This is a genomic window from Thioalbus denitrificans, assembly GCF_003337735.1.
Classification (GTDB): Bacteria; Pseudomonadota; Gammaproteobacteria; order DSM-26407; family DSM-26407; genus Thioalbus; species Thioalbus denitrificans.
On the sequence record NZ_QPJY01000009.1, the window covers coordinates 1 to 56,538 of the forward strand.

The 56,538-nt window shown below is 68.7% G+C and carries 52 protein-coding genes (1 of these 52 only partly in view); 33 read left to right on the forward strand and 19 right to left on the reverse strand.

The features are described 5' to 3' along the window. Positions 1–102: 102 nt before the first annotated feature. Positions 103–1,617 (reverse strand): CYTH and CHAD domain-containing protein, encoded by a 1,515-nt coding sequence (locus DFQ59_RS15095; protein ID WP_114280557.1) that lies wholly within the window; start codon positions 1,615–1,617, stop codon positions 103–105. 508 nt (positions 1,618–2,125) lie between these two features. Here DFQ59_RS15095 and DFQ59_RS15100 point away from each other — a divergent pair. The 4 genes from DFQ59_RS15100 to DFQ59_RS15115 are packed head-to-tail and all read left to right on the forward strand — an operon-like array spanning position 2,126 to position 5,596. Beyond that, complete coding sequence (locus tag DFQ59_RS15100) at positions 2,126–2,791, forward strand: TIGR04211 family SH3 domain-containing protein (RefSeq protein WP_170142184.1); 666 nt, start codon at positions 2,126–2,128, stop codon at positions 2,789–2,791. A 15-nt stretch (positions 2,792–2,806) separates the two neighbouring features. After that, positions 2,807–3,193, forward strand: a complete 387-nt coding sequence (locus DFQ59_RS15105; RefSeq protein ID WP_114280559.1) for a CBS domain-containing protein — start codon at positions 2,807–2,809, stop codon at positions 3,191–3,193. Between the two features lie 7 nt (positions 3,194–3,200). Next, positions 3,201–3,749: a LemA family protein gene (locus DFQ59_RS15110; protein ID WP_114280560.1), complete on the forward strand. Its 549-nt coding sequence runs from the start codon at positions 3,201–3,203 to the stop codon at positions 3,747–3,749. Further along, a complete protein-coding gene (locus DFQ59_RS15115) occupies positions 3,746–5,596 on the forward strand; it encodes a DUF2207 domain-containing protein (RefSeq protein ID WP_114280561.1) in 1,851 nt (616 codons plus the stop codon). The genes DFQ59_RS15110 and DFQ59_RS15115 overlap by 4 nt, the downstream gene beginning before the upstream one ends. A gap of 150 nt (positions 5,597–5,746) precedes the next feature. Here the strand turns inward: DFQ59_RS15115 and DFQ59_RS15120 are convergent, their stop codons facing one another. Continuing rightward, entirely contained in the window at positions 5,747–6,118 is a 372-nt protein-coding gene (locus DFQ59_RS15120) for a hypothetical protein (RefSeq protein ID WP_114280562.1), read from the reverse strand. 119 nt (positions 6,119–6,237) lie between these two features. On the opposite strand from DFQ59_RS15120, the gene DFQ59_RS15125 reads away from it, so the two are divergent. After that, complete coding sequence (locus DFQ59_RS15125; RefSeq protein ID WP_114280563.1) at positions 6,238–7,707, forward strand: YdgA family protein; 1,470 nt, start codon at positions 6,238–6,240, stop codon at positions 7,705–7,707. A 43-nt stretch (positions 7,708–7,750) separates the two neighbouring features. Here DFQ59_RS15125 and DFQ59_RS15130 read toward each other — a convergent pair whose 3' ends face one another. From DFQ59_RS15130 to acuI, 6 genes are all read right to left on the reverse strand, one after another. Further along, entirely contained in the window at positions 7,751–8,113 is a 363-nt protein-coding gene (locus DFQ59_RS15130; RefSeq protein WP_170142185.1) for a PilZ domain-containing protein, read from the reverse strand. A gap of 323 nt (positions 8,114–8,436) precedes the next feature. After that, entirely contained in the window at positions 8,437–9,120 is a 684-nt protein-coding gene (locus DFQ59_RS19925; protein ID WP_170142186.1) for a hypothetical protein, read from the reverse strand. Between the two features lie 259 nt (positions 9,121–9,379). Further along, complete coding sequence (locus DFQ59_RS15140) at positions 9,380–10,111, reverse strand: Crp/Fnr family transcriptional regulator (protein ID WP_114280565.1); 732 nt, start codon at positions 10,109–10,111, stop codon at positions 9,380–9,382. A gap of 173 nt (positions 10,112–10,284) precedes the next feature. Next, a complete protein-coding gene (locus DFQ59_RS15145; RefSeq protein ID WP_114280566.1) occupies positions 10,285–11,016 on the reverse strand; it encodes a Crp/Fnr family transcriptional regulator in 732 nt (243 codons plus the stop codon). Between the two features lie 60 nt (positions 11,017–11,076). Beyond that, positions 11,077–12,036 (reverse strand): ABC transporter substrate-binding protein, encoded by a 960-nt coding sequence (locus DFQ59_RS15150; protein WP_114280567.1) that lies wholly within the window; start codon positions 12,034–12,036, stop codon positions 11,077–11,079. A 393-nt stretch (positions 12,037–12,429) separates the two neighbouring features. Next, a complete protein-coding gene (acuI, locus tag DFQ59_RS15155; protein WP_114280568.1) occupies positions 12,430–13,425 on the reverse strand; it encodes an acrylyl-CoA reductase (NADPH) in 996 nt (331 codons plus the stop codon). 201 nt (positions 13,426–13,626) lie between these two features. Here acuI and DFQ59_RS15160 point away from each other — a divergent pair, with 201 nt between their 5' ends. Beyond that, on the forward strand, positions 13,627–14,385 hold the full coding sequence (locus DFQ59_RS15160; RefSeq protein WP_114280569.1) for a FadR/GntR family transcriptional regulator: 759 nt from the start codon (positions 13,627–13,629) through the stop codon (positions 14,383–14,385). Positions 14,386–14,632: 247 nt separating this feature from the next. Here DFQ59_RS15160 and DFQ59_RS15165 read toward each other — a convergent pair whose 3' ends face one another. Continuing rightward, positions 14,633–17,272 carry a glycosyltransferase gene (locus DFQ59_RS15165; RefSeq protein ID WP_211314963.1) on the reverse strand — a complete coding sequence of 880 codons (2,640 nt, stop codon included), beginning with the start codon at positions 17,270–17,272 and terminating at the stop codon, positions 14,633–14,635. A gap of 337 nt (positions 17,273–17,609) precedes the next feature. Here DFQ59_RS15165 and DFQ59_RS15170 point away from each other — a divergent pair, with 337 nt between their 5' ends. The 3 genes from DFQ59_RS15170 to DFQ59_RS15180 all read left to right on the forward strand — a co-directional run bounded on the left by DFQ59_RS15170 (position 17,610) and on the right by DFQ59_RS15180 (position 21,037). Continuing rightward, positions 17,610–19,097 carry a protein adenylyltransferase SelO gene (locus DFQ59_RS15170; RefSeq protein ID WP_114280571.1) on the forward strand — a complete coding sequence of 496 codons (1,488 nt, stop codon included), beginning with the start codon at positions 17,610–17,612 and terminating at the stop codon, positions 19,095–19,097. 246 nt (positions 19,098–19,343) lie between these two features. Then, on the forward strand, positions 19,344–20,246 hold the full coding sequence (locus tag DFQ59_RS15175) for an ABC transporter permease (RefSeq protein ID WP_114280572.1): 903 nt from the start codon (positions 19,344–19,346) through the stop codon (positions 20,244–20,246). Beyond that, positions 20,243–21,037, forward strand: a complete 795-nt coding sequence (locus tag DFQ59_RS15180; RefSeq protein ID WP_114280573.1) for an ABC transporter ATP-binding protein — start codon at positions 20,243–20,245, stop codon at positions 21,035–21,037. The genes DFQ59_RS15175 and DFQ59_RS15180 overlap by 4 nt, the downstream gene beginning before the upstream one ends. Before the next feature lie 252 nt (positions 21,038–21,289). Here the strand turns inward: DFQ59_RS15180 and DFQ59_RS15185 are convergent, their stop codons facing one another. Beyond that, positions 21,290–22,267 (reverse strand): quinone oxidoreductase family protein, encoded by a 978-nt coding sequence (locus DFQ59_RS15185; protein ID WP_114280574.1) that lies wholly within the window; start codon positions 22,265–22,267, stop codon positions 21,290–21,292. Positions 22,268–22,371: 104 nt separating this feature from the next. Here DFQ59_RS15185 and DFQ59_RS15190 point away from each other — a divergent pair, with 104 nt between their 5' ends. From DFQ59_RS15190 to DFQ59_RS15285, 20 genes are all read left to right on the forward strand, one after another. Then, positions 22,372–22,914 (forward strand): FKBP-type peptidyl-prolyl cis-trans isomerase, encoded by a 543-nt coding sequence (locus DFQ59_RS15190; RefSeq protein WP_114280575.1) that lies wholly within the window; start codon positions 22,372–22,374, stop codon positions 22,912–22,914. A 22-nt stretch (positions 22,915–22,936) separates the two neighbouring features. Further along, a complete protein-coding gene (locus DFQ59_RS15195) occupies positions 22,937–23,914 on the forward strand; it encodes a TIGR00341 family protein (protein WP_114280576.1) in 978 nt (325 codons plus the stop codon). Next, a complete protein-coding gene (locus tag DFQ59_RS15200) occupies positions 23,911–25,068 on the forward strand; it encodes a M48 family metallopeptidase (RefSeq protein ID WP_114280577.1) in 1,158 nt (385 codons plus the stop codon). The genes DFQ59_RS15195 and DFQ59_RS15200 overlap by 4 nt, the downstream gene beginning before the upstream one ends. Positions 25,069–25,072: 4 nt before the next feature. Next, entirely contained in the window at positions 25,073–26,467 is a 1,395-nt protein-coding gene (locus DFQ59_RS15205; RefSeq protein WP_114280578.1) for a glycoside hydrolase 100 family protein, read from the forward strand. A 99-nt stretch (positions 26,468–26,566) separates the two neighbouring features. Further along, positions 26,567–26,956, forward strand: coding sequence for a DUF4124 domain-containing protein (locus DFQ59_RS15210; RefSeq protein ID WP_114280579.1), 390 nt, complete (start codon positions 26,567–26,569; stop codon positions 26,954–26,956). Positions 26,957–27,315: 359 nt separating this feature from the next. After that, complete coding sequence (locus tag DFQ59_RS15215; RefSeq protein ID WP_114280580.1) at positions 27,316–28,227, forward strand: HamA C-terminal domain-containing protein; 912 nt, start codon at positions 27,316–27,318, stop codon at positions 28,225–28,227. A 14-nt stretch (positions 28,228–28,241) separates the two neighbouring features. Further along, on the forward strand, positions 28,242–30,758 hold the full coding sequence (locus DFQ59_RS15220; RefSeq protein ID WP_147275269.1) for a DEAD/DEAH box helicase: 2,517 nt from the start codon (positions 28,242–28,244) through the stop codon (positions 30,756–30,758). Positions 30,759–31,961: 1,203 nt separating this feature from the next. Beyond that, on the forward strand, positions 31,962–32,882 hold the full coding sequence (locus DFQ59_RS15225) for a hypothetical protein (protein WP_114280581.1): 921 nt from the start codon (positions 31,962–31,964) through the stop codon (positions 32,880–32,882). A 245-nt stretch (positions 32,883–33,127) separates the two neighbouring features. Next, on the forward strand, positions 33,128–33,679 hold the full coding sequence (locus DFQ59_RS15230; protein WP_114280582.1) for an NUDIX hydrolase: 552 nt from the start codon (positions 33,128–33,130) through the stop codon (positions 33,677–33,679). A 258-nt stretch (positions 33,680–33,937) separates the two neighbouring features. After that, positions 33,938–34,501 carry an ankyrin repeat domain-containing protein gene (locus tag DFQ59_RS15235; protein ID WP_114280583.1) on the forward strand — a complete coding sequence of 188 codons (564 nt, stop codon included), beginning with the start codon at positions 33,938–33,940 and terminating at the stop codon, positions 34,499–34,501. 197 nt (positions 34,502–34,698) lie between these two features. After that, complete coding sequence (locus DFQ59_RS15240) at positions 34,699–35,370, forward strand: transposase (protein WP_245937290.1); 672 nt, start codon at positions 34,699–34,701, stop codon at positions 35,368–35,370. A gap of 38 nt (positions 35,371–35,408) precedes the next feature. Continuing rightward, entirely contained in the window at positions 35,409–35,936 is a 528-nt protein-coding gene (locus tag DFQ59_RS20550; protein ID WP_114280585.1) for a GNAT family N-acetyltransferase, read from the forward strand. A gap of 243 nt (positions 35,937–36,179) precedes the next feature. After that, a complete protein-coding gene (locus tag DFQ59_RS15250) occupies positions 36,180–36,908 on the forward strand; it encodes a DUF4386 domain-containing protein (RefSeq protein ID WP_211314964.1) in 729 nt (242 codons plus the stop codon). 86 nt (positions 36,909–36,994) lie between these two features. Further along, entirely contained in the window at positions 36,995–37,360 is a 366-nt protein-coding gene (locus tag DFQ59_RS15255; RefSeq protein WP_114280586.1) for a cupin domain-containing protein, read from the forward strand. Continuing rightward, on the forward strand, positions 37,357–37,779 hold the full coding sequence (locus DFQ59_RS15260) for an ester cyclase (protein ID WP_211314965.1): 423 nt from the start codon (positions 37,357–37,359) through the stop codon (positions 37,777–37,779). Before DFQ59_RS15255 ends, DFQ59_RS15260 begins: the two co-directional genes overlap by 4 nt. 257 nt (positions 37,780–38,036) lie before the next feature. Next, positions 38,037–39,155: a PheS-related mystery ligase SrmL gene (gene srmL / locus DFQ59_RS15265; RefSeq protein ID WP_114280587.1), complete on the forward strand. Its 1,119-nt coding sequence runs from the start codon at positions 38,037–38,039 to the stop codon at positions 39,153–39,155. A 226-nt stretch (positions 39,156–39,381) separates the two neighbouring features. Further along, entirely contained in the window at positions 39,382–40,116 is a 735-nt protein-coding gene (locus DFQ59_RS15270; protein ID WP_114280588.1) for a carbonic anhydrase, read from the forward strand. A gap of 148 nt (positions 40,117–40,264) precedes the next feature. Beyond that, positions 40,265–41,011: an SDR family oxidoreductase gene (locus tag DFQ59_RS15275; RefSeq protein WP_114280589.1), complete on the forward strand. Its 747-nt coding sequence runs from the start codon at positions 40,265–40,267 to the stop codon at positions 41,009–41,011. Positions 41,012–41,404: 393 nt separating this feature from the next. Next, the gene (locus DFQ59_RS15280) at positions 41,405–41,920 is read left to right on the forward strand and encodes a hypothetical protein (protein ID WP_114280590.1); all 516 of its coding nucleotides are present in this window, start codon (positions 41,405–41,407) and stop codon (positions 41,918–41,920) included. A 141-nt stretch (positions 41,921–42,061) separates the two neighbouring features. Next, positions 42,062–43,390, forward strand: coding sequence for an acyltransferase family protein (locus DFQ59_RS15285; protein ID WP_114280591.1), 1,329 nt, complete (start codon positions 42,062–42,064; stop codon positions 43,388–43,390). A 24-nt stretch (positions 43,391–43,414) separates the two neighbouring features. Here the strand turns inward: DFQ59_RS15285 and DFQ59_RS15290 are convergent, their stop codons facing one another. Then, complete coding sequence (locus DFQ59_RS15290) at positions 43,415–45,223, reverse strand: AMP-dependent synthetase/ligase (RefSeq protein ID WP_114280592.1); 1,809 nt, start codon at positions 45,221–45,223, stop codon at positions 43,415–43,417. 123 nt (positions 45,224–45,346) lie between these two features. On the opposite strand from DFQ59_RS15290, the gene DFQ59_RS15295 reads away from it, so the two are divergent. Beyond that, positions 45,347–46,051, forward strand: coding sequence for a DUF2238 domain-containing protein (locus DFQ59_RS15295; RefSeq protein WP_211314966.1), 705 nt, complete (start codon positions 45,347–45,349; stop codon positions 46,049–46,051). A 12-nt stretch (positions 46,052–46,063) separates the two neighbouring features. Here the strand turns inward: DFQ59_RS15295 and DFQ59_RS15300 are convergent, their stop codons facing one another. From DFQ59_RS15300 to DFQ59_RS15310, 3 genes are all read right to left on the reverse strand, one after another. Beyond that, positions 46,064–47,149, reverse strand: a complete 1,086-nt coding sequence (locus tag DFQ59_RS15300) for a carbon-nitrogen hydrolase family protein (RefSeq protein WP_114280593.1) — start codon at positions 47,147–47,149, stop codon at positions 46,064–46,066. Between the two features lie 32 nt (positions 47,150–47,181). Beyond that, positions 47,182–48,126 (reverse strand): carbon-nitrogen hydrolase family protein, encoded by a 945-nt coding sequence (locus DFQ59_RS15305; RefSeq protein ID WP_114280594.1) that lies wholly within the window; start codon positions 48,124–48,126, stop codon positions 47,182–47,184. A gap of 75 nt (positions 48,127–48,201) precedes the next feature. Next, positions 48,202–49,068: a class I SAM-dependent methyltransferase gene (locus DFQ59_RS15310; RefSeq protein ID WP_114280595.1), complete on the reverse strand. Its 867-nt coding sequence runs from the start codon at positions 49,066–49,068 to the stop codon at positions 48,202–48,204. A gap of 178 nt (positions 49,069–49,246) precedes the next feature. Here DFQ59_RS15310 and DFQ59_RS15315 point away from each other — a divergent pair, with 178 nt between their 5' ends. Next, positions 49,247–50,950 (forward strand): winged helix-turn-helix domain-containing protein, encoded by a 1,704-nt coding sequence (locus DFQ59_RS15315; protein ID WP_114280596.1) that lies wholly within the window; start codon positions 49,247–49,249, stop codon positions 50,948–50,950. Between the two features lie 265 nt (positions 50,951–51,215). Next, positions 51,216–51,416, forward strand: a complete 201-nt coding sequence (locus tag DFQ59_RS15325; protein ID WP_147275270.1) for a hypothetical protein — start codon at positions 51,216–51,218, stop codon at positions 51,414–51,416. A 64-nt stretch (positions 51,417–51,480) separates the two neighbouring features. Here the strand turns inward: DFQ59_RS15325 and DFQ59_RS15330 are convergent, their stop codons facing one another. From DFQ59_RS15330 to DFQ59_RS15345, 4 genes are all read right to left on the reverse strand, one after another. Further along, the gene (locus DFQ59_RS15330; RefSeq protein ID WP_114280598.1) at positions 51,481–51,948 is read right to left on the reverse strand and encodes a cupredoxin domain-containing protein; all 468 of its coding nucleotides are present in this window, start codon (positions 51,946–51,948) and stop codon (positions 51,481–51,483) included. 19 nt (positions 51,949–51,967) lie between these two features. Beyond that, positions 51,968–53,278 (reverse strand): multicopper oxidase family protein, encoded by a 1,311-nt coding sequence (locus DFQ59_RS15335; protein ID WP_114280599.1) that lies wholly within the window; start codon positions 53,276–53,278, stop codon positions 51,968–51,970. Positions 53,279–53,298: 20 nt separating this feature from the next. After that, the gene (locus DFQ59_RS15340; RefSeq protein WP_114280600.1) at positions 53,299–54,576 is read right to left on the reverse strand and encodes a TolC family protein; all 1,278 of its coding nucleotides are present in this window, start codon (positions 54,574–54,576) and stop codon (positions 53,299–53,301) included. Positions 54,577–54,644: 68 nt separating this feature from the next. Then, the gene (locus DFQ59_RS15345) at positions 54,645–55,001 is read right to left on the reverse strand and encodes a hypothetical protein (RefSeq protein ID WP_114280601.1); all 357 of its coding nucleotides are present in this window, start codon (positions 54,999–55,001) and stop codon (positions 54,645–54,647) included. Positions 55,002–55,168: 167 nt separating this feature from the next. On the opposite strand from DFQ59_RS15345, the gene DFQ59_RS15350 reads away from it, so the two are divergent. Continuing rightward, entirely contained in the window at positions 55,169–56,179 is a 1,011-nt protein-coding gene (locus DFQ59_RS15350) for a prolipoprotein diacylglyceryl transferase (RefSeq protein ID WP_114280602.1), read from the forward strand. 21 nt (positions 56,180–56,200) lie between these two features. Here DFQ59_RS15350 and DFQ59_RS15355 read toward each other — a convergent pair whose 3' ends face one another. Next, positions 56,201–56,538 carry the final stretch of a sigma 54-interacting transcriptional regulator gene (locus DFQ59_RS15355; protein ID WP_114280603.1) on the reverse strand. Its footprint extends 1,270 nt past the window's final position, so 338 of the gene's 1,608 nt are visible here — the last part of the coding sequence; its start codon lies off the right edge, out of view — the gene reads right to left on this strand; it ends in the stop codon at positions 56,201–56,203.

Below are 56,538 nucleotides of genomic sequence, written 5' to 3' on the forward strand. Positions count from 1 at the left end.
ACGGAACACGGAACACGGAACACGGAACACGGAACACGGAACACGGAACACGGAACACGGAACACGGAACACGGAACACGGAACACGGAACACGGGAAACCGCTACCTCTGCCAGAACCGTTCCTGCCCGCGCTGGTCGCGCCAGGCGCGCTCGGCGGCGTCCAGCCAGGTGCGCCGGTGGAAGGCGAGGTTCTCCTCCAGCAGCGGGCGCAGGTCCTCTTCCAGGTAGGCGGGCAGCTCGTCCAGCAGCGCGGTGGCGCGGTCGGTGTCGCGCATCGCCTCCAGGGTCTCCTGCAGCCGTTCCAGCGCGGCCATGTGGTGCAGGCGGGCGGGCACCGGGTAGAGCCCCGCCAGGACGTGGCAGGCATGGCGCAGCCGCGCCGCGTCCAGCCGCAGCGTGCGTCGCTCCTGGGTCTTCAGGTCGCGGACCTGGCGACCGCGCCGGCGCAGCTGCCGGCTGAGCCGCTCCAGGGCCTCGTCCGCGCGCCGTCCGAGGGGCGCCTCCAGCGTCTCCGCGGCGGCCGCCTGCTCCCAACTCCGGGCCGCTATCCAGTGTCCGAGCGTCAGCACCAGCAGGGTCTGGCGCGGAGAGCGCAGCGCCTGGCGCAGCTCCTCCAGGCGCTGGTCGCGCTGCCCGGCGCAGTGGACCGCCAGCCGCTCCAGGCCGGCGCAGTCGGGGCAGGCCCGCACCAGCGGCGCGATGCCCGTTTCCGTCAGCGCGATCCAGTAATGCACCGGCGCCAGGCGCCGCTCCAGCCACTCGAGGTCCTCCAGCAGGCCGGCGTGCTCCGGGATGAGGGGCTCGAACAGGCCCAGGACCGAGACCAGTCCCTCCATCGCCGCGCGCAGCTGGAGCACCGCGTCCAGGCCGTTGCCGGCCAGGATGGCCGCTTCGTTGGCCTGCAGGTGGGCGAGTCCCGCCTCGAGGGTCGCGGCATGGGCCTCGCCGAGGGGCGTCCCGCGGCCCAGGGCGAGGTTGGGGGCGGACCGGGACGGCTGCGGCTGGGGGCGGTGGAAGGCGTAGCCGCGCTGGGCCTTGCTGCGGTTCTCGATGGTGAGGGGCAGGTCGCGGACCAGCGCGATGCCGATCTCGTAGAGGCTGGGCACGGCGCCGGACTTCAGCTCCAGCTCCAGTTCACTGATGGGTGCGCTGCCGTGGCTGGAGCGGACCTCGCCCAGATCCAGCGCCAGCTCCACCCGGCCCCCGCCCGGCGGCGCCAGGTCCCAGCGCGTGCGCCGGAACTCGGTGACGAACAGCGGCGCGATCCGCCCGCGCAGGTCGGGGTCGGCGAGAAACCCGGCGGCCTCGGGATCGTCGATGACCGAGTAGTCCGGCTCGGCGCCGGGGATGGGCCACTCCCACTCGCTGCGCCGGTGCAGTCCGCCGCTGACTCCGCCGCCGCCCTTGAGGGTCTGGATCCAGCGCTCCCCGTCGCGGCGCACCCGCAGGGCCACGCCCTGGCGGAGCAGATCGAGCTCGGGGGTGTCGTAGTAGGTGCTGTGGAGCACCTGTTCCCGGGGCGCTCCCGAGGCCAGCCGCCGCAGCAGGGGATGATGAACCACCCGGTCGTGCTCACCGGGGGGGAGGGCCAGCTTCAGCTCCGCTTCCACAGCCATGGGCGTTCCCGCTCCTCAGGATCCTGGCCGGATGATTCCACCCTTGACCGCCCGGATCAATCGGGATCGGGGGAGCGTCGGGTCGGAGGGTGTCCTGCGCAGCGCCGGGTGAGGCTTTGCCGGGGTTTGGGTTATATTAATGCGGCGAAGAGTGTGCCGCACGTTGGCAATCCGGCCCCGGCATCCGGTGGATCCGTGACTGAGGGTACGGGCCGGTGCCCGTGACGCGGTACACTGGCATGCGTGCCCGAATCCCAGGGAGGGGAGTCCTGCAGTGACCCGCCTCCCCGGCTTTGGCAGCCTGTCGGACTTGAGCGATCGTAGCGAGCCGAGTGGGAGAGCGAGAACAGATGGGGCCGATTTTGAGGCGCATAGTGGTTCTATGTAACGAAAAATCGGGTTCATATGGACCGCTCTCCCGCCGGCGCAGTAGATCAGCCTCGAGTCCGACAGGCTGCTGGACCGCACACCCACTCATTGCAAACAAACAAGACGACAGGTGCCGATGTTGAAAAGACTGTTGATCATCGCCTGCCTGCTGCTGCCCGCCCTGGCCGGAGCACAGCAGGTCCGCTATATCACCGATGAGCTGTCGGTGACCATGCGCACGGGTCAGAGCACCCAGCACTCCATCAAACGCATGCTGCAGAGCGGCACGGCGGTGGACGTGATGGAGAACGACCGCGACACCGGCTACTCGCACGTACGCACCCGCGACGGTACCGAGGGCTGGGTGCTGACCCGCTACCTGATGAGCGAGCCGGCCGCCCGCGAGCGCATCGCCGCCCAGGCCGATCGCCTGGCCGCCCTGGACGAGGAGAACCGCCAGCTCAAGCAGGAGCTGGCCGCCCTCACCCAGGAGCGCGACACCGTCACCGGCGCCCGCGGCCAGCTGGAGGACGAGAACGCCCGCCTGTCCCAGGAGCTGGCCAGCATCAAGCGCGCGGCCGCCGACGTGCTCTCCATCGATGCCGAGAACCAGCAGCTCAAGGGCCGCGTGGCCTCGCTGGAGCGTGAGCTGCTGACCCTGCAGGAGCAGAACACCGCGCTGTCCGATCGCACCGCCCGCGACTGGTTCATGGTGGGGGCCGGCGTGGTCTTGCTCGGCATCCTCATCGGACTCATCATTCCCAAGATCCGCTGGCGCCGGAAACAGCGCTGGGATGTCCTCTGAGCCGGGGAGACGGTCATGGCGACAGTGCGGGAGATCATGAGCACCCATCTCATCACCATCGGGGTCGGCGACAGCCTCGCCGATGCCCGTGCCCTGATGGACAAGTTCCAGGTCCGGCACCTGCCGGTGCTGGACGCCGGCAACGCCTTCGCGGGCCTGCTCACCGAGCGTGACCTGCTGGCCGCCACGGGATCGTCCGCCGATGGGGCCGGCATCCCCGTGGAGACGGCCATGAACCGGGCGGTGACCGGGGTCGATCCGGACGTGGACCTGGCGGAGGCCGGGCGCCACCTGCTGGAGCACAAGCACGGCTGCCTGCCGGTGGTGGAGGCCGGCAACCTGGTGGGCCTGGTGACCGAGGCCGATTTCGTGGCGCTGGCCCTGCGGCAGCTGGAAGGGTGAGACGCCCGTGAGCGAATTCCTCCTCACCGCGGCGCTCCTGGCCCTGGCGGTGTGGGGGATCGTCCTCTTCAACCGCCTGGTGCGCTGGCGCAACCAGGTGCGGGAGGCCTGGAGCGGCATCGAGGTGCAGCTCAAGCGCCGCCACAGCCTGATCCCGAACCTGGTGGAGGCGGCGAAGGCCTACGGCGGCTACGAGAGCGGCGTGCTGGAACGGCTCACCGCCCTGCGCTCCGGCGAGGCGGAGCTGACTCCCGGCGCGGTGGGGGAGGCCGAGAGCCGCCTCACCCGCGATATCCGCCGCCTGGTGGCCGTGGCCGAGGCCTACCCCGAGCTGAAGGCGAGCGACACCTACCTGCAGCTCATGCAGGGGCTCACCGAGGCGGAGAACCAGATCCAGTACGCCCGCCGCTACTACAACGGCGCCGTGCGCGAGCTCAACGTGCTGGTGCAGTCCTTCCCCAGCAACCTGGTGGCGGGGCTGTTCCGCTTCCGCCCGGCGGAGTACTTCGAGGTGGAGCTGGCCGCCGAGCGCCAACCCCCGGAGGTGCGCCTGTGAGGTTCCGTCCGCTCCTGTTCGTCGCGCTCCTGCTCGTCCTCTCCCCCGCCCTCGCGGCCGAGCGCATTCTCGATTTCCACAGCGACATCACCATCGACCCCGACGGGAGCATGGTGGTGCGCGAGACCATCGCCGTGCGCGCCGAGGGGGACAATATCCGCCGCGGCATCTACCGCGACTTTCCCACCCGCTACCGCGACCGCTTCGGCCGCGAGACCGTGGTGGACTTCCAGGTGCTCGCCGCCGCCCGCGACGGGGCCCAGGAGAACTGGCGCACCGAGGCGCTCTCCAACGGCGTGCGCGTCTACCTGGGGCGCAGCGACGTATTCCTGTCCACCGGCGAGTACACCTACACCCTGAGCTACCGCACCGATCGGCAGCTGGGGTTCTTCGACGACCATGACGAGCTCTACTGGAACGTCACCGGCAACGGCTGGGACTTCCCCATCGATCACGCCAGCGCGCGGGTGACGCTGCCGGGGGGCGCCCCGGCCGGCGAGCTCATCGCCTACACCGGCCCGCAGGGGGCGCAGGGAAGCGACTGGAGCGCCCGCGCGGACGGCGCGGGGCGGGCGGTGTTCGAGACCACCAGGAGCCTCCGCCCCCGGGAAGGCCTCACCATCGTGGTGACCTGGCCCAAGGGCTACGTGCGCGAGCCCACCGGCATGGAGCGGGCGGGCTGGTTCCTGCGCGACAACCGCGGCGCCCTGCTGGGGGCGCTGGGGCTGGCGGTCGTGGCGGGCTTCTACCTCGTCACCTGGTCGCGGGTGGGGCGCGATCCCCTCGGCGGGCCGGTGATCCCGCTCTACGAGCCGCCGGCGGGGGTCTCCGCCGCGGGCGCCCGCTATCTCGACCGCATGGGCTTCGACAACCGCGCCTTCGCCGCCGCGCTCATCAGCCTGGCGGTGAAGGGCTATCTCTCCATCTCCGAGCCGTCCCGGCACAGCTACGTGCTGGAGCGCAAGCCCGGCGCCGGCGAGGCGGGACTCTCCCGCGGCGAGCGGGCCCTGGCGAAGAAGCTCTTCGACAAGGGCGAGCGCGTGGCGCTGAAGAAATCCAACCACCAGATCGTCTCCTCCGCCATCAAGGCCCTGAAGACGGCCCTGGAGGGCGAGCACCAGAAAACCCACTTCAGCAACAACCGCGGCTACCTGGTGCCCGGGCTGGCGCTCTCCGCCGCCGCGCTGCTCGGCGCGGGCCTGCCGGTGGCCCAGGACCCCGCCGCGTTCCTCTTCCTCACCGTCTGGCTCACCGGCTGGAGCTTCGGGGTCTTCATGCTGGTGGCGCAGCGGATCTGGATCATGGTCGTCGCCTTCGGCTTTTTCGAGGTGATGGCGCTGGGCATGTACGTGCTGACCACCTCCTGGGCGGTGGCGGTCCTGCTGCTGGGGCTGGTGGGGCTCAATATCCTGTTCCACCACCTGCTCAAGGCGCCGACCCGGGCGGGACGGCGGCTGATGGACCAGATCGCGGGCTTCCGCATGTACCTGAGCGTGGCGGAGGGTGACCGTCTGCGGACGCTCGAGGGTCCGGAGCGCACGCCCGAGCTCTACGAGCGCTACCTGCCCTACGCCATGGCGCTGGGGGTGGAGCAGGCCTGGTCGGAGCGGTTCGCCGATGTCCTGGCCGGCGCCGCCGCGGCGGAACATCCCTACCGGCCGGGCTGGTACCGGGGCACCGGCTGGGACGGCCTGCATGCCGGCAGCTTCGCCGCCGGCCTGGGCGCCGGCGTGGCTTCAGCCGCGGCCTCCGCCTCCACCGCCCCGGGCTCCTCGTCGGGTTCCAGCGGCGGCGGTGGCGGCAGCTCCGGCGGCGGCGGCGGTGGCGGCGGCGGCGGCGGGTGGTGAGGGTTCAGTTACCGGTTGCCGGTAGGTGCAGATTCATCTGCACAACAGGGGCCGTGCCCGGCCGGATGAATCCGGCCCTACTAGTGTGCTGCGCCACTCTTGGAGGTACTTTCAGAGCCCCCCGAAAGTGCCAGGACAAGGCACAGTACACTAACCCCCCAGCCCGGCCAGCGCCGCGCGCGGCAGGACGTGGAGGTGGATGCGGTCGTCGGGCAGGGGGATGACTTCGAGCCCCGGCGCGGCGGGGTCGTCGCTGGCGATCACCAGCCGGGCGCGGTTGAGGCCGCGGCGGTCGCGCTCGCGGCGCGCCGCGGTGAGCAGTTCCGGCAGCCGGGTCGCCAGGGCCCGCGCGTCGTCGGTGGGCAGGATCTGGATCATGAGTCGGTCGCCGATCACCCAGGACCGGGTCACGGGGCTGTCCGGGGCGGGCGGAAGTTCGTCGATGTCCCGGAACACCTCCTCGGGGCAGGTGCAGCCGAGGGTGTCGCGGACCAGTGATTCCAGGCGTGGGTTCCGGCTCATGGTCCGGATGGTAATACAGGCCCGGGAGCCGACAAAGCCCGGTTCGCGTGTCGAAGGCCGGGAGGCAGGAATGCCCGCGCCGCCCATCGGCGCTGGGCACACAGGGGGAGGAGCGGGGAATGGGCAGATGGAAGCTGGCGGCAATGGCCGTCTGGGTGCTGGTGGCGGCCGCCACGGCCCTGGTGCCGTACAACCTGGGGCTGGTGGCCGAGAGCCGCTTCGCGGCGCTGCTGGCGGCCGCCTCGGTGCCCGGCAGCTACCATCTGGAGCCGGAGAGCTACGCGCGCGGCTGGATCTGCTCCCGGGCCCGGACCCGGCTGGTCCTGGAGGGGGACCTGGCCCGGGCGGCCCGCCTCGCGGCCGATCTCCCGGAGGATGGCGCGCCGCCGACCCTGCTGCTGGACCAGCGCATCCGCCACGCCCTGCCCCTGCGCCCGGGGCACGGCTGGCAACCGATCCTGGCGCAGGTGGAAACCCGGCTGGAGCTGCAGCCGCCCTGGGACGAGGCGGCAAGGTTCTACTTCGGCACGGAGGCGCCCCTGCGGGCGGAGACCGTGCTGGCCCTCGACGGGACCTCGACCACCCGGCTCGGCTCTCCCGCCTACCAGGGCGGGGTCCGCGGACTGCCCGGCTCGAGCCTGCGCTGGGGGGGGCTGGACGGGACCATCGACCTGTCGGCGGACGGCCGCCGCGTGCGCAGCCGTCTGCAGCTGCCTGCCCTGGCACTGGCGGCGGGGGAGGTGGACCTGGCGCTCGAGGGGGTGATCGCCACGGGCGACTACCGGCGCGGAACGGGCGGCCTGTGGCTCGGTGAGGGGGAGCTGGGCCTGGAGCTGCTGCAACTGCGGGTGCCGGACGCGGAGTCCGCGCAGCCGGGGGAGGCGGCCCTGCTGGTGCGCGGCCTGCGGCAGCGGGCCGCCCTGCGCGAAGTGGACGGGCTGCTGACCCTGGGCGCGGACGCGGCGCTGGCGGAGGGGGTGTTCGGTCCGCTGCGCATGGCTTCCGGCCGCCTGGAACTGCAGCTGCGGCGCCTCGATGCGGCCGCCTATGCCCAGGTGGTGGAGGGAACCCGCCAGCTGCAGGCCCTGGCCCTCGACGAGGAGCAGCTCATGGCGATGATGAGCGCCATGATCGAGGACGCGCTGCCGCGGCTGCTGGCCCGCTCGCCGGAGATTGAGATTACCCGCCTGGAGTTCAGGACGCCCGGGGGCGCGGTCCGCCTGCAGGGCCGCCTGGCCTACACGGCCGCGCCGGGCGGGGCCGTGCCGGACAGCGTCGGGACGCTGATCCCCAGGCTGGCGGGAGAGGCGCGGGTCGAGGCGCCGGAGACGGCGCTGCGGGCGGTGCTCGCCGCCACCATCGAGCCGCAGCTGCGGGTCCTGGCGGAAGCCCAGGAGCCGCCGCCCTCGGCGGAGGAGATCACCCGGGCCGTGGCGCTGCTGGTGGATGAGCAGATCCAGGGGCTGGTGGACGAGGGGGTGGTGGAGTCGGCGGACGGCGCCTACCGGGCGCACCTGGAACTGGCGGACGGGCGGCTCAGCCTCAACGGCCGGGTGCGCCGCGAGTGGCTCCCGGGCCAGCCGCTGTAGCCCGGCGCCGGCCGGGATTCAGGCCGCTTCGGGGGCGGGCGGGTCAGGCGCGCAGGGGCTGGGGGTCGAGGCCCGGCTTTCCGTTCCAGTCGCCGGGCCACAGGGACTCGGCCTGGCGCAGGGCCTGCGGCTGGGGCTCGCGGAACACCACCGACAGGTTCCCGGGGGAGGTGTGCACCACCATCGCCTGAACCTGGTAGCGCGTCTCCCGCAGGTGGAACTGCAGCTCCACGATGGTGTAGGGGGGCAGGGTGACCGACTCCGCGGCCAGCCCCATGCCGCCCGCCGACAGCGCGCGGGCGCGGGCCGGGAAGGGGCGGGAGTTGCGGAAGCGGATGTAGACATCGAAATCCACCGGATGCCGGTGTTCGCCGCGGGTCCCCGCGTGGTGCGCGTCATGCTGCATGGTCGTCTCCTCCATGTCGTCGGGCCACCGGCTCCGCGGAGCCCGGCCCGGTAATCTCTGCTTCGTCTCTTTATTCACACGAACGAGCATAGACCGGTTGTGTGACCGGTGGGTGACAAAAGGGGACGGGGGACAGGGCGCGGGGGGGGGATGGTGCGCGCGGCGCACCCTACGGGAAAGGATAATCGCCTGAGCGTAATTCACATGGACAGGGTGCCCCGCGCGCACCGGGAGCGGGCCGCAGCCGGTAGGGTGCGTTGTGCGCACCGGGAGCCCGGCCGCAGCCGGTAGGGTGCGCCGCGCGCACCGGGAGCCCTTTGGTCTCAGTGGGTCGCGGCTGCGCCGCCGGCTGCTGCCGACTCCATCTGCCGCAGCCGCAGCCAGGCCTGATCGATGCGCGGGTCCCCGGCCGGCTGCTCCTGCAGCAGGAGGCGGGCCTGGCCGCACAGGGCCTCGATCTGGTCGGCGTCGAACAGGGTGAGGGCGGCGGCCAGGGCCTCGGCATCGGCGCTGAGCAGGGTGGGCGCCAGCTCCCCGGCGGTGATGGGGGAGTCGGGGCGCAGCAGGTCCGCCACCAGCGGCTGCTCCAGCAGGGCGTAGTGGGCGGCGCGGGCCTGCTCCTCCTCCTCCAGCTCGGCCTGGGCCCGGGCGTCGTCCCCGGCCCCCTTCCACACCGCCCGCATGACCACGGCCACCAGCTGGCGCAGGGCCTGCCTGGCCTGGGCCTGGTCCTCCCGCAGCCCGGCGGCCTGCTCGTAGAGCCGGTCGAGCCGCTCCTTGAGGCGGAGGATGACCTCGCTCTCCTCGGTGGGCCTGAGGTTCACCGCCTGTTCCACCGCCTCCCGCAGCTCCGCCTGGAACGCCTGCAGCTCGCCCACGTCCTCCTGGCGGGCCAGGGTGACCTGGTCCTGGCTGACGGCCCGGGCGGCGGGCGGGAAGAGCGGGTTGTCGCACTTGCGCTGGAGGTGGCGCTCGCGGGCGCCGGGTCGGTCGCTGAATCGGGGCATGGATTTTCCGTGTCTCGGGTCGCTGAAGGGTGTGGCGGAGGGGAGATTAAACGCAACCCCGGCGGCAACCGCAAGTCGCTTTGAATGGACAGGATCTACAGGATGGACCGGATTCCGGTCCGGGGGCTCCGGGCGGCGAGGCGGCGGGCCGCCCCCCGCCGGCACTGGCCCGGATCCCTATCGCCGCCGCCTCGATGGGCGTTGGCCAAAGGCGCAATCGCCGGGAGTACAGGCCGCCGGTGTGTAACGCCCCGGACTGTCAGCGGCTGGCTATCGCCGCCGCCGCCTCGATGTCGAGGAGTTCCACGGTTCGGCCATGATTGATGACAACCCCCTCGTTCTGGAGGCGCCGGAAGGTGCGGCTGAGGGACTCGGGTGCGAGGCCGAGATAGTTGGCGATGTCCTCCTTGTGCATGGGCAGCCGCATCCTGCCCGAGGACTCGCCGTGGCGCAGGTTCATGCGCTGGTAGAGGTCGTAGAGGAAGCTCACCAGCCGGACCTCGGCGCGCTCGTTGCGGTTGAGCATCCAGCCGTACTCGTCATCGCGGATGCGCTGTCCCAGGCGCAGCAGCAGCTCCTTCTGCAGCTCCCCACAGGCGTTGCACACCTTGAGGAATCGCTCCACGGGCACGGCGCAGCACCAGGTCCGCTCCAGCGCGACGGCGTCGCACGGATGGCGCCCGCCGCCGATGGTCTCCACGCCCAGCAGCTCGCCCTGGAGGTGGAATCCGCTCACCTGGGCCCGGCCGTCGCGGGTGTTGATCTCCGTCTTCACCGTGCCGGACTGGATCATGAAGATCACCCGGAAGGAATCGCCCTGGCGGTAGATGCGCTCGCCCTGTTGGTAGGGTCCGCGTGACTTGATCTCCGCTTCCAGCGCCTGCAGGGACGCCTTGTCGACGGAGCCGGCGAGGCAGAACCTGCGTGCCGCACAGTGTTCCGAGGACTGGCGCGACTGCACCAGCCTGAGTCCGTTGCGTTTCTTCTCCATGGCTCCCCCTGCAAATCATCTTCTTGTTTTTTTATGTGGCAGATTCAAGCCTAGCACCGGCCAGCCCCCAAGCCCGGCGGCGGGGGGCGAATGGGGCAAACAGGGCGGGAATTCAACGAAAGTTCACATTCCCGGCGGCCGGGCGCGGGGAATCGTTCCGGGGCCGGCGAAGCTCAGGTTTCGTCGGCGGCGCTCAGGGCGTCCAGGTCGAGCAGCTCGATCGCCCGCAGGCGCGAGTCGATGATCCCGGCCTCCTGCAGCTTGCGCAGGGTCCGGCTGAGGGACTCGGGCGTCAGCCCCAGGTAGTTGGCGATATCCTCCTTGCGCATGGTGAGCTCCACCACGGTGGTGCGCCTGCCGGTGCGCACCACGCGGCGCTGGTAGAGGTCGTGGAGGAAGATCATCAGCCGCTGCTCGGCGCGCTCGTTGCGGTTGAGCATCCAGCCGTACTCGTCGGCGCGGATGCGGTCGCCCATGCGCCCCAGGAGCTGCTCCTGCAGGGCCGGATTGCCCGCGCAGAGATCCAGGAACTGGCGCGCCGGGATGGCGCACAGCCAGGTCTGCTCCAGCACCACGGCGTCGGAGGGATAGGTGCGGGCGCCAATGGCGTCGGTGCCGAGCAACTCGCCGGCGAAGTAGAAGCCGCTCACCTGCGCCCGCCCCTCGCGGGTGGCCATTTCGGTCTTCAGCGAGCCGGTCTGCACCGAGTAGAGCGTGTCGAAGGGCTCGCCGTGACGGTAGATGCGATCGCCCGCGCGGAAGGGGCCGCGGGTGCGGATGATGGCGTTGAGGAGCTCCGCGTGCCCGGGGTCGAGGGCGGACAGCAGGCAATAGCCCCGTGAGGTGCAGTGCTCGGCGGTCTGGCGCTTCTTCACCAGCCGCAGCGGACGGCGCTTCTTGTCCATGGCGACTCTTCCGTCGGTTGTTATTGTTCGTTCTTGTCGCGGCTGCGGATTCGGCGGGGCTCAGCGGATGACGCGCGCCGCCTCCGCCACCACCGCCTCGGGCACGGTAACGCCCATGCGCTCCGCGGAGCGCAGGTTGAGGTGCAGCTCGGTCTTCTCCACCGCCGCCACGGGGATGTCGCCCGGCGCCTCGCCGGCGAGGATGCGCGCCACCATGGCCCCGGTCTGGCGGCCCACGTCGTAGTAGTTGAAGCCCACCGCCGCCAGCGCCCCGCGCTCCACCGAGTCGGTATCGGCGGTATAGACCGGGAGCCGGGCGTCGTAGCCGGTCTTCACCACCCCCTCCAGCGCCGCCACCACGGTGTTGTCGGTGGGCACGTAGAGGGCGTCCACCCGGCCCACCAGGGAACGGGCTGCGGCCAGCACGTCGGCGGTGCGCGGCGCGGCGCCCTCGACGATGGTCAGTCCGCGGTCCGGGGCCAGCGCCTTGAGCCGCTCCACCGTCGCCACCGAGTTGACCTCGCCGGGGTTGTAGAGCACGCCGATGCGCTTCGCCGCCGGGCTGATGCGGGCGATGAGGTCGAGGTGGCGCTCCAGGGGCAGGGCATCGGTGGTGCCGGTGATGTTGCCGCCCGGGTGCTCCAGGTTCGCCACCAGCTTCGCCTCCAGCGGATCGGTGACGGCGCTGAACACCAGGGGGATGTCATGGGTGGCGGCCGCCACCGCCTGGGCCGAGGGGGTGGAGATGGCCACGATCACGTCCGGCGCCTGGCCCACGAACTTGCGCGCCACCTGCACCGCCGTGACGGGATTGCTCTGGGCGCTCTCGTAGGACCAGTCCAGGTTCTCCCCAACCTTCCAGCCCGCCTCGGCCAGCCCGTCCTCCACCCCCTGGCGGCAGGCATCCAGCGAGGGATGCTCCACGATCTGGGTGATGGCCACCGACTTCGCCTCCTGGGCACCGGCGGCCAGGGGCAGGATCAGGCACAGCAGCGACAGCAGTGACATCGGGCGGGACATGGCGGCTCCTCGGCGCGGAAGGGATGCGCCGCCCATCATACCCGCGGCGGAGGCGGGGATTCATCCTTGCCGCGCGTGGGGTATGCGCCGGTTGCGGATGCCATCGCGCCGGAGACGTTTGATGACAACAGGTGGCATCCTGCCGGGGAATGTGGAATCACCGCGACCCTGCCAGTACCCGACTTCCATCGCGGCGAGGGCGCTCCTCCCACAAGGGTAGCCGCCCACCCGGGTCCGGCCGAAGCCTGTGGGAGGCCCGCCCCGGGGCGATGGGACCCGGCCCAATGCCGGTGCGGGCGGCCTGCCGCCTCGCCACCCGGAGCCACCCAATAAAATCCTGTCTATCCTGTGAATCCTGTCCATTCAAAACAGCCACGGTGTGGATCAGGGCGATCAGGCGTTGACGTCCACCACCACCCGGCCGCGCACCTGGCCGACCAGGATCTCGCGGGCGAGCTCGGGCACCTCGGCCAGGGGCACCACCCGGGAAACCTCCTCCAGCATCTCCATGGGCAGGTCGGTCAGCAGCCGCCGCCAGGCCGCCTCGCGGCGGGGACGGGGGCACATCACCGAGTCCACGCCCCGCAGGCTCACGCCGCGGAGGATGAAGGGCATCACGGTGGTGTTCAGCTTGGCCCCGCCGGCCAGGCCGCAGGCGGCCACCGCGCCGCCGTAGCTCACCTCGGTCAGGACCCGGGCCAGCATGTCGCCGCCCACCGTGTCCACCGCGCCGGCCCAGCGCTGGGCCTCCAGGGGGCGGCCCGGCTCGGAGAGCTCCTCGCGCGGCACCACCTCCTTCGCCCCGAGACCGTGCAGGTAGCCGTGGGCCGATTCGCGCCCGGTGACCGCGGCCACCCGGTAGCCGAGCTGCGCCAGGACGGCCACCGCCACGCTGCCCACGCCGCCGGCGGCGCCGGTGACCAGCACGGTGCCGCTCTCCGGCCGCACCCCGGCATCCTCCAGGCTCATGACGCAGAGCATGGCGGTGAACCCGGCGGTGCCGATGGCCATGGCCCGGCGGCTGTCCAGCCCCTCGGGCAGGGGCACCAGCCACTCGCCCTTCACCCGCGCCCGCTGGCTGTAGCCGCCCCAGTAGCGCTCGCCCACGCCCCAGCCGGTGAGAACCACGCGGTCGCCGGGCTTCCACTCGGCACTGGCCGACTCGAGCACCGTCCCGGCGAAGTCGATGCCCGGCACCATCGGGTAGCGGCGCACGATCTTGCCCTTGCCGCTGACGGCGAGGCCGTCCTTGTAGTTGAGGGAGGAGTAGTCCACGTCCACCAGCACCTCGCCCTCGGGCAGGTCGGCGTTGGTGAGTTCGCGGATGGCGTGCTTGACGACGCCCTCCTCCTCGGTGAGGACGAGGGCCCTGAAGGTTTCCTGGCTCATGGTAGTCAGTCCCGCTGCTGGGGGCGGTCTGCGCCGCCGCTGGTTCAATCCGGGTAATCCCCGCCTTTGTACCGCATACCGCGCGACATCCGCACGGGTTTCCCGGGGGAAATCTTGTGTGGACATCAGTCTGGAAGCGGGGCTTGTATTTGTCAAACAAATATTGTTTTATGTCTTTTTACAAATACAGGCTGCGGAACCATGTCCCTCGACTACCAACCGCTGGAATCCCAGAGCCTGGCCAAGCAGATCGCCGACAACATCCGCGACGCCATCCTGGAGGGCCGCCTGCGGGCGGACGACCGGCTGCCCACCGAGACGGAGCTGGCGGAGCGCTTCGGCGTCTCCCGTCCCACCATCCGCGAGGCGCTCAAGCGGCTGGCGGCGCAGAACCTGGTGCGTTCGCGCCGGGGGCCCGCGGGGGGCACCTTCGTCAACCGCCCGGGACGCGATGAGCTGAGCGGGGCGCTGGCCACCGCCGCCACCCTGATGGTGAGCCTGGGGGAGTTCGAGCTGCCCCAGATCGCCGAGGCGCGGGAGTCGCTGGAGCTGCTCTGCTGTCGCCTGGCGGCGGAGCGGCGCACCGCCGCGGAGCTGGAGGTCATGGCCGAGGAGCTGGAACGGCAGCGGGCCGGGGCGCTCACCGACGAGGAGTTCTGCGCCTCGGACGTGCGCTTCCACCGCGCCCTGGTGACCGCCGCCCGCAACCCGGTGCTGGAGTTCGTGATGTACGCCGTGATCGAGGCCCTGCAGCCGGTCATGAACCTGGTGGTCTACCGCTTCCGCGACCGCGCCGAGGTGCTGTCCCAGCACGGGCGCATCCTCTCCGCCCTGCGGGAGGGCAACGGCGAGGCGGCCTGCGCCGCCCTCTCGGCCCAGATGGCCTCCCTGCGCGAACAGTACGCCCGCGCCCAGGCCTGGCGCGAGGAGCGGGAGGCGGCGCGGTCGCGGGAGGGCTGAGCCCCGTCGCGGCGGGGCGCGCCTCCCGGTGGGTGCAGATTTATCTGCACACCCCGGCGGCCCGAGCGGAGCCTGTGGGAGGCCCGCCCCCGGGGCGATGGGGCCGTGGCCGGGGCCCATGGGCTCACCAACACCCGGCCCTGCCCAAAGCCCCCACACAGAATCCCGTCACTCCTGTAAATCCTGTCCATTCAAAAACCAAGCGCCGCGAGGGCGCGCCTCCCACAAGGGTTCCCGGGGCCGCCGGTCAGGCCGTGGTCCGGGTGATGGTGGCGGGCATCGGGGCGCGGGCCTTGCGCGCCTCCGGCGCCGGCAGGCCGATGGGCACCTGGGCCGGGAAGGCGTTGGCCATGGACAGCGCCAGGGCCGCCACGTAGGGCAGCGACTGCACCGCCAGCACCGTCGCCCACAGCAGCGCCTCGGGGTGGTTCGGGCCGTAGACGGCCAGCACCGCGATGCAGCCGCCCCAGAGCAGGCCGAGCATGGTCAGCTCCTCGGCGGCCATGGCCAGGCCGGCCATGAGCGCCGGCTTGTCCTCGGACTTGGGGGTGCGGAAGAAGGGGGCGTTGTTGGTGAGCAGCCCCTTGATGACGCCGCGGGCGATGGTGTGGGTCAGCGCCATGCCGGCCACCGCCGCGCCCAGGCGCTGGCGCCGGCTGCAGCGCACCCGGGCCGCGTAGAGCCACAGGGAGTGGAGCACCTTGAAGGCGAACATGCCCAGCGTCGGCACCAGGAACGCCGCCAGCGGGAAGTCGAAGTAGCGTGGCAGCAGCACCAGGCCCGCGGTCCAGGCGAGCGCCAGGGTGCTGAACACCAGGTGCAGGCCGTCGCCGAACCAGGGCAGCCAGCCGGCCGCGAAGTGGTAGCGCTGGGCCAGGGTCAGCCCCCCCTCGTGCCAGGGCAGCAGCTCGTGCCAGTGGGACTTGAGGATCTGCACCGCGCCGTAGACCCAGCGGAAACGCTGCTTCTTGTAGCCGGTGAAGGAGTCGGGGGTGAGGCCCTTGCCGAAGGGCTCGTTGACGTAGACCGACTCGTAGCCGTCCTGCATCAGCCGCAGGCCCAGCTCGGCGTCCTCGCAGATGCACCACTCCGACCAGCCCCCGACCCGCTCCAGGGCCCGGCGGCGGATGAGGGTCATGGTGCCGTGCTGGATGATGGCGTTGCGCTGGGCGCGGTGGACCATGCCGATGTGGAAGAAGCCGGCATACTCCCAGTTGATCATCTCCTTGAAGCGGTCCAGCTCCCAGGCGCGGTGATCCTGGGGCGCCTGCACGAAGCCCACCTGCGGGCGGCGGAAGTAGGGCGCCAGGCGCCGCAGCCAGTCGGAGCGCACCTCGTAGTCGCTGTCCACCACCCCGATGACCTCGGCCCGCGGGTCGGTCTGGCCGAGGGCGAAGTTGAGCGCGCCGGCCTTGAAGCCCTTCCACTGGCCCAGGGTGAAGAAGCGGAAGCGCGGCCCGAGCCGCTCGCAGTGGGCCTTCACCGGCAGCCACACCGCGGCGTCGCGGGTGTTGTTGTCGATGACCAGCACCTCGAAATCGGGGTAGTTGAGGGCGGCCAGGCTGTCGAGGGTCTGGATCACCAGCTCCGGCGGCTCGTTGTAGATGGCCAGGTGCAGCGACACCATGGGAAGCTTCTCGGTGCGCCGCAGCTCGCTGTCCGGGAAGCGCAGCTTGAGGCGCTTGCGCCACAGCAGCTCGGTGAGCTCGAAGCCGTTGATGAGCACCACCAGCATCAGCGCCAGCTGGGCCGGCAGCAGCACGCCCCAGATCAGCAGCCCCAGCTTGCCGATCTCGATGTTGGCGGGCATGAACAGGGTCCAGATGAGCAGCGAGACCGCCACCTGGATCAGGAGGGTGAAGACCAGCCGGCCGGCGTTGGCGATATTGTGCCAGCGCCACAGGAACCAGATCATGGGCAGCAGCGCCAGCAGGGTGGCGAGCAGCGCCTGGAACTGCCAGTGGGGGTACTCCGCCACCGGTCCGGTGAAGGGGAACTTCTGCTCCCGCTCCACATCGAGCAGCCCCCAGTGGGCGCCCACCTCGCCTTCCAGGCCCCGCTTCCAGCCCTGGTCGAAGACCTCCATGACGAAGTAGTCGAGGCGCTCCCGCGCGGCCAGGTTGAGGAAGCCGCGGACGAACTCCGCCTGGTCCACCCGGCTCGGCTCGGCGCCCCCGAAGCGGTGCCCGGCGCTGGGCCAGCCCACCTCGGCGATGAGGATGGGCTTGCCGGGGAAGGCCCGGCGCAGGTCGCGGTAGCGCATCATCACGTGGTCCAGGGCGTCGGCGCGGGGCACCCCTTCCCAGTAGGGCAGGATGTGCACGGCGATGTAGTCCACCTCGCGCGCCAGCTCGGGGTGATCGTGCCAGACGTGCCACGGCTCGGCGGTGCTCACGGGCACGTTCACGGCGCGCTTCACCTGCCGCAGGTAGCGGATCAGCTCCGGGACGGTGAGGTCGGCGCGCAGCACCGATTCGTTGCCCACGATGACCCGGTCGATGTTCCTGTAGGTGCGGGCGTTGCGGATCAGGTTGACGATCTCGCGCTCGTTGCGTTCGCCGCGCTTGTCCAGCCACGCGCCCGCGGTGACCGCCAGGTCGTACTTCTCCGCCAGCCGCGGAATGTTCTCGAACCCGTCGATGGAGGAGTAGGTGCGCACCTTGCGCACCATGCCGGCGACCCGGGCGAGATCCGCGTCCATCTCCTCGACGCCGGGATAGCGGCCGGCCTGGGGATCCTGCCCGGGGCGATAGGGGCTGAAGGAGACGCCCTTGATGGGTCCGCTCCAGGCCGGCGCCTGGGCGGGCCAGTTGATGGCGGCCCACAGCCCCAGGTTGGCGAACACCACCAGGAGCACCAGGAACAGAGTTGATTTGCGTTTAATCACGTTGCCCATACTCGCAAGTATAATGCCGCGGCCGGGAGGCGCCGGGCCGGCACGGGTCGTGCCGGGCGCCGGGACGCCGATGCTGCGGCGCATGATCCGGATGGAGGGTCTGGCTGGGCTGGAGGCCGCCTCGGCGGCGGCCTGACGGCCCCCGGGACAGGGACCTCGGACGGATGCTTCCCGCTCGATCGGGTGCCGGGCACACCACGATCACGGCGCGAAATATCAGGCCAATTCCCACCCCTGTCAAGGGGTCTTCACCATCTTTTGCGATCGACTTCAAACACCTGTTTTTCCACGGGTTGAACCGGTCATCGGCGGCGGGCACGATGGCCTCATGCAAACCCTCGAATCACTGCGCTTCCACAACACCTTCGCCCGCCTGCCGGAGGGCTTCCACCGCCCGGTGGACCCCGATCCGGTCGGGCGGCCGTACCTGGTCCATTTCAACCCGGCCGCCGCCGGGCTCATCGACCTGGACCCGCGCGAGGCGCGGCGCCCCGACTTCGCCGAGCACTTCGGCGGCGCGCGGCTGCCGGCGGGGGCCGAGCCGATCGCCGCCCTCTACGCCGGCCACCAGTTCGGCCACTACGTCCCCCAGCTCGGCGACGGCCGCGCCCTGCTGCTGGGCGAGGTGGTCAACGGCCGCGGCGAGCGCTGGGACGTGCAGCTCAAGGGCGGCGGACGCACTCCCTACTCCCGCGACGGCGACGGCCGCGCGGTGCTGCGCTCGTCCATCCGCGAGTACCTGGCCTCGGAGGCCCTGCACGGGCTCGGCATCCCCACCACCCGCGCGCTGTGCCTGGTGGGTACCGACGACGAGGTCTACCGCGAGCAGATCGAGACCGGCGCCACCCTGGTGCGCCTGGCCCCCAGCCACGTGCGCTTCGGATCCTTCGAGGTCCACTACCACCGCGGTCGCTTCGACGCCCTGCGGGTGCTGGCCGACCACGTCATCGGCCACCACTTCCCCGAACTGGAGGGCGAGCCGGACCGCTACCCCCGCCTGCTGGAGACGGTCATCGAGCGCACCGCCGCGCTCATCGCCCGCTGGCAGCTGGCGGGCTTCGCCCACGGGGTCATGAACACCGACAACATGTCCATCCTCGGCCTGACCCTCGACTACGGCCCCTACGGCTTCCTCGACGCCTACGCCCCGGGATTCATCTGCAACCACTCCGATCACTGGGGCCGCTACGCCTTCGACCGCCAGCCCGCCATCGGGCTGTGGAACCTGGGCTGCCTGGCCCAGGCCTTCCTGCCCCTCATCGACGCCGATGCGCCCGAGGCCGCCGCCGAACGCGCCAGGGCGCTGCTGGAGGCCTACCAGCCCGCCTTCTACCGCCACTACGGCAACGGCATGCAGGCCAAGCTCGGGCTGCGGGAGCTGCGCCGCGAGGACGCGGAGCTGAGCGCCGGGCTGCTGCGGCTGATGGCGGCCGCGGGGGCCGATTATACCCTTACTTTCCGTGAGCTTTCCGAGGTGCGCGGCAGCGACACCGACCGTCACCCGAAGGTGAGGGACCGCTTCGCCGACCGGGCCGCCTTCGACGCCTGGCTCGCCGGCTACCGGGCGCGGCTGCGCGCGGAGGCGGTCGGCGACAGCGCCCGCCGCGCGGCGATGGAGGCCGTCAACCCGCTCTACGTCCTGCGCAACCACCTGGCCCAGCACGCCATCGAGCGGGCCCGCACGGGGGATTTCGCGGAAATCGATCGCCTCATGGAGGTGCTCGCCGATCCCTGGACCGGGCGCCCGGGCCTGGAAGCCTATGCCGCCCCGCCCCCGGCGGGCGCGCCGCAGGTCGTCGTCAGCTGCTCCTCCTGAGAGAACGCCCCGCCCCGGCGATCCCATCCCGGCGGCCCGGCCGCGGCCGGTGGGAGGCCCGCCCCGGGGCGATGGGGCCCATGGGCTCACCAATACCTGACCCTGCCCAAAGCCCCCACACAGAATCCTGTCCATCCTGTAAATCCTGTCCATTCAAATCACTCCGCCCGCCCGGTTACACTGCCCGTGGCCGGCGCCGGCGGCACTCCGCGCCGTACGAGACACCACTCCCGGAGTCATCCGCACATGAGCCTCATCGCCCTGCTGGGCGCCGTCGAGACCGGGCTGCTGTTCGGCCTGGTGGCGCTGGGCATCTTCCTCTCCTTCCGGGTGCTGCAGTTCCCGGACCTGACCGTGGACGGCAGCTTTCCCCTGGGGGCGGCGGTGGCCGCCACCCTCATCGTCTCGGGCTGGAATCCCTGGCTCGCCACCCTGGCCGCGCTCCTGGCCGGGGCCGCCGCCGGGCTGGTTACCGCCTGGATGAACGTGCGCCTGGGCATCCTCCACCTGCTGGCCAGCATCCTCACCATGATCGCGCTGTACTCGGTGAACCTGCGCATCATGGGCCGGCCCAATATCTCCCTGCTGATGGAGCCCACCGTCTTCACCCCGCTGGAGGCGCTGCCCCTGCCCGGCTACGTGCGCCTGCCGCTGGTGCTGCTGGGGGGGGTGCTGCTGGTCAAGTGGCTGCTGGACCGCTTCCTCGCCTCGGAGCGGGGGCTGGCCATGCGCGCCACCGGCATGAACCCGCGCATGGCCCGCGCCCAGGGCATCGGGACCGGCGCGGCGGTGCTGGCGGGCATGGCCCTCAGCAACGCCCTGGTGGGGCTGTCCGGGGCGCTCTTTGCCCAGAGCCAGGGCAGCGCGGACGTGACCATGGGGGTGGGGGTGATCGTGGTGGGGCTGGCGGCGGTCATCGGCGGCGAGGCGCTGCTGCCGCCCCGCACCCTGTTCTGGGCCACCCTCGGCTGCCTGGCGGGCTCGGTGGTCTACCGGCTGGCGGTGGCCCTGGCGCTGAACGCCGACTTCATCGGCCTCAAGGCCCAGGACCTGAACCTCATCACCGCGGTGCTGGTGGTGGCGGCCCTGCTGCTGCCGGGCATGCGCCGCTCGACCAGGGCGCTGTTCAGCCGGGGAGGCGGGGAATGATCCGGCTCGAGGGGCTGCAGGTCACCTTCGCCCGCGGCACGCCGCTGGAGACCCCGGCGCTGCGGGGGCTGGACCTCACCATCGGCGCCGGGGAGTTCGTCACCGTCATCGGCTCCAACGGCGCGGGCAAGAGCACCCTGCTCAACGCCGTCTCCGGGGAGGTGATACCCGACGCCGGGCGGGTGCTGGTGGACGAGACCGACGTCACCCGCTGGCCCGCCGCCCGCCGCGCCGGGCGGGTGGCGCGGGTGTTCCAGGACCCGGTGGCGGGCAGCTGCGCCGAGCTGACCCTGGAGGAGAACCTGGCCCTGGCCCACGCCCGGGGTCGGCGTCGCGGCCTGCGCCGGGCGCTGGGCGGCGCCCGCCGGGACCTGTTCCGGGAGCGGCTGGCGGAGCTGGGGCTGGGGCTGGAGGCGCGCCTGTCCGAGCGCATGGACCGCCTCTCCGGCGGCCAGCGCCAGGCGGTGAGCCTGCTCATGGCCACCCTGCAGCCGAGCCGGGTGCTGCTGCTGGACGAGCACACCGCGGCGCTCGACCCGCGCACGGCGGAGATGGTGCTGGAGCTCACCCGGCGGGTGGTGGCGGAGCACCGCCTCACCACCCTGATGGTGACCCACTCCATGCGCCAGGCGCTGGCGGCGGGCAGCCGCACCCTGATGCTGCACGAGGGGCGCATCGCCCTGGACGTCAGCGGCGGGGAGCGGGCCGGGCTGGCGGTGCCGGACCTGGTGGCGCTGTTCGCACAGGCGCGCCACCAGGCCCTGGACGACGACAGCCTGCTGCTGGGGTAGTGCGGGTTGAATAGACAGGATTAACAGGATGGACAGGATCCTGTGTGGGGGCTTTGGGCAGGGCCGGGTGTTGGTGAGCCCATGGGCCCCGGCCAGTGCCCCATCGCCCCGGGGGCGGGCCTCCCACAGGCTCCGCTCGGGCCGACGGGGCCGGAGAACCCTGCGGTTTGTCCCTCACCCCATTCCGCCTGTCGAACATCCTGTAAATCCTGAAAAATCCTGTCAATCCTGTCTATTCAGAATCAACCATGCTCAGACCGTCAGCACCGAGGATCCGGTGGTGCGCCGCGCCTCCAGCGCCCGGTGGGCCTCGGCGGCGTCCCGCAGGGGGAAGTGCTGGTTCACCTCGATCTTCACGTGTCCCGCGCCCACCACCTCGAACAGCTCCCGGGCGGTGGCCTGCAGGTCCTCCGGCTTCGCCGTGTAGGTGAACAGCGTCGGGCGGGTGAGGTAGAGGGAGCCGCGGGCGCTCAGGATGCCGGGGTCGAGCGGGGCCACCGCGCCGGAGGACTGGCCGAAGCTCACCAGCATGCCGCGCGGCGACAGGCACTCCAGCGACTTCATGAAGGTGTCCTTGCCCACCGAGTCGTAGACCACCGGCACGCCGCGGCCCTCGGTGATCTCCCGCACCCGGGCGACGAAGTCCTCGCTCTTGTAGTTGATGGTGTGGTCGCAGCCGTGGGCGCGGGCGAGTTCCGCCTTGGCCTCGCTGCCCACCGTGCCGATGACCGTGGCGCCGAGGTGCTTGGCCCACTGGCAGGCGATGAGCCCCACGCCGCCGGCGACGGCGTGGAACAGGATGGTCTGGCCGGCCTGCACCGGGTAGGTCTGGCGCAGCAGGTACTGGGCGGTCATGCCCTGCAGCATCATCGCCGCGGCGGTGTTGTCGTCCACGCTGTCGGGCACCTTCACCAGCCGGTCGGCGGCCATCACCCGCGCCTCGGCGTAGGCGCCCAGGGGCTGGGTGGCGTAGGCCACGCGGTCGCCCACCGCCAGGGTGTCGACCCCCGCGCCCACCGCCTCCACCACGCCGGCGCCCTCCAGCCCGGGGATGAAGGGCAGGGCGGGGGCCTTGTAGAGGCCGGTGCGGAAGTAGACGTCGATGAAGTTGAGCCCCACGGCGGTCTGGCGCAGGCGCACCTCGCCGGGGCCGGGCTCGCCCACGGTGATCTCTTCCCAGCTCAGGACCTCGGGGCCGCCCAGTTCATGGATGCGTATGGCGTTCGGCATTGGCAGTTCCGTCGTTGTGGGTTAGCGTTGTCAGGGCACGATCCTAGTACAAATCAGACCGCATGGCTCGGGAATGAGCCAAACTCCGGCGGGAGGCCGGCCCCATGACAGGCGAGACCGTCCACTTCGTCAGCAAGCCCAAGTACACCGCCGTGCGCAGGGACAAGGTGGTGCGGCTGCGCTACGCCCTGTTCGACGACGGCAGCAACCGCACCCTGGAGTACCGCGACGACCTCTACTACCTCCACGGCGGCTACGGCGGCGCCTTCCCCAAGGTGGAGGCGGCGCTGGAGGGGCTGGAGGTGGGCATGAAGGCGGAGCTGACCCTCGACCCCGGCGAGGCCTTCGGCGCCTGGGAGCCGGACCTGGTGCTGAGCGTTCCCGCCGCCGAGCTGCCGCCCGAGGGGCGGCGGGTGGGGGTGGAGGTGGACGGCGAGGCCCCCGACGGCCACGTGGTGAAGTTCCGCGTCACCGGGGTGGAGGGGGAGACCCTCACCCTCGACGGCAACCACCCCTACGCCGGGCTGCGCCTGCGCTTCCACCTGGAGGTGCTGGACATCCGCGACGCCACTCCCCGGGAGCTGGAGCTGGGCCACGCCGTGCGCGACCCGGCGGCCCTCGAGGCCGAAGGCGGGGACACCGAGTGAGCGCCGGCGCGGGGGAGAGGCGGTGAAACTGGTCGAAGTTGTCGCCGAGAGCGGCTACCGCGACACCATCCAGGGCATCGCCGAGCAGCAGCTGGCGGCCGACTGGTGGGACGTGGGGTCCGGCGAACAGGGGCGCGCGGTGGTGCGCCTGCTGCTGGCCCCGGAACAGCTGCAGGCGGCGCTCGACAGCCTCCAGGGGGCCCTCGGCGGAGGGGAGTTCCGGATCGTGGTGATGGACATCGAGGCGGTGCTGCCGCGCCCGGAGGAGCCGGCCGTGGAGCCGGAGAACCCGGTGACCGCCTCCCGGGAGGAGCTCTACGAGCGCATCGAGGCGGGCACGCGGCTGGACAGCAACTACCTGCTGCTGGTGGTCCTCTCCACCGTGGTGGCCGCCATCGGGCTCATCGAGGACAACGTGGGCGTGGTCATCGGGGCCATGGTGATCGCGCCCCTGCTGGGGCCGAACCTGGCCCTGGCCCTGGGCACGGCGCTGGGCGACCAGGCCCTCATCTGGCGGGCCGTGAAGGCCAACCTCGCGGGGCTCGCCATCGCCTTCGCCCTCTCGCTGGCCATCGGCTTCCTCTGGCCCCTGGAGCTCGCCAGCCACGAGCTGCTCTCCCGCACCGACGTGGGGCTCGACTCGCTGGCGCTGGCCCTGGCCTCCGGCGCCGCCGCCGTCATCTCCCTCACCGGCAGCCTGGCCAGTGTCCTGGTGGGGGTGATGGTGGCCGTCGCCCTGCTGCCGCCGACGGCCACCTTCGGCATGATGCTCGGCGCGGGGCAGCTGCAGATGGCCACGGGCGCCGGCCTGCTCCTGCTCGCCAACGTGGTCTGCGTGAACCTGGCGGCGAAGCTGGTGCTGCTGGCCAAGCACGTCCGGCCCCGGACCTGGCTCGAGAAGCGCAAGGCCCAGCAGTCCATGCGCAGCTACCTGCTGCTGTGGGCGGTGTCGCTGGGGCTGCTGATCCTGGTGATCCTGCTGCGGGAGGCCCGCCCATGACCCCGGTCGCACACTTCGCCGGCGCGTTCGCCACGGCCCGGCGCCTCTCCGCGCTGTTCGCCCTGGCGCTGCTGCTGGCCGGCTGCGCCGCGCCGACGACCCGCCGCGCCGACCTCGACGACGCCCTGGTGCGGGAGGAGGCCGCCCGGCAGCGGGAGATCGCCCTGTCCAGCCAGGTGGAGGCCCAGGGCCGCCTGTCCCGGGTGGCCTACCCCCTCATCACCGCCGCCGTCCCCTTCTGCGGCGACAAGACCACCGCCACCCTGGGCGTCTCCTTCATCAACCGCGACTCCTTCACCAAGGAGTTCCGCGACGCCGGCGTGAAGCTGCTCGGCGTGGGGGAGGCCCCCCGGGCCATCTTCCTGGTGCCGGAGGGGCCCGCCGCGCGGGCGGGCATGGCGGAGGGCGACGTGCTGCTGCAGGTGGCCGGGCGCGACGCGCCCACCGGCGAGGGGGCCGGAAAGGCGCTGGGCAAGCTGCTGGACGAGGCGCTGGAGCCGGGCGTCCCGGCGGTGTTCAAAGTCCGCCGCGACGGCGCCGAGCGGCTCCTCGACGTGACCCCTGACGCCGGCTGCGACAGCCCCGTGGCGCTGGTGGGGGGGGACGCGGTGAACGCCTACGCCGACGGCGAGAACGTCTTCGTCACCCGCGGCATGCTGCGCTTCGTGGACAGCGACCGGGAGCTGGCGCTGGTCATCGCCCACGAGATCGCCCACAACGCCATGCTGCACGTTGAGTCCCAGCGCCGCAACGCCATGTTCGGCTCCATCTTCGACATCCTGGCGGCGGTCTACGGCGTCAACACCTCGGGGCTGTTCGGCAACCTGGCCGCCCAGACCTACTCCAAGGAGTTCGAGGCCGAGGCCGACTACATCGCCCTCTACATCATGGCCCGCGCCGGGGTGCCGGCCGACAACGCCGCCAACTTCTGGCGCCGCATGGCCGCCGAGCACCCCTCCAGCATCCGCGGCGGGCTCATGGCCAGCCACCCCGCCAGCCCCGAGCGCTTCCTCGCCATCGAAAAGACCCTGGAGGAGATCGCGGCCAAGCGGGCCGCCGGCCGGCCGCTGGAGCCCGAGTACAAGCCGGACGCCATCCTGCGGCGGGAGCCCGCCGCCGACGGGCCGCGCACCCTCAACCCGAGCCCACGCTGAGCCCATGGACCAGAACGCACTCATCAACGGCGCCGAGGCGCTGCTGGACCACTCCATCCTCCGCTACCGGGGCGAGCCGGTGGGCACCGCCGCGGCCTGCGACGCCAACCCCGAGGCGGCCAACTACCACGAGTGCTTCGTGCGCGACTTCGTGCCCTCGGCCCTCTACTACCTGCTGAAGGGCGAGCCGGCCATCGTGCGCAACTTCCTGGTCACGGTGATGGAGCTGCGCGGCCAGCAGCCGGTGCTGGCGGGCCACCCCCGCTCCATGGGCCTCATGCCCGCCAGTTTCCGGGTGGTGGAGGAAGGGGGCGATGAGCAGATCATCGCCGACTTCGGCGAGCGGGCCATCGGCCGGGTCATCCCGGTGGACTCGGCCATGTGGTGGGTGTTCCTGCTGCGCGCCTACACCATCGCCACCGGCGACTGCACCCTGGTGCACTCCGCCGAGGTGCAGCGCTGCCTGCGCCAGGTGCTGGACCTCTACCTGCGCGAGACCTTCGAGTCCACCCCCACCCTGCTGGTGCCCGACGGGGCGTTCATGATCGACCGGCGCATGGGGGTCTACGGCCATCCCATCGAGATCCAGGCCCTCTACTACGGCATGCTGCTCACCGCCCGCGAGCTGTTGCGCGACAGCGGCCCCGAGGCCCGCAACGCCCCCACCGAGGAGGCGCTCACGGTGCGCATCCGCGCCCTGCGCGGCTACGTGCGCCGCCACTACTGGGTGGACCGCGAGCGGCTTAACGAGATCCACCGCTTCCGCGGCGAGGAGGCCGGCCCCGAGGCGGTCAATATCCTCAACGTCTACCCCGAGAGCATCCCCGAGTGGATGGACGGCTGGCTGAACGACCGCAGCGGCTACCTGGTGGGCAACCAGGGCCCGGGCCGGGTGGACTTCCGCTTCTTCGCCCAGGGCAACCTGCTGGCCATCATCTTCGGGCTCGCCACCCGCGAGGAGTCCCACGGCATCATGAACCTCTACGCCCAGCACTGGGACGACCTGGTGGGCGAGATACCGCTGAAGATCTGCTACCCGGCGGTCACCGGCGACGAGTGGTCCTTCCTCACCGGCAGCGACCCCAAGAACAGCGCCTGGTCCTACCACAACGGCGGCAACTGGCCGGTGCTCATCTGGCCCTTCGTCGCCGCCGCCGTGCGCACCGGCCGGCTCAACCTCGCCGAGCAGGCCGTGGAGCTGCTGGGGCGGCGCATCGAGCGCGACGGCTGGCCCGAGTACTACGACGGCCGCCGCGGCAGCCTCATCGGCCGCCGCGCCAACTTCCACCAGACCTGGTCCGCCACCGGCCTGCTGGTGGCCCACGAGCTGATGGAAAACCAGTCCAGCCGGGAGCTGTTCGACCGCTTCAGCTTCTCGGGGGAGGGGCCGGTACTGTGACGGGCTTCACAAATGACCGGGACTGCATGCGGCGCCTTTGCAACGGCAGGGAAAAAAGTCTATAGATTAACGACTTGAACCAACAGGGACGTACCTCTCATGCACAGGGTCGTGATTGCCGCACTCCTCTCCATCCTCACCTGCCCTGCCCAGGCCGTGACCCTCTACCGCTGCCCGGGCCCCGACGGCACCATCATCTTCTCCGACCACCTCTGCGGCCCGGTCCACGAGCGCATCGACGTGCAGGACACCTACACCCCCGGCTCCGGCCTGCGCGAGAGCGAGCGGCGCATGCTCCAGCAGATCGAGCAGCGCGAGGCCTACCGCAGCCAGCGCCAGGACTTCCGCGAGGATCGCGATCGCCTGTACGAGGAGCGGGAGCGGGCCGACAACCTCGCCGCCTGCCGGAACCTGGACCGGCTGAAGGCTCTCGGGCGGATCAGGCCGGCGGATTACACGTATCAGAGGCGGGGGTTGGGGTGTTTGTAGGGGGGGTGTGCGGTTATGGTGAAAAGCGGTCTGGCGGGTGAAGGTTGGGAGGCGTCTGTTGTTGATATATGGCGGGCTGCCGGATATCAACCTGTCAGGCATGAGGTTGTCGTGACTGAGCAGTCCGTCTAACGATTCTGAATCAGCATGAGAACCAGTGTGTCCGAGAAGTATATGCGTGCCCACGCTCCATGGGGAAATATGGCAACTTTCCATTTATTGTTGATAGATGGAAAGTTTCCATTGATTTGAACTGTTATGCGTAGAAAGCGCTGAATAATAGCACACAGAAGAGTAGGCCGTGAAACCCCTGATATTGAGTCTAACTGCCTCTTAATAAAACAACGGATTTAATAATTATGGTACATGAAATGCTTTCAAACGACCAATTACAAGAGCTACTAGCAGACACCAGCGCATTTATACAACACGTCCACTATTTTGTTCACGATTTGCCACCACCTCCAGGTGCAAGTGCCCGTGGCATAGCAATCAATACTGTAGACTTAGCTGAGAAAAAAGATGATTTTCTCCGAGAGCTTCGCAATACTGTATGCAATTGGGTCTATTCTAAGTCGCGCTATAAAGAGTTGTTCGACAGGGAACTTGAGGCTCGCGGATATGACATACAAAATGCCGCATCTCATATAGATTCGCTCGCTCGAACTAAATTTCGCAGAGGCTTCCCACAGGGGCAATTTGGTGAACTCCTGCTATTCAATTTTCTTCAATTCTTTTTTAATGCACCGCCAATCTTACGCAAGATGCCGATTACAACAAATACGGCTATTGAACGACATGGATCAGATGCCATACATTATACGTATGCTGACGGTAGCAATATTATATTATTGGGCGAAGCTAAAACGTATAAATCAAAATACAAGTTCAATTCTGCATTTTCCGATGCTCTGACAAGCATCCTGAGTACCTATCACAATATAGATGATGAATTATTTCTATATGTCTATGATGAGTTTATTGAAGAGCCGTTAAGAGATATTGCTAGACAACTAAAAGATGGGCAACTTCCAAATACTAGATATGAATTGGTTTGCATAATATCTTACGAGGAAACCAATAAGAAAGACTCCCATAATGAAGCCGCTATTAAGCAGAGCATTGAGAAAATCGTAAAAGAAAGGTTTAACAATGCTGATGCTAGCATGCTAAACGAAGAGAACCCTGCACTAATACAAAGGATCCACTACATAGTGTTTCCATTTTGGGGGCTAGAAAAAATACTATCTGATTTTGACGCAAACCATTGACCAAGGAAGAGCTAGTGAGTATTAAGGAAATAGCGCGGGAACTTCTAAGACTGGAGCATTGGAATTATGCGCTTCAACTCGGGATGATCGAAGGCGAAATTCGCCAATTAGATGCAGCGCTTCTTAAGAAAGCAATTTACGCTATCGACGAGTTGAGATGGCAAGACGAAGCTTTCTCTCACCGATTAGCAACTCAGTTAATTGCCATAACATGGGAACACTCGTCTCTTGAACAAAAACAAGCCTTGCGTGAGTACTTTATTGTCACGCTCTCCCGTCTCGGTATAGCGCCTTCTACAGGCATGATCGATCCAGAATATGCCGAATCAGGCATATATAGCCCCGTATCAAGCTTCTTTACTGAACTACAAACAATAACTCTTCAATCTCCGCATGAGATAAATATAGGTCAATCACGTATTTTGCTTACGCAGTTTCAATTAGATGTTTTAAACGCTATCAAATCACACCGACTAATTGGTATATCGGCACCGACTTCTGCTGGCAAATCATTCGCCATCTACTTAGCAATAACGAGTCACATCGCATATAGCACGGCATCGGTTATCTACATTGTTCCAACACTAAGTCTGGTAAGCCAAGTATCCAGAGACATTAGGGCCATGTTGAAGAGCACAGGCTCTAAAGTACTTCCGGTTTATACCACTTATCATCCTGCTGCGGAGCAATCAATATTTGTTCTAACCCAAGAAAGGGCAATGGGTGCAATCGAGGAGGACAGCCTTCCAGAAAAGGGCTTTCTTGTTGTGGACGAGGTACAAAATCTCGAACGTGTTGCACAGGAAGATGACCACAGGTCAAAAGTTCTTTTTGACCTTCTTAAGGATTTAAAAGACAGTGGTCGACTTGAAAAGATAGTTCTAAGCGGACCTCGCCTAAGCAACATCGGCAACGTTGGATTTGAGATATTTGGGGAGCCTTCTGATGAGCAGGAAAGCCAGATTTCTCCTGTTGTGAATATCACTTACGCTATCGAACATCACAAAGATAGCTATTGGCTCAATCAGTATGTCGATACTCTAGAAAGCCCAAATACATTGGCTATCACGAATAAAGATGTAATTGCGGGATACGGTCAGTCTCTTTACACTGATAAGTTTTTGGACTACCTAACACATCTGCTTAATAGTCTAGGGCCATCTTCAAGAAACATAATTTTCTCCCCAACAGCACCCCAAGCAAGAAATACGGCATACAGTCTTTCGGAGAAGCGGCCTTCAATATCGAGTGACCCACGGGCTGCATCACTTGCTGAGTATTTAAGAAGAACAGTTCACCCGTCATATACCTTGGCCGGTGCAATACAAAAATCCGTTGGTTACCATACTGGAAGAGTACCGATGCATGCTCGCGCAGCAATTGAAGAAGCGTTCAAGTCCGGCGTAATCAAAGACTTAGTATGCACTACTACTCTCATGCAGGGTGTTAACCTTCCTGCCACTACAGTGATCGTGCGTAATCCCAATCTTTTCGTTCGAAAAGGAAAAATGGGAGCAGCACGTCTTTCACCATATGAATTTGCCAATTTACGAGGACGTGCAGGCAGGCTGCTCAAAGACTTTATAGGACGAACCGTCGTTCTTGATGCAAGTTCTTTCGCTGAAGAAGAAAGCCAGGAAGACCTTTTCAGGGATGAATACAAAGACCTTTATCCTGGATACTACGATGCCTTCGAAGCAAACCGATATGAGGTTATTCAGGAGCTAGATTCGCCAACATCTGCATCAGTTGGTCCGCATAAATACTTGGTAACCTATATCCGTCAGACGCTTCTTCGTATGGGTAGTACAGGTATTCACAGATTGCGTGATGTTGGCATATACCTATCAGATCAAGAGCTCGCTCAAACTATAAAGGCGTTAGAGGCTCTAACAATTCCGCATAACCTAGCGCTGCGCCATCGGTATTGGGATCCTTTTGATCTGGAGCTACTGTATTTAGAAGTGCAAAGAAGAGGCTTGGATCCTCTTCCAAGTAATTCCTGGGAAAGTGACATCGGTAAGTTACTTCACAGAATTGTGAGTTTTCATGCTGAGCACCTCAAATACTATTACGATCGTAGTATTGGAGACAGTACAGACGAAAAATATATTTGGGCAGTCTGTCTATCAGCAGAGCAGTGGGCTCGTGAGGCACCGCTCCGAGAAATCTTAGACAGACGGAATTTTCAAGATAAAGTAGCTGATAAAATCGACGACCAGATCCAGCTGCTAATGACTAAAGTTGTTTATGGACTACCTACGCTATTAAAGCCGTATGCCGATATAACCAGCCAAGGATCGGCTTTGTTGGCCTCAATAGAATGGGGCGCATTCCACCCTGTTACAAGACTATTGATTGAGCGAGGTGTTGCACGTGATACGGCCATAGTCACTCGCCTCACTTTGTTCGGAGACTTGACGGGGAAAGAAGAAGGATTAGATAACCTCATTTCCTCACGATTTGCAGACAAACTCAATGAACTTGGCTATTGGGAGCGAAAACAAATAGCCGATGCATTTTTAAACTAAACTGCGCAAAACTGCGTAAAGTGCGTAAAAGGGGTCGCCCATTAGCCGCCTCCGTGCAACAGCGCGTAAAAGGGGTCGGTGACAAATGCGTTCCATTCGCATTGCCGGCGTGCGTAAAAGGGATTGGTAACAAATACGTTATGCAGGGAGTATTAGTGTTAATACCCTGCCGTCTGCCAAGACGTAAAATTGGTAACACAATAACAAAGGAGGATGAGTTATGAGGAAGTTGATTGTTGCGCTAACCTTGGTCTTCGCAAGTAGTATGGTGTTGGCTCACGGGGGTGGTTGCCGGAAAGATTCACCTCCAGGACAGTGCTGTCATAAAGATCACAGCACCGGGATCGTTCATTGTCACTAGGGCGAGTGTGGCCCGGTGTCAGGGCAAACATTACAACAAGGATGACCCTGAGCCTGGTTGGGCCGCTATAGCTTCGGTTTGATTTTCCCCCGGTCCCCGCGTCATGCAGCAGTGATTGCGGGGACCGGGCGTCTCCGGCGCTCCCGCGGGGTGCGCTCATCCGGAACCTGTTGAAAAGACTGGGATTGAGTGGTGGTTCTGGTGTAAGGTGACCGCATCCGGTTCAGGGAAGAGCCCGCACAGATGATCAAGCCATCCCTGTATTGCCTTCCCTCCGTAGCGCGGTACCCCGCCCAGTGCGTGTTTAAGGGGTCGGTGACAAATGCGTTCCATTCGCATTGCCGGTGTGCGTAACAGGGATTGGTAACAAATGCGTTATGCAGGGAGTATTAGTGTTAATACCCTGCCGTCTGCCAAGACGTAAAATTGGTAACACAATAACAAAGGAGGATGAGTTATGAGGAAGTTGATTGTTGCGCTAACCTTGGTCTTCGCAAGTAGCATGGTGTTGGCTCACGGGGGTGGTTGCCGGAAAGATTCACCTCCAGGACAGTGCTGTCATAAAGATCACAGCACCGGGATTGTTCATTGTCACTAGGGCGAGTGTGGCCCGGTGTCAGGGCAAACATTACAACAGGGATGACCCTGTGCCCGGTCGGGCCGCTATAGCTTCGGTTTGATTTTTTCGCCGGTCCCCGCGTCATGCAGCAGTGATTGCGGGGGCCGGGCGTCTCCGGCGCTCCCGCGGAATGCGCCCATCCAGAACCTGTTGAAAAGACTGGGATTGAGCAGTGGTTCTGGTGTAAGGTGACCGCATCCGGTTCAGGGAAGAGCCCGCACAGATGATCAAGCCATCCCTGTATTGCCTTCCCTCCGTAGCGCGGTACCCCGTCCAGCGTCGCATCCAGCGCGGCGCCGGCTTCTCCACTTGTCGGCACTGCCAGTCCTCCCCGGACCGGTTGGTGCGGGCGGGAACCGTGGTCTTTTCCCCGGCACCGGCGAAGTGCCGGCAATTCAGCGTTCGAACATTGGGGGGCAGAAAAGTGAAAGCAGCTATCCGTAACCTTTCAATCATCATCTGTGCCGTTGTCCTGACCGCGTGCGCGTCGACGCCCAAGGTGGCGCTGAGTCCGGAAGCGAAGCAGGGGCTGAAGCGCATCGCGGTCGTACAGACCACCGAGCCGGAGAAATACTTCGTCTACCCCGGACAGCTGCCGGGGGGCTTCGTCTTCTACATGTTCGGCGCGATCGGCGGCGCTGTCATCGGTGGGATCGAAGCGAGCCGGATCGAATCGGCAACCACACGGTTCACGACCGCGGTCTCCCCGCTGCAGCCCGATCTCAGCGGCACGCTCCTCTCCGGGGTGGAGGAAGGGCTCCGCGCCAAGGGTTACGAGATCCATCGCGTTCCGGCTCCTCCCATGCTCCCCGACGGCAAGGCATATGACCTCTCCAGGGTCGACGGCCAGTTCGACGCGGTCCTGGTCACGGAACTGAGAGGCGGATATGTCGCGGAGGGTAAAGGGGTCGCGCCGAGCGTCACCGTTTCAGCCTCGCTGATGAGCAAGTCAGGTAGTGACAGGATCTTCGCCACGACCTACACCTACAGCCCGGAGGGGCGGGGCGAGGTCGTCCAGATCGAGCCCGACGAGAAGTTCGTGGTGGCTTCGGTGGATGCCATCTATGACGATGTGAACGTGGCTGTCGAAGGGCTGCGGACCGGTGCCAGAAAGGTCGCCGAACGGATGGTCGCGGACTTGTAGCGGACCAGGGGTCCGGTCCGGCATCCCGGCATTCGAGGGTGTCGATTCACCGCAGGGCCCAGTGGCCGGTAGCTGTATATGGAGACGCCCGGAAGGGAACCTCTTCCGGGGCTTGCGCCGGCTCAGCGGTTTGCCTGCGCAGCGCTTCGGTCGACGTCATTCTCCGGTCGGCATCCATGTCCGGGGCGGGCGCGAGGCTGTAGGTCCCCGTCACTGCACCACGCCTGCATGCGGAGGGAGTTGCCATGGCACAGGTCTATGCGGTCGTATACGACGAGAACGGGCGCGTCCTGATGGCCTTCAAGAAGGCGAAGGGCGAGTATTTCCATGGCGAGAAAACGACGCCCACGACTCTCAACTCGGCGGGCCAGCTCGTTGTCCCGGGCGGCGGGCTGGAGTTCGGAGAGAGCATCGCCGACGGCTCGCGGCGGGAGTTTCGCGAGGAGACCGGCGTGGACATCCTGAAGTACGCGGACCTGGTGGCCACGAAGAAGTTCTCCAAGGGCGCCTTCGGAGTGGGCTATTACAAGGTGAGCGCGGATTACGAGTGGGCGCTGGAGAATGACATAAACGGTAACATTCTGAACCGCCACAACAGCGACGACGAGCTTCACCAGGTGGGTTGGCTATCACACTCCCAGGCCGTGAAGACGCTGAAAAGCGGCTTCTCGGACAAGTTCGTGGGCAAGGACGACATCATGGCGCTCAAGAAAAGGAGCAAGTACGCCTTCGATTTGAGCTGGTACGTGATCGCTATCGAGAATTATCCATACGGCAAGCAAACGATGAATCTGTAATCGAATCTCGTTCGGAGGTTGCTGGTGAAGGCGATTGGCAATGGATGAGTTTAGTGAAAAAGGGAGGGATGACAACGGGGAATGGTTGCGGGTGCAGGTTGTCAGCGATCTTTTAAAATTCCTGCACATGCCATGCGTTTGTGAGGAAAGCCGTACCTCGTCGAGGTCTTCCCCGGCGGCGTGCATCAGCGGTTGTAATCATGGCGCATCGAGAGTGACAAGCGTTGCGCCTGACTGTCGCATGAGGAATGTTCACCAATGAAGGCTATGGTGGTGCTTGTTGCGCTTGTGCTGAGCATAGCGTGCGCGAAGGCCGATACCGATGCCATGTTCGATGCCATCCGTCACGGAGATGTTGCTGCCGTGAAGCAGTTGGTGGCTGAAGGAGAGCCGGTTAATCCGACGGGCAGGGAGTCCATGTTCCCGATCCTCTGGGCGGCAACCTTCGGTGACGTCGCGATCGCGAAATACCTGCTCGAGAACGGGGCGATGCCAGACCCGCTGCAAGACAATGCACCTTTGCAGTCTGCATGCATGAACGGATACGTGGACATTGCCGCTGCACTCATCAGGCACGGCGCGGATCCGAACCGGGTAGACCCCGATTCCCGTGACGGCATGACCTGTCTCATGCGTGCTGTCAGTGCCGGAAGTCCGGAGCTTGTGAGGGTTCTGTTGACGAATGGAGCGGATGTTAGCATGCGTGACAAGCAGGGAAGAACCGCTATGGACATCAGCAGCGATCTCCGAAATCGGCAAGAGCAGATTGGAGCGATCCTCGATTCTGAAGTCCAGCACAACGTCGGCGCGCCTCGCAGGTGAGCGGATCAATAAGGGTGTTGCGCGTTAAAGGGGTCGGCGCCCTGTCCGGGTGCGCGTTAAATGGGGTCGGTGACAAATGCGCGTTAAATGGGGTCGGTGACAAATGCGATCCATTCGCATTGCCCTTCCGGCTTCTATAAACTCAAGCCAACTACAACACGCAAGCGAAAGGACTCGCTATGCCCCGGAAGCCACGGATGTATTTACCGGGCGTTCCCTGTCATGTCGTCCAGAGAGGCAACAACAGGGATGCCTGCTTCTTCGCGGAAGAGGACTACCGCTTCTATCTTGAGTGCCTCGGTTCGGCGGCGAGGCGATACCGGGTTGCCGTGCACGCCTATGTGCTCATGACCAACCATGTGCACATCCTCATGAGTCCGGAGGAAGAGGCGGGCGTGTCGCGGGTCGTTCAGTCTGTCGGACGCCGCTACGTTCAGTACGTCAACCGCACATACAGGCGTTCGGGCACCCTCTGGGAGGGAAGGCATAAGTCGAGCCTGGTCCAGGTGGAAGCCTACTTTTTGTCCTGCCAGCGATATATCGAACTGAATCCGGTTCGGGCCGGGATGGTCCGGCATCCGGGTGACTACCGCTGGAGCAGCTACCATCACAACGCCTTGGGGCATCACGATTCGCTCATCAGACCCCATTTGCTGTACCAGGGCCTGGGCTGTAACAAGGGTACTCGGCACGTTGCCTATCGCGAACTCTTCGATATCGAACTGCCGCCTGAGGATATCCACCGCATCCGCAAAGCGGCCACATTTTCGATGCCACTCGGCGACAACCGTTTTCGGGAGCAGGTTGAGTCGGCGCTCAATCGGCGCATCGGACAGACATACAGGGGTCGCCCCCGCAAGGGAGAATGATTAGCATTTGTCACCGACCCCTTTAAGAGAAGGTGCTCATGACGGACTTGCGGCAGCATGCCGGGCCGGTGTTTCCTGTCATCCGCCCGGCGGAGGCGGCGGATTTCGATTCCATTCTCGCCCTGAACGCCCGCGTGGTGGTGGAGACCAGCCCCATGGACCGGGAGCGGCTGGGGCTGCTGGATGGGATGGCGGACTATCACCGGGTGGCCACCGTGGCGGGGCGGGTGGCGGGGTTTCTCCTGGCCATGCGGGAGGATGCCCCCTACGAAAACGACAACCACCGCTGGTTCGCCGCGCGCTTGCCCCGCTTTCTCTACGTGGACCGGATCGTGGTGGGCGCGGAGTTCGCCGGGCGGGGCATCGGCAGCCGGCTCTACCGGGATCTCTTCGACCATGCCCGCGCCGGCGGTGTGCCCCTCATCGCCTGTGAGTACAACATCGAGCCCCTGAATGCCGCTTCCCGTGCCTTTCACGACCGGTTCGGGTTCCGGGAGGCGGGCCGACAGCACGTGGCTGACGGCGCCAAGCTCGTGTCACTGCAGACGGCGGAGGTCGGCCGCTGATGGCGAGGGGGCCGGGGCGGGCCGCCTCGCCATCCTCTCCGGGTTGCCCGGAGCGAACCCGTGAATGCCACCCCTGGCGGGGGCAGCGGATCGTTGCGACGACGGCGGGCCGACGATCGGTCGCGTGCCTCGCCAGGTTGTTGGCTACACTGAACGGGGTCGGCGCCCTGTCCGGCTGAACGTCCGGCATTCCGCCGGGATGGCCGCAACGGTGCCCGCCCACGGGCTGAGGGGGGATTCGGCTTGACGGTTCAAGGGACAACCGGGCCCTCCCGGCGCACCCTGGCGAGAACGACCGGACTGCTCTACCTGGTCATCATCGTCTGCGGCATCTCCAGCGAGGTGCTGGTCCGCTCCTTGCTCATCGTGGCGGGGGACGCCGCCGCCACCGCCGCCAACATCCAGGCCGCCCCTGGGCTGTTCCGCCTCGGCTTTGCCTTCGATGCCCTCATGCTGCTGTGCGACGTGGCTGTCGCCGTGCTTTTCTACGTGCTGCTCAGGCCGGCCGGCAGGACGCTCGCACTGATGGCGGCCGCCTTCCGCCTCACCCAGGCCGCCGTGCTGGGGCTCAACCTGCTCCACTACCACGCCGCCGTGCTGCTCCTGGAGGGCGCCGCCTACACGGCGGCATTGCCGCCGCTCCAGGGAAATGCCCTGGCGCTTTTCCTGCTGGATCTCCACAGCCACGGCTACGACCTCGGGCTGATCTTCTTCGGCCTCTCCTGCCTCGCCCTCGGGCGGCTGGTGGTGCGCTCGGGCGATTTTCCCGTAGCGTTCGGGCACGGGCTTGTGGCGGCGGGCGCGGTCTACCTGGTGGGCAGCTTCTCCCGGTTCCTCTTCCCGGACCTGGCGCCCGCCCTCGCGCCCCTCTACATCGTGCCCCTGGTGGTGGAGACCGCCTTCGCCCTGTGGCTCGCCATCCGGGGTGTGCGCAGCTGCCCTGCGGGCGCGCCATCGGCGGACCGGGGGTGAGCGCCCTGGAGCGACGGGATGCAGGCACTCCACCGAAGCCGCCGCGGATACGAGCGGATTGCCATTCCCGGAGCGAGGACCCGTCCATGAGCAAGACCACCGCCACCTACTGGAACACCCTGGACCCGGACGCACGGGAGCGCTGGGCGCCCGTCAGGGGCCTGGAGGGCATGGCCGAGGAGCTGACCCTGAGCCTCGATCCGGAGACGGGCGAATACACGCGGTTGACCCGTTTTCTGCCGGGGGCGGACACCGCGGCCTTCGGCGGCAAGAGCCATCCCTACCCCGAGGAGGTGTTCGTCGTCAGCGGGCGCCTCCACGACGCGGCCTTCGATCTGTGGCTGGAAGCGGGCCACTACGCGAGCCGGCCGCCGGGAGAGCCGCACGGGCCGTTCCGGACCGACACCGGCTGCGTCGTGCTGGAGATCTCCTTCCCGGGCCGCACCGGATGAGCGCGGACCTGGAGCGGATGAAGGTGCAGGTTCGCCGCTTCTACGCGGTGCTGTGGGACGCCCGCGACAAGGCGGCCATCCCCTCGGTGCTGCACGAGGACTGCGCCTTCCGCGGCTCCCTGGGGGACGAGAAGCGGGGCCACGCCGGGTTCGCCGAGTACGTGGACCGGGTGCACGCGGCGCTGGGCGAGTACCGTTGCAGCATCCGCGACCTGGTGGCGGAGGGCGACCGGGTGTTCGCCCGGATGCGCTTCGCGGGCATCCACCGCGGCGAGTTCCTGGGCTACCCGCCCACCGGCGAGCGGATCGCCTGGGACGGCTGCGCCCTGTTCACCTTCCGCGGCGAGCGCATCGCCGAGGTCTGGGTGCTGGGCGACCTGAAGGGCCTCGAGCGCCGGCTCGAGGCCGCCCGGCGCTGAGCCCGGCCCGGGCTTGACTTGCCCCGGCCGCCGCCGGTACGGTTTTTGATACTTTCCATCGGAGCAGACATGGCCATCCACCGCGCGCAGCGATTTAGCCGCTCCCGGGTTCCTGTTCACAGGGACGCGGCGGCGTGCGCGCGCAGATAACGGCCAACTGCGCTCTCCTGGCTTTCAGCCTTGCAACGCCCCCGGGTTCCGGAACCCGGGGGCGTTTTGCTTTTCAGCCATGGCCATTCCGGCTCCAGGAGAGAGACATGACTTCCTATATCGACCACGCGGCCCTGCTCCGGGCCCTGCGCCTGCGCGACCTGACCGACCCCCTGCACGGCCCCCACGCCATGCAGCACCTGGTGGCGGACATCCACATCTGCCTCGGCAAGGAGTGGGGCTGTCCGCGCCTCATCCACCGGCACACCCCCGTGGTGGCGGTGGGCGACAACTACGACCGCCTCGGCTACCCGGCCGGGGCGGCCGCGCGCGACGCGCGCTATACCCGCTATCTCGGCGAGGGCTACATGCTCCGATCCCACATGTCCGCCCAGATTCCCGGCATCCTGCGAGGCCTGGCGTCGGATCCGCCCGGGGATCTCCTGCTGGTCTGCCCGGGGCTGGTCTACCGGCGCGACACCATCGATCGCCTGCACGTGGGCGAGCCGCACCAGCTCGATCTCTGGCGCATCGCCCGCCGGACCCGCCTGACCCGGAACCACCTGGCGGAGATGGTGCGCCTGGCCATGCAGGCGGCGCTGCCCGGCTACCGCTACCGGACACTGGCGGCGAGCCACCCCTACACCACCGACGGGCTCCAGATCGATGCGGAGGTGGATGGCGCCTGGGTGGAGGTCGGCGAATGCGGTCTGGTGGCCCCGTCCGTGCTCGCCCTCGCCGGCATGGACCCGGAGCGGGTCAGCGGGCTGGCCATGGGGCTGGGGCTGGACCGCCTGCTCATGGTGCGCAAGGGCATCGACGACATCCGCCTGCTGCGCACGGAGGACCCGCGTGTCGCCCGGCAGATGCAGGACCTCGCCCCCTACCGCCCGGTCTCGAACCAGCCGGCCATCCGCCGGGATCTCTCGGTGGCGGTGCCGGAGGCGCAGACCGCGGAGGAACTGGGCGATCGCGTCCGGGAGGCGATGGACGGCTGCCTGGACCAGCTGGAGAGCCTGGATATCCTGGAGGAGACGGCCTGGGCGGACCTGCCGCCGGCGGCGCGGGAGCGCATGGGGATGCGGGCCGGACAGAAGAACGTGCTGCTGCGCCTCACCATCCGCCACCCGGTGCGCACGCTCACCTCCAGCGAGGCCAACGGGCTGCGCAACCGGGTCTACGCCATCCTGCACGAGGGCGGCAGGATGGAGTGGGCCCCGGGCTGAGGCGGCGACGCAGGGCCAATCGCCGCAATCGTCGCTCCGGCCGCTGCCGGGGGAGCCCGCCGCTTCCCTGGCAGCGGCCGGAGGCGGTTCGCCGGGGGCTCCCGCCCGCCCCGCCGTGTCTTGACCGACTCTTCACGCAACCAGGCCCGAACCTGTTTACTATCGGCACCGCGCCCCGCAACGGAGGCGCGCGACAGGGACCTTCCGCATGACAAGGAGACGTTGCATGAAACGAACCGTGATCACCGCCTGCATGGCGCTGGCGGCCGGCGCCGCCCTGGCCGACGGCAGCCCCCACTGGGGATACACCGGCGACGGGGGGCCGGCCCACTGGGGCGAGCTCGCTCCCGAGTACGCCGTCTGCGGCTCCGGGAAGAACCAGTCGCCCGTGGACCTCGCCGGCCGCACCGAGGCGGAGCTCGAGCCGATCGCCTTCCATTACCGGGCCGGGGCCGGAACGATCCTCAACAACGGCCATGCCATCCAGCTGGACCAGGCCGCGGGCAGCGCCATCGCCGTGAACGGCCACGAGTACGCGCTGAAGCAGTTCCACTTCCACGCCCCCGGCGAGAACCGCATCGACGGCCGCACCTACCCGATGGAGGCCCACCTGGTCCATGCCGATCGGGATGGCAATCTGGCGGTGATCGCGGTGATGTTCGAGGAGGGCGCCCCGAACTCCGCCCTCGAGCAGGCCTGGGCGGAGTTGCCCGGCCGGGCCGGCGAGAGCCGCACCCTGCCCGCCGCCGTGGATGTCCGGGCCCTGCTGCCCGCGAGCCGCGACTACTACCGCTACAGCGGCTCCCTCACCACGCCGCCCTGCACCGAGGGGGTCCTGTGGCTGGTGATGAAGCAGCCGGTGACGGTCTCCAGGGCCCAGGTCGAGGCGTTCGCCCACGTGATGCACCACCCCAACAACCGCCCGCTCCAGGCGCTCAACGCGCGCGCCGTGCTGCAGTGACCGGGGGGGATGCGCGGGGCGGCGAGGGGCGCAGGGCCGGTCGGGAGCCGGCTTTCCCGCGCGCCGCCCCGGTGATGGGCATGCCGCAAGGGGCGCCGTTGCCCTATAGTTGAGCGGGAACGATACCCGCCACGGGGGACTGCCGCGTATGGACAGGGTGATGGTCATAACCGGCGCGAGCCGGGGCATCGGCGCCGCGACCGCGCGGCTTGCCGCCGCCCGCGGCTACGCCGTCTGCCTGAACTACCTGCACAGCGCCGGTGCCGCCACGTCCCTGGCCGGGGAGATCCGCGCGGCCGGCGGCCGCGCGCTCGCCGTCGCCGCCGACGTTGCGGTGGAGGCGGAGGTGGCCGAGCTGTTCCGGCGGGTGGACGGGGAGCTGGGCGCCGTCACCGCGCTGGTCAACAACGTCGGGGTGCTGGAGACGCAGATGCGCGTCGACCAGATGGACGCCGCCCGCCTGAACCGGATCTTCGCCACCAACATCACCAGCGCCTTTCTCTGCGCGCGGGAGGCGGTGCGGCGCATGTCGACCCGCCACGGCGGCCGGGGCGGCGCCATCGTCAACGTCTCCTCGGCGGCGTCGCGGCTCGGCTCGGCGGGCGAGTACGTGGACTACGCCGCCTCCAAGGGGGCCATGGACACCCTCACCCTCGGCCTGTCGCGGGAGGTGGCCGCCGAGGGCATCCGCGTCAACGCCGTGCGCCCCGCCTTCATCCATACCGACATCCACGCCAGCGGCGGCGAGCCCGGGCGGGTGGAGCGCATCCGGGACTCCATCCCGATGGGGCGGGGCGGGGAGCCCGGCGAGGTGGCCAACGCCATCCTGTGGCTGCTCTCGGACGAAGCCTCCTACGCGACCGGGACCTTCATCGAACTCGCGGGCGGGAAGTGAGCGGAGTCAACGGCTTGGGGCGGTGACAGCGGCGGCGCAATACCGCTATGATTGCCTGTGAACCCGGATGTCGCCCGGCATCCGGATTCCCAGGCCGGCGCAAGGACCCGCAATGCCGCAGATGACAAGGATGCCGTCACCCAGCGTACCCCTGCACGCCGGTCCGCCCGCTGCCACCGGCAACGCCCCCGCTTCCCCGCGGGCAGGCAGCCGCTCCGCTCCGGGCATCTCTCTCCTCCCGTCGCAGCACCTCCCCGCGCACGCCGGATCCCTGCGGATGGCACGGATCCGCCCCGCGCCGGCGGCAGGTGACGGGAGCACGCAGGGAGTCCGAGGGCTCAACCGCTCAATGAAATGAATAAGAACATTCCGATACGAGGGGAGGAAACAACCATGGACATGGGCAAAGGCCATTCATATCTGTCGTTGGGCGGTCTCGTGCTCGTCGCGCTCCTGTTCCTGTCCGGCTGCGCCACGACCCGGAACGTCTACGTTTTCCCGGATGCTGCCGCGAGCGGGACGGCGACCATCATCAGCAGCTGGACCCGCAACGGCCTGACCGACTGGGAGGGCTACAGCATCGAGTCCATTGACGGCAAGTACGTCTCCTACGGGATGAGCGACCGGGACTGGGTCACCATCCCCATCACCGCCGGCGTCCACCAGCTGGTGGTTTTCGGGCAGTTCAACCGGACCTTCGGCGGCAGCTGCCCCTGCCAGACCTACGCGGAGCTGACGTTCGAGGCCGAGTCTGGCGTGAACTACAAGCTCCTCGGCGAGGTCAAGGGGGTGAACATCAACTTCTGGGTCATCGACAAGGAGACGGGGGAGGTGAAATCCGATGTATCCGGCGCCTCCTATGCCCGCTCACCCCAGGACAGCTACGTGCCGATCTATATCCCCATGTGATTGCCCGGCGGCGGACGGCTTTCGGCACCGCCGGGTTGCAATCCCCCCCGGGCCCCGCCCCCCCCCGGCGCCTCCCTGTGGCCCGCTGCGGCCGGGGATGCTATACCCCTGACAGGGAAGCGGAAATCGGGAGGGAACGACATGCCCGGGGAGCGGGAGGGAACGGCACGCGGCGGACTCTGGACCCGGGCGGGGTCCCTGGCCGCGCAGGCACCCGCGCGGCGCAACCGCTACGTGGACTTCCTGCGCGCGGTCTCCATCACCGTGGTGGTGCTGGGCCACTGGCTGATGGCGGCGCCCTACTACGCGGAGGGGGCCCTGCAGATCGGCGACCTGCTGCGGGTGGTGCCCTGGACCCGCTGGCTCACCTGGGCCTTCCAGGTGATGCCCGTCTTCTTCATGGTGGGCGGCTACGCCAACGCCGCCTCCTGGTCCTCGGCCCGGCGCTCGGGCCGGACCTACGCCGAGTGGGTGGCGGTGCGGCTGCGGCGGCTGGTGGCGCCGCTGGTCCTGCTGTTGCTGTTCTGGACGCTGCTGGCGGCGGCGGGTAACCAGGCCGGCGTGCAGCCGGTCAACATCCGGGTCGGCTCCCAGGCCGCGCTCATCCCCGTGTGGTTCCTCTCGGTCTACGTGCTGGTGGTGGTGGCGGTCCCCGTCACCCACCGGGCCTGGCGCCGGTTCGGGCTCGCCTCCTTCTGGGGGCTGGCACTGGGCGCCGTGGTGGTGGACCTGGTGGGCTTCACGGTCTTCCCCCTGCTGCGCTGGGTCAACTACGGCTTCATCTGGCTGGCCATGCACCAGCTCGGCTACCACTGGCAGGCGGGCGGATTCGCCACCCCCGCCCGGTCGCTGCCCTGGGCGGCGCTGGGCCTGGCGGTGCTGGCGGCGCTGGTCGCCGTGGCCGGCTATCCGGTCAGCATGGTGGGGGTGCCGGGGGAGGAGGTCTCCAACAGCCAGCCGCCCACCCTGGCGCTGCTGGCGCTGGGGCTGTTCCACGCCGGGCTGCTGCTCGGCCTGCAGGGGCCCATGCGCCGCTGGCTGGAGCGCTCCGGCCCCTGGACCTTCACCGTGCTGGTGAACGGCTACATCATGACCCTCTACCTGTGGCACCTCACCGCCATGGTGCTGGTCATCGGCGCGGCCAACCTGCTCGGCGGCGCGGGGCTGGGGCTGTTTCCCGGCAGCGGCCCCTGGTGGGCGACCCGGCCGCTGTGGGATCTCCTCCTCGGGCTGGTGCTGTGGCCCTTCCTGGCGGTCTTCGCCCGCTTCGAGCAGGGGGCGCGGGGGAGCGCCGCGGCGCCGCTGGCGCCGTGGCGGGCCGTGGCCGGCTCGATCCTCCTCTGCTACGGGCTGGCCAGCCTGGCGCGCGGCGGCATCGGCGGCGACGGGCCGCTGGGCCTGCGCCTGTGGGTGGTGATCCTGGCCCTGGCGGGCGCGGCGCTGGTGCTGGCCCGCCGGCGCCCCGCCTGAGCGGCGGGCATCGCCCGGCGATGCTCAGCCGTGGTCCGCGTAGAGGCCGCGGATGGCCTCCTCGAAGCGCTCCTCCAGCACGTGGCGCTTCAGCTTCAGGGTGGGCGTGAGCAGGCCCGCCTCCACCGTCCACGGCTCCAGCGACAGGTGCACCGCCCGCACCCGGGCGTAGCCGGGCAGGTCCTGGAGCCGGGCGTTGACCCGCCGCAGGACCGCCTGGGTCACCGGCCTGGCCCGCAGCGCGGCCGGGTCGTCGGGCGCCAGGCCCAGCTCCCCGGCGAGGGCGCGCCACTGCTCCGGGTCGAGCACCGTCAGCAGGGCCACGTAGGGGCGCGCCTCGCCGATGGCCAGCACCTGGGTGAAGAGGGGATCGCGCAGCACCGCCGCCTCCAGGTCGGGACGGGGTATCTTCTCACCCGTGGAGGTCACCAGGATGTCCTTGATGCGCCCGCGCAGGAAGATCCGGCCGTCGCGCAGCTCCGCCACGTCGCCGGTGTGGAGCCAGCCCTCGCCGTCGATGGCCTCCCGGGTCGCCTCGGCGCGTCCCCAGTAGCCCTGCATCACACTGGGGCCGCGCACCAGCAGCTCGCCCGCGGCGCCGGTGCGCACCTCCAGCCCGGGCAGCGGGAATCCCACCGAGAACGGGTCGTTGTCGTCGATGGCGTTGGCGGTGATGACCGGGGAGGTCTCCGTCAGCCCGTAGCCCTGGAGCAGGTGCAGCCCCAGCCCCAGGAAGAAGCGGGCGATGGACTCGTCCAGCGGCCCGCCGCCGCTGATGGCCACCCGCAGCCGCCCGCCGAGGCGCTCCAGCACCGGGGCCGCCGCCAGCCGGCGCAGCAGGGGCCACAGGAGCCGGTCCAGCGCTCCCGGCGCCGGCCCGCGGCCCTGGCCGTGCTGGTAGCGCCGCCAGCCCACCGCCACCGCCCGGTCCAGCAGCCGCTCGGCGAACGGGCCCCGCTCGCGCACTTTGGCCCGCACCGCCCGGTGGAAGCGCTCGTAGATGCGCGGCACCGAGATCATCACCGTGGGGCGGATGGTGCGCAGGTCCTCGGCCAGGGTGTTGACCGAGCGGGCGTAGGCCACCTGGCTGCCGCACAGCATGGGCAGGTAGTAGCCCAGGGTGCGCTCCAGGGTGTGGGACAGGGGCAGGAAGGAGAGGAAGACGTCGTCGTGGTAGGTGGGGATGATGCGCCCCGCCGCCTCGGCGTTCCAGAGCAGGTTGCGGTGGGAGAGCATCACCCCCTTGGGCGGGCCGGTGGTGCCGGAGGTGTAGACCAGGGTGGCCAGGGCGTCGGGATCGGGGGGTGCGGTCCGCGGCACCGCCGCCTCCGCCGGCAGCCAGGCGCTGGCCGGCCGGACCTGCACCGGCCGGGATGCGGCCTCCAGCTCCTCCAGGCAGACCACCGTGCGCAGATCCGGGAAACGCTCCCGCAGGGGGGCGAGGTCGGCCCACAGGGCGGATTTTCCCGCCAGCAGGAAGCGCGCGCCGCTGTCGGCGAGCAGGTAGGCGATATTGCCGGGGTTGTCGGCCACGTACAGGGGCACCACCACCAGCCCCAGGCCCAGCGCCGCCTGCTCGCAGGCGACCCACGCCACCCCGTTGGACGCCAGGATGGCCACCCGGTCGCCCGGCTCCAGCGTCTCCGCGGCGAGGGCCTGCTGCCAGCGGCCCACCAGGGCGCCCATCTCCCCCCAGGTCCACGTGCGCCACCCGCCCTGCCGGGCGTCGTACTCCCGGTAGGCGGCGAGGTCCGGCGTGCGTGCCATCCGGCACTGCAGCAATCCGGGCAGGGTGATGGCCTCCGTGCAGCTGATCAGGTCGGGTTCACGCATGGGCGGCCTGCTATGCTGGAAAACCGGTGCTTACCATAACCATAGCCAAACACGGAGTGGACGGAGCCGGGAAGCGGCCGCGGCGTTCCCGCGCCGGGCCGATGCGGGAGGGGAAACGGGGGCATGAAAGGTTCGGAAAGGCCATCGCCGTCGACGGGCAGGGGCGCGATCGACCTGCCCGCCCGCGTTCACCGCTGGGTCGTGGCCGTGCTGCAGCTCGTCATGGCGGTGGAACTGGTCCTGGTTCTCCGCGACCGGCAGTGGATCACCGCGGTCCTGGTGCTGTCCATCATGGCCCTGACGCTGGTGCCGGCCGCCATCGGCCGCCGCTTCCGGGTGTACGTCCCGTCCGAATTCCAGGTGCTCGCCGTCGTGTTCGTCTTCGCGGCGTTGTTCCTCGGGGAGATCCGCAGCTACTACGAGCGCATCTGGTGGTGGGACATCGCCCTGCACGCCAGCTCCGGCCTGCTGCTGGGCATCGTCGGCTTCCTGCTCGTCTACGTGCTGAACGAGAGCCGGCGGGTGGACCTGCACCTGCGCCCGCGCTTCGTCGCCCTGTTCGCGTTCCTGTTCGCCGTCTCGGCGGGCGTGCTGTGGGAGATTTTCGAGTTCGCCATGGATCGGATTGCCGGCACCGGGATGCAGAAGCCGATGCTGGGCGATCCTTCCGGCCTGACCGACACCATGTGGGACCTGATCGTTGATTCCCTGGGCGCCCTGTCCGTCAGCGTCTTCGGCTGGTGGTACATGGTGCGCCGGGAGCACTCGTTCATCGAGGCCTGGATCCGGAAGTTCATCGAGCGCAACCCGCGGCTGTTCCGCTCCTGAGCCCCGTTTGGCTCAGAGCAGGTACTCCGGGACGTATTCGTTGACCTCACCGGTCCGGAGGAAGGGCTCGGTGACCGCGGCGTAGTAGTGTCCGCCCTTGCCGAACCAGCGCTCCCAGGACGCCTTCCAGGGCTCGGGCATCTCCTCCGGGATCCAGAACCGGTCCGGGACCGGCTCCAGGGGCGCGGCCGCCGCGGGCAGGTCGACATCCGCCACCACCACCCCCGCGCCGTCGGCGGCCGGCCGCCGGGCGAGGACATCGCCCCGGGCGTCGACGATCATCGCCTCGCCCAGGTAGGTGGAGTCGTAGGCCACGTCGGGCAGCTCGGGGCTGTAGAAGCCGTTGAAGGGACCGGCGTGGGCGCCGTGGACGACCGGCACGCCGAGCATCCGCGCCAGCCGCGGCGCGGCGGTCCGGGCCATGGCCAGGTTCGCCGCCCGGAATGGGCTGTCGCCGTTGTCCCCGTCCGGCAGGGTCCACCAGCAGGAGCCGCCCACCACCAGCCGCACGCGGCCCAGCAGGCGCCGCGCGGTTCCGGTGCGGATGAGCTCCCAGCACAGGGCGGAGCCGACGTCGCCCAGCGGCGTCTCCAGCACCCCGTCGTCCTCGCCGCCCCGGTAGTAGCAGTTCTCCCAGTAGGTGGGGTAGTCCTTGTCGTGCCGCTGTGCCGACCCGTCGGGGAAGACGAGCAGGAAGGTGTTGTGGACCGAGTCGCCGTGGCGGGCCAGGAACGAGCCGCCGACCACGGCGTCGAGCTCCCGGGCCAGGCGCTGCAGCAGCCGCGCGGGCGCGCCGTCCACGGGCCGGATGGCGGCGAGCATGTCGGGGTGGAAGGCCGCCGCGGTGGTGAACATCTCCGGCAGGATGATCCACTCCGCGCCCTGTTGCCGGGCCGCGCGCACCAGCTGCTCGGCCTGGGCCAGGTTCGCCTCCACGTCGGCGAGCTTCGGTGTCATCTGGATGGCGGCGGCGCGCAGCCGCACGGGCGGGGCCGGCTTGACGGCGCCGGCCAGGGCCAGCTCCGGGCAGGCGCCCGCCAGCAGGCCGCCGGCGAGCCAGCGGGTGAAGCCGCGCCGGCTGATGTCGTGAGTCGCCATTTCGGTTCTCCTGTCGCGGGCGTGGCCGCCGCTCAGCCTTCGCCGCCGAGGTCCACCGGGCTCTGCGGCCGGGTGTCCACCTTCAGGGTGAAGATGTCGGGACGGGCGTAGTGGCCCACCACGTCGAGGGTGCGCCGGGCGATGCCCACGCGCCCGGGGTCGATGTCGGCCTGGAGGATGCCCTCCTCGCTGCGCAGCGGGCCGGCGACGATCGCCCCGCCCGGGGCGATGACGACCGAGTCGCCCGGGTTGATCCAGTCCTCCCCCTCGGGGTAGAGCCCGGCCCGCTCGGGGAAGTCGCCGGGCAGGTCGCGCACCCGCAGGACCGTGCCGCTGCCCAGCACCCAGCAGCACCCCTCCCGGGCGATGTGGCGCAGGGTTTCGATCCAGTCGTCGCCGCTGTCGTAGGTGGGGGCGATGTAGAGCTCGATGCCCTGGGCGTAGAGGGCGTAGCGGGCCAGGGGCATGTAGTTCTCCCAGCACAGCAGCGTCCCCACCCGGCCGGCGGGGGTCTCCACCACCTTCAGCCCCGAGGCGTCCCCGAAGCCCCAGACCATCCGCTCCGGGTTGGTGGGCATCAGCTTGCGGTGGCGGTTGATCACCGCGCCGTCCGGGCCGATGACGACGATGGTGTTGTAGAGGGTCGCCCGGCCGAGCCGGCCGTCGCGCTCGTTCAGCCCGCAGACGACGCTGACCCGGTGGCGCCGGGCGGCCTCCTGGAGCGGGGCCAGGTCGCCCCGCTCCAGGTCCACGGCGTTGTCCAGCAGCCGCCCATGCAGCGCCTCGCTCAGGGTCCAGTCGCCGCCGGGCCGCAGCCGCCAGATCCAGGCCGGGTAGCCGGGGATGAAGGCTTCCGGAAAGATGACCAGCTCCGCGCCGCCGGCCACGGCCTCGTCCACCAGGCCGGCGGCCTTGCCGATGGTCCGCTCCCGGTCCAGGAACACCGGCGGAACCTGCACAATCGCCACTCGGGTCATGATCGTTTCTCCTGGCTGCCTGATGTCGGTTACGTTCCCCTCCGCCGCGCGCCGGGCGGGCCGCCGCGGCGGCGCTCAGCGGGTGCCGACGGCGAGAACCAGCTCGCAGGGGCCAACGAAACTGCCGTCGCGCTCGAACTCCCCCAGCGCCTGCTCGATCTCCTCCCAGGCCGCCTCCTGCTCCCCGTCGTCGAGACCGGAGAGCATCTGGTGCAGCGCGCCGAAGGACTCCTTCTCGAAGCGCAGGCACTCGCCGGCGGAGTCGAGCTCGATGGGGGCGTCGAGGGTCTCCACCCGCAGGTCCCTGAAGCCGGCGTCGGCGAAGGCCCGCTCCAGCACGCCCGGGGCGCCGAGGCTGAAGGGCCCGGGCTGTCCGGGCAGGGGCGGGGGGAGGTTGGCCCGGCGGCGGATGATGGAGACCGGGACCGAGAAGAAGGGGTTGCGCTCGGCGGTGGAGTAGACGATGGCCGCCACCCTGCCGCCCGGCTTCACGGCGTGCTTCATGCCGCCGAGGGCCTTCTGCTGGTTCGGGAAGTAGATCATGCCCACGCGGGAGATGACCGCGTCGAACGCCCCGGCCTCCAGCTCCGTCAGGTTCTCTCCGTCCAGCTCCCGGGTGGTGACGTTGCCGTGGCCCTCGGCCCGGGCCGAGGATTCCGCGTAGGCGAGGATCGCCGGCGAGATGTCGGTGGCCAGGACCCGGCCCCCGGCGCCGACGCGCCGGGCCACGGCCAGGGTCTGCTCGCCGGCGCCGGCGGCCACGTCGAGCACGCGGGCGCCTTCCCCGATGCCCGCCAGGTCGAGCATGCGCTCGGTGGCGGGACCGAGCCAGCGGTGCAGGAGCGGTCCCCAGCGGTACCAGGCCTCGGCGGCCCGCTCCCACTGCTCCCGGGTGGTCTGCTTGTAGCGGATGGGATCGAAGATGGGCTGGTTGCCGGTCATGATGTCCCTCCAGGCGCCGGTCGCGGCGCGAGATGGTGATGGAATAAGTGCGGCCCGTTCGGGACCAGGAATAGGCCGGCGCGCTGGATAAAACCCGAGAAACGGACTAAGATTTTCCGAAGGAAGTAAAAAAATCATAAAAACAACAAGTTATAGCTTCCGTTCAGGAGCGATCAAAATGATCCCCAAAACGGATGTGGAACAGGATTCCCTGCGGGACGGGACCCGGATCGGCGACTGGCGGCTCTATCCGAGCCTCCATGAGATACGCCGCGACGGCGAAGTGGTCCGGCTCGAGCCCAAGGCGGTCGCCCTCCTGGTGCGGCTGGCGGAGCGGGCCGGTCGGATGGTGAGCCGGGAGGAGCTGCTGGACCGGGTCTGGCCCGGGGTGGTGGTGGGGGACGACTCCCTGACCCAGGTGGTGATCAAGCTGCGCAAGGCCCTGGGCGATCAGCCGCGCCATCCGGACTATATCCAGACCATCCCCAAGCAGGGTTACCGCCTGATCGCGGCGGTCGAGGCGCCGGCGTCCGGACCGGATGGGGCGGCGCCGGGGGCGCCCCATCCCCGCCGCGCCGGCACGGCGCTGGTCGCGGGTGGGGTGATCCTGGCCGTGCTGCTCCTCGGCTACCTCGCTCTGCCCGGGAACCGGGAGGCGGAGGTGGCGACCGGCGGCGGCGCCGATGCCGCCGGCGCGGCGAGCGCGATCGGGGAGGAGCCCCTGACCATCGCGGTGCTGCCCTTCGAGCCCCTGCGGGAGGGGGCGGAGCAAAACAACCTGGCGCGGGGCATCACCGCGGACCTGGTCACCGATCTCTCCCGGCTGTCGGGCCTGTGGGTCATCAGCACCCACTCGGTCTTCGGCCACGACGACGGGGAGGGCGCGGCGGCGGCGGCCTCGGCCCGCTACTACGTCTCCGGCAGCGTGCAGCGCACCCCCGGGCGGCTGGAGGCCCATATCCGGCTCATCGATTCGGGCAGCGGGCGCCAGCTCTGGTCGGAGCGCTTCGATCGTCCCATCGGCGATCTCTTCGACGTGCAGGCGGAGATCAGCCGCCAGGTGGTGCGGATCCTGGAGGTCAGGCTGACCCGGGCCGAGCATTGGCGGCTGGCGCAGCGCTACACCCGCAACCTCGAGGCCTACGAGCTGTTCCTGCAGGGGCAGGCGGCGCTGCTGGTGCGCCAGGAGCGGGAGAACCTCAATGCCCGCCGGCTCTACCAGCGCGCCATCGAGCTCGACCCCACCTTCGCGCGGGCCTACGCGGGGCTGGCGCTGAGCTACGTGGCGGACTACCGCAACCAGTGGGGCGAGGACGGGGAGGCCGCCCTGGCGCGGGCCTCGGAGATGGCGCAGACGGCGCTGGAGATCGACCCGGGCATTCCCGAGGTCTACTGGGTGCTGGGGTACATCGAGACCCAGCGCCGCCACCACGGGCAGGCCATCGCCCACCTGGAGACGGCGCTCGGGCTGGACCAGTCCTTCGCCGACGCCTACGCCCTGATGGGCGGCATCAACACCTACGACGGCCATCCCCATCGGACCGTGAAGCTCATCCGCCAGGCCATGCGCCTCAATCCCGAGGCCGGCTACCTCTACTTCCTGCTGCTGGGGCGGGCCTACTTCTTCATCGACGATCCCGAGCAGGCGATGATCAACCTGCGCGAGGCGCTGGCGCGCAACCCGGCCAACCTGGAGGCCCACGTCTACCTGGCGGCGGCCGCCACCGCCCGCGATGATGTGGAAACCGGGGAGTGGGAGGTGGACGAGATCCTGGCGCTGCAGCCGGGGTTCGACACGGAGGCGTGGCTGGCCACCTACCCGATGACCGATGCCGGCCAGATCCGGAAGCTGAGCGCGGCGCTGGCGTCGCTCGGGCTGTAGGCGGGACGGGTCCCGGCGCGCTCGGCGCGTTCCGCCCGGCGGTTGCATCCGCCGTCGCGCCCGATACCATCTGCGGCGGGAATCCGGCCCGCCCCATCCGGCAGCGCTTCCCCGACGCGGTGGTACAGGCGCTGCTGGAGATGCGGCGGCGGGGCTGGAGCATCGACAGGATCACCCGCAGCCCGGAGCATCCCGCGGCCGCCGAAACGGTGGCGCCGCGGGCGGCGCGGCAGGGGTTGCGGAGCGCACACGCGGGAATCGGTTCATGACTGGATTGCAGAAACTGGGCTTCATCCTCGCCGGCCTCGGCTTCCTCGCCCTGGGCGGCCTGCTCGCCTTCCTGGGCTATCGGCACGGCTCCATCGTCCTGCTGGGCATCGGGCCGCTGTTGATCCTCACCGGGGTGCTCTGGCTCGGGCTGGTGGCCCGGGCCCTGCGCCGCCGGCAGAGCGCCGGCGGCGCCTGAGCCGGAGCCATCCGGCGTCCCGGCCGCTCCCACCCCTTTGGGAGGCGGGGGCGGCCGGGCGGTGTCACTCTTCCATCGGCACCCGGCTGACCATCCCGGCGTCGTAGTGTCCGGGTATCTGGCAGGCGAGGACGATGTCGCCCTCCACCTTGCGGTCGAACCGCCAGGTCACCTCCCGGGTCTCCCCCGGCTGCAGGGTCACGGCGTTGCCCTCGCTCCCGTCGTGATGCATGTCGGGCATCTTGCGCATCATCAGGGCATGGGCGCGCTGGCTGGGGGCGTCGCCGATGGAGAACTCGTGCACCAGCGCGCCGGCGTTGGTCACGACGAAACGCAGGGTCTCCCCCGGCCGGATGGTGATCGGCTCGTGGCGGATGGCCATGGTGTCGTCGAGCGTGACCGGCACGGTCCGTTCCGCCGCGGCCGGGTCGCCGGGACTGCCGAAGGGGGTGGCGCCGTGGCCGGCATCGGCGAGGGCCGCGCCGCAGCCGAGGGCCAGTCCGAGAGCGAGGCTGAATCGTGGTTTCCGCATGGGTTGTTCTCCTTTCCTGTCACAGTTCGAGGGAGGGAATCCGGTCCTCGTCGACCGGGTGGGCGACCGTGCCGGCCGGGTGCCGGTACCAGCCGGGATCGTCGTAGCTGTCGCGCGGCAGGTCGTCGCGGACCTTGAGCACCGTGAACATGCCGCCCATCTCGATGGGGCCGAAGGGTCCCTCGCCGGTCATCATCGGCAGGGTGTTCTCGGGCAGCGGCATCATCGCCTGCATGGCGGCCATGTCCTGCATCTCCGCCATTCCCGTCTCGCCCATGGACATGTAGTGGCCGCCGGGCAGCAGGGACTGGATGAGGGGGGTGGCGTCGCCCTGGTCGACCCCCAGCAGGTTCGGCACCGCGTGTCCCATGGGGCCCATGGTGTGGTGGGACTTGTGGCAGTGGAAGGCCCAGTCGCCGGCGGCGTCGGCCACGAACTCCACGCAGCGCATCGCCCCCACCGGCACGTCCACCGTCACCTCCGGCCACTGGGCCGCGGCGGGGATCCAGCCGCCGTCGGTGCCCGTCACCCGAAAGCTGAAGCCGTGCAGGTGGATGGGGTGGTTGGTCATGGTGAGGTTGCCGATGCGGATGCGCACCCGCTCTCCGGTGCGGGCCACCAGGGGGTCGATGGCGGGGAAGACGCGCCCGTTGATGACCCAGGTGTTGAACTCGGTCATGGTGGCGGTGCGGGGCGTGTAGGTCCCGGGATCGATGTCGTAGGCGGACAGCATCAGGGCGTAGTCGCGGTCCACCCGGTGCTGCTCCGGGTCGCGGGGATGGACGATGAACAGCCCCATCATGCCCATGGCCATCTGCACCATCTCGTCGGCGTGGGGGTGGTACATGAAGGTGCCGCTCTGGCGCAGGGCGAACTCGTACACGAAGGTTTTACCCGGCGGGATCTGCGGCTGGGTGAGACCGCCCACGCCGTCCATGCCGCTGGGCAGGAACAGCCCGTGCCAGTGGACCGTGGTGTGCTCGGGCAGCCGGTTGGTGACGTAGATGCGCACCCGGTCACCCTCCACCGCCTCGATGGTGGGGCCGGGCGAGCCGCCGTTGTAGCCCCACAGGTTCGCCGCCATGCCCGGGGCCAGCTCCCGGCGCACCGGTTCGGCCACCAGGTGGAACTCCTTCACCCCGTTGTTCAGCCGCCAGGGGAGGCTGCGGCCGTTGAGGGTCACCACCGGGCGGTAGGGGCGGCCGGCGCCGGGCCGGGCTGGCGGCCGGGTCTGTTCGGCCGGGGCGGCGCCGGCGGCGTCCATCCGCCCGAGCAGGGCGATGCCCCCCAGGGCCGCGGCGCCGGTGCTGAGAAAATGTCGACGGTTCATCGGTTGCTCTCCTTGCTCGTTCAGTGCGCGTGGGTGGCCGCGGCCGGGGCGGTGGGCGTCGCGGGCTGCGCCGCGGGCGCGGCGGCGGTGGCCGGGGGCAGCAGGCCGCCCGCGGCGTGCTCCAGCCGCAGCAGGGCCACGCCGTAGTCGTGGGCGGCCGCGTGCCACGCCCGGCGCGCCTCCAGCTCCCGGCTCCGCGCCTCCAGCAGGTCGTAGGGGCCGATCAGCATGCCGTTGTAGTGCTTCAGGGCCTCGCCGGTGACCGCCGCGCGGGCGGGCAGCAGGGTGGTGCGGATGCGCTCGGCCCGGTCGTGGGCGAGCCGCAGCCGGGACAGCCCGGCAACGATCTCCTCCCCCACCTGCCGGCGCAGGCTGAACAACTCCAGCTCGGCCTCGCTGACGGCGGGCTCCTGGCGCAGGCGGTTGCCCCGGTCCAGCAGCGGCAGGCGCAGGGGCGGGTTGGGGCCCCCGCGGACGAGGGGGCGGGGCCCGGCGGCGAGCCGGAAGCGGGACTCGGCCTGGCGCGCGTCGAGCCGGTTGCGCCAGGCGTGGCCCTCCAGGTCGTCCCAGGCCGGCAGCGCCGCCGGCGGCGCCGGCAGGCCGGCGGTGCGCAGCGACTGCCCGTCGCCGGGCGACAGCCCCGCCAGGCGGGCGAGGCGGGCCCGGGCGCTCTCCAGCTCCTCCTGCACGGCATCCCGTTCGGCCTCGGCCTGCACCCGGTCGGCGGTATGGGCGGCCGCCTCCAGGGCGCTGAGGGTGCCCGCTGAGCGCTGGGCCCGGGCCAGCCGTTCCGCCGCCAGGGCGGCGTCGGCCAGCTGTCCGGCCGTTTCCCGGTCGGCCTCCAGGCGGGCCAGCCCGTACCAGGCCTCGCCCACCTCGAGCGCGGCGTCAAGCACCCGCCCGGCCAGGGCGGCGCGCTGCTCGCCGGGATGGGGCGCGGGGCTGTCCGCCGTGCCCGCGGCCAGGCCGAGGAGGTCGCGGCGCAGGTTGAACCCCGGCGGCTGCTCCAGCAGCCCGGCGCGGAGCAGGTCGGCGGGCGTCACGCCGAAGGCGCGGTAGGCGTGGAGCAGCTCCGGGCTTCCCAGCAGCGCCAGGCGCAGGGTGGCGTCGAGGGTCAGCGGCTGCGCGGCCAGCGCGGTGGTGGCCGCCCCGACGCCGGCGCCCTGGGCGCCGGCATGGATATTGGGCGGCGGGAGGGAAGACCCGGTATCCGCCGCTGCGGTGACCGCGTCGGTGGCGGTGGTGGACAGGAATGCGGCCAGGACCAGGCCGGGCGCATTCGGGATGCGTCTTGGCATCGGTTTCGACTCCGAACTGAGGGCAACGGGGTTCCGCCGTGGGCGGGACCGGTCACGGGGCAGTCGGGTCAGGCGCGGGGGGGACGCAGCAGGGCAGTGGGGGGCGGGGCGGGAGCCCGGGCCACGGTGCTGAAGAAAACCGTGGCCGTGGCCGCCGGATATCCGGATTGCGGGCCCCCGGGGAGGGTGGCGAAACAGGCGCCGCAGTGGCTGCAGTCCTGGCAGATGGGCGTGCCGTCCGCGGTCCGGTCCGTGTCCGGCGCCGGGGCGTGGAAGTCCGGGCCGCCGTGAACAACCGCGGGATCGTGCGCGCTCCGATCGGGTCCACCGTCGCCGCAGTGATCCATGCCGGCCGCCTGCAGCCATTGGAATGGTTGCAGCACCAGGACCAGCAGCAGGACGAGTTTGCGCAGCCGAACGGACACGGACCGGGCTCATGCAGGGATGATTCAGTGTTGACTGTCCCGCAGGCTTTTGGTTCCGGGAGGCGCTGCAATCACGCCGGCGCGCCGCCACTCGGGGCGGCGGGTGCCAATGGGTCCCGGTGTCCTATCCTTAGAACAGGCAGGGGATATGTGGCGGGAGTGGCGGAATGGGTCCGTACATCCACGATATCGATCCCATCATCGGCACGGTCCTGGGCGTCCACCTGTGGTGGTACGGGCTGAGCTACAGCCTCGGCTTTCTGAATGCCCACCTCTTCATCCGCCGCTACCGGGAGCGGCTCGGAATCTCCCTCCAGGCGGTCTACGGCCTCAGCCTGCTGCTGGCGGTGGGCGTGCTGCTGGGCGGACGGTTCGTGGAGGTGGTCTTCTACGAGTGGCCCTTCTACGGCGGGCGCCTGACCCTCATTCCCGCCTACTGGCTCGGCGGCATGGCCACCCACGGGCTGCTGGCCGGCGGCCTGCTGGGTATCTGGACCTTCTCCCGGATTCACGGCATCGCCTTCCTGCGCCTGACCGACGCCCTCTCCATCCCGGCGGCCTTCATCATGGGCGTGGGGCGGCTGGGCAACTTCGTCGACGGCCAGATCGTGGGCAGCGTCACCGACGTGTGGTGGGCGGTGAAGTTTCCGGATGCGGAGGGGTTCCGCCACCCGGTGGTGCTCTACGACGGGCTGAAGAACCTGCTCATCATCCCGGTGCTGATGCTGGTCTGGCGGCGGCACCTGCCGCCGGGGGTGCGCAGCGGGCTGTTCCTGTTCCTCTACGCGTTCCTGCGCATCTTCATCGACCTCTTCCGCGAGTACCCCACCACCCTGATGGGGCTGGCGACCGGGCAGGGGCTGAACATCCTGATGTCCCTGATCGGACTGGTGCTGGTGGGGGTGGGCTTCCGCATCGGCCGCGCGGAGGCGAAGGCGCCGGCCGGGCCGCCGGTCGCGGCGGGGGGCGGCGGCCTGGCCTGGCGGCGGCTGGCGTTCGTCCTGGTGCTGCTGTTTCCGCTGGTCATCCCCAGCGACTGGACCCAGGACGTGCCCGCCCGCTACGGGGCGCGCCATCCCGGGTTGACCCACTCGGCGCTCAACCCGGCCATCGACGCCATCCCCGAGGGGGCCGTCTGGGACACCTGGGACGGCCCGCAACCGCCGTCCGGGGAATGAGGCCGCCGCCGGGGGGCGGGATCACTGGCGGTTGGGGACGCCGCCGGGGCGGTTGCGGTACTGGGACGGATCGATGCCGCAGGTCTTGAGCTTGAGGTGCACCGAGCGGGGCGTGATGCCCATCTCCCGGGCCACGGCGCTGACATTGCCGCCATTGCGGAACAGGGCGTCCTTCAGCAGCCGGGTCTCGACCTCCCGGGCCGCGCGCCGCTTCTGGGTGCGCAGGGCGCCGCCGCCGGCGGCCGGGCCGTCGGCTTTCACGGCGACGTCCAGATCCTCGATGACCGACCCGCGGGCGAACAGGTAGGCCCGCTCGAGCACGTTCTCCAGTTCGCGGACGTTGCCCGGCCAGTCGTACT

Bases quoted from the DNA above. Each gene is read 5' to 3' on its own strand.
- DFQ59_RS15095 (WP_114280557.1), bottom strand. From the start codon at position 1,617: ATGGCTGTGGAAGCGGAGCTGAAGCTGGCCCTCCCCCCCGGTGAGCAC.
- DFQ59_RS15105 (WP_114280559.1), top strand. From the start codon at position 2,807: ATGGCGACAGTGCGGGAGATCATGAGCACCCATCTCATCACCATCGGG.
- DFQ59_RS15120 (WP_114280562.1), bottom strand. From the start codon at position 6,118: ATGAGCCGGAACCCACGCCTGGAATCACTGGTCCGCGACACCCTCGGC.
- DFQ59_RS15125 (WP_114280563.1), top strand. From the start codon at position 6,238: ATGGGCAGATGGAAGCTGGCGGCAATGGCCGTCTGGGTGCTGGTGGCG.
- DFQ59_RS15130 (WP_170142185.1), bottom strand. From the start codon at position 8,113: ATGCAGCATGACGCGCACCACGCGGGGACCCGCGGCGAACACCGGCAT.
- DFQ59_RS19925 (WP_170142186.1), bottom strand. From the start codon at position 9,120: ATGCCCCGATTCAGCGACCGACCCGGCGCCCGCGAGCGCCACCTCCAG.
- DFQ59_RS15140 (WP_114280565.1), bottom strand. From the start codon at position 10,111: ATGGAGAAGAAACGCAACGGACTCAGGCTGGTGCAGTCGCGCCAGTCC.
- DFQ59_RS15145 (WP_114280566.1), bottom strand. From the start codon at position 11,016: ATGGACAAGAAGCGCCGTCCGCTGCGGCTGGTGAAGAAGCGCCAGACC.
- DFQ59_RS15150 (WP_114280567.1), bottom strand. From the start codon at position 12,036: ATGTCCCGCCCGATGTCACTGCTGTCGCTGCTGTGCCTGATCCTGCCC.
- acuI (WP_114280568.1), bottom strand. From the start codon at position 13,425: ATGAGCCAGGAAACCTTCAGGGCCCTCGTCCTCACCGAGGAGGAGGGC.
- DFQ59_RS15160 (WP_114280569.1), top strand. From the start codon at position 13,627: ATGTCCCTCGACTACCAACCGCTGGAATCCCAGAGCCTGGCCAAGCAG.
- DFQ59_RS15170 (WP_114280571.1), top strand. From the start codon at position 17,610: ATGCAAACCCTCGAATCACTGCGCTTCCACAACACCTTCGCCCGCCTG.
- DFQ59_RS15175 (WP_114280572.1), top strand. From the start codon at position 19,344: ATGAGCCTCATCGCCCTGCTGGGCGCCGTCGAGACCGGGCTGCTGTTC.
- DFQ59_RS15180 (WP_114280573.1), top strand. From the start codon at position 20,243: ATGATCCGGCTCGAGGGGCTGCAGGTCACCTTCGCCCGCGGCACGCCG.
- DFQ59_RS15185 (WP_114280574.1), bottom strand. From the start codon at position 22,267: ATGCCGAACGCCATACGCATCCATGAACTGGGCGGCCCCGAGGTCCTG.
- DFQ59_RS15190 (WP_114280575.1), top strand. From the start codon at position 22,372: ATGACAGGCGAGACCGTCCACTTCGTCAGCAAGCCCAAGTACACCGCC.
- DFQ59_RS15200 (WP_114280577.1), top strand. From the start codon at position 23,911: ATGACCCCGGTCGCACACTTCGCCGGCGCGTTCGCCACGGCCCGGCGC.
- DFQ59_RS15205 (WP_114280578.1), top strand. From the start codon at position 25,073: ATGGACCAGAACGCACTCATCAACGGCGCCGAGGCGCTGCTGGACCAC.
- DFQ59_RS15210 (WP_114280579.1), top strand. From the start codon at position 26,567: ATGCACAGGGTCGTGATTGCCGCACTCCTCTCCATCCTCACCTGCCCT.
- DFQ59_RS15215 (WP_114280580.1), top strand. From the start codon at position 27,316: ATGGTACATGAAATGCTTTCAAACGACCAATTACAAGAGCTACTAGCA.
- DFQ59_RS15225 (WP_114280581.1), top strand. From the start codon at position 31,962: ATGATCAAGCCATCCCTGTATTGCCTTCCCTCCGTAGCGCGGTACCCC.
- DFQ59_RS15230 (WP_114280582.1), top strand. From the start codon at position 33,128: ATGGCACAGGTCTATGCGGTCGTATACGACGAGAACGGGCGCGTCCTG.
- DFQ59_RS15235 (WP_114280583.1), top strand. From the start codon at position 33,938: ATGAAGGCTATGGTGGTGCTTGTTGCGCTTGTGCTGAGCATAGCGTGC.
- DFQ59_RS15240 (WP_245937290.1), top strand. From the start codon at position 34,699: ATGTATTTACCGGGCGTTCCCTGTCATGTCGTCCAGAGAGGCAACAAC.
- DFQ59_RS20550 (WP_114280585.1), top strand. From the start codon at position 35,409: ATGACGGACTTGCGGCAGCATGCCGGGCCGGTGTTTCCTGTCATCCGC.
- DFQ59_RS15255 (WP_114280586.1), top strand. From the start codon at position 36,995: ATGAGCAAGACCACCGCCACCTACTGGAACACCCTGGACCCGGACGCA.
- DFQ59_RS15260 (WP_211314965.1), top strand. From the start codon at position 37,357: ATGAGCGCGGACCTGGAGCGGATGAAGGTGCAGGTTCGCCGCTTCTAC.
- srmL (WP_114280587.1), top strand. From the start codon at position 38,037: ATGACTTCCTATATCGACCACGCGGCCCTGCTCCGGGCCCTGCGCCTG.
- DFQ59_RS15270 (WP_114280588.1), top strand. From the start codon at position 39,382: ATGAAACGAACCGTGATCACCGCCTGCATGGCGCTGGCGGCCGGCGCC.
- DFQ59_RS15275 (WP_114280589.1), top strand. From the start codon at position 40,265: ATGGACAGGGTGATGGTCATAACCGGCGCGAGCCGGGGCATCGGCGCC.
- DFQ59_RS15280 (WP_114280590.1), top strand. From the start codon at position 41,405: ATGGACATGGGCAAAGGCCATTCATATCTGTCGTTGGGCGGTCTCGTG.
- DFQ59_RS15285 (WP_114280591.1), top strand. From the start codon at position 42,062: ATGCCCGGGGAGCGGGAGGGAACGGCACGCGGCGGACTCTGGACCCGG.
- DFQ59_RS15290 (WP_114280592.1), bottom strand. From the start codon at position 45,223: ATGCGTGAACCCGACCTGATCAGCTGCACGGAGGCCATCACCCTGCCC.
- DFQ59_RS15295 (WP_211314966.1), top strand. From the start codon at position 45,347: ATGAAAGGTTCGGAAAGGCCATCGCCGTCGACGGGCAGGGGCGCGATC.
- DFQ59_RS15300 (WP_114280593.1), bottom strand. From the start codon at position 47,149: ATGGCGACTCACGACATCAGCCGGCGCGGCTTCACCCGCTGGCTCGCC.
- DFQ59_RS15305 (WP_114280594.1), bottom strand. From the start codon at position 48,126: ATGACCCGAGTGGCGATTGTGCAGGTTCCGCCGGTGTTCCTGGACCGG.
- DFQ59_RS15310 (WP_114280595.1), bottom strand. From the start codon at position 49,068: ATGACCGGCAACCAGCCCATCTTCGATCCCATCCGCTACAAGCAGACC.
- DFQ59_RS15315 (WP_114280596.1), top strand. From the start codon at position 49,247: ATGATCCCCAAAACGGATGTGGAACAGGATTCCCTGCGGGACGGGACC.
- DFQ59_RS15325 (WP_147275270.1), top strand. From the start codon at position 51,216: ATGACTGGATTGCAGAAACTGGGCTTCATCCTCGCCGGCCTCGGCTTC.
- DFQ59_RS15330 (WP_114280598.1), bottom strand. From the start codon at position 51,948: ATGCGGAAACCACGATTCAGCCTCGCTCTCGGACTGGCCCTCGGCTGC.
- DFQ59_RS15335 (WP_114280599.1), bottom strand. From the start codon at position 53,278: ATGAACCGTCGACATTTTCTCAGCACCGGCGCCGCGGCCCTGGGGGGC.
- DFQ59_RS15340 (WP_114280600.1), bottom strand. From the start codon at position 54,576: ATGCCAAGACGCATCCCGAATGCGCCCGGCCTGGTCCTGGCCGCATTC.
- DFQ59_RS15350 (WP_114280602.1), top strand. From the start codon at position 55,169: ATGGGTCCGTACATCCACGATATCGATCCCATCATCGGCACGGTCCTG.